The following is a 55,829-nucleotide window of genomic DNA, read 5'->3' as shown; positions in this document are numbered from 1 at the left end:
TGCATCATCAGCACTCATTTTATCGCCTCTTCCCATCCATTGAGCTGAGGCAATAGCTGCTGCTTCCGTAACTCTCACCAATTCAAGTGCTAATTCTCTATCCATATATTCTCCTCCGATTCATGTTAAAATTAGTATACACTAATAAAAAGTGGCGTAAGTAATATCGCCTTTTTTTAATTAAAACCATGCATTATGTTATCATATTTAAGAGATTTGTGTGAAAAAAGTTTTTTTGCGGAGGTATTAGGATGTATTTTGTTAATCGTGAAAAGATTGAAGAAATTTTAACGTATATGGAAAAAATCCTGGATGAATATTCAAAGTCTTCATATCATTCATTTTCAGAAAAGCTTGCAATGGAACGTCTTACTCATATTAGTATCGAAGCTATTATAGATGTAGGGAATATGATGATTGACGGCTTTATTATGCGAGATCCAGGGAGCTATGAGGATATCATTGATATTCTGACTGATGAACAAGTACTACCTGCAGAAGAACAGGAAGGCTATAAACAATTGATTGGTCTTAGAAAAATGATTGTCCAGCATTATACAGCCGTTGACCATCATACTATTAAGGACATTTGGAGCCATCAGTTTAATGAAATCCAAAGATTCCCAGATCGCATACGCTATTACTTAAATCATGAATTGGGTCCTGTATCAGCATTTTCTAATGACAATTAAATAGTTATTAAATCAATAATTATGATAAAATAGTCGCGTGTATTACGCGATTTTTTATTTGTAATTAGCCACGGTGCTAATGTGTGTGCTTTGTCAATGACGATAATGAGGCATAAGGTTCTTATTAAACTAAAGGGCCGGTTACTGTAAGACGCAGTTTCGAGATATATTTGGTCCGTTTCTAAGAAAGAGAGATGGAGGGCAACAACTCGCTTTCCTGCGTCGTGCAGGGCCGGAAAGCGAAATCGTCCTCCGCAGGACCTTCCGCTCAACAAATGTCTCGAAATCAAGTCTTCAACAAACGGGAGCTTTACTGCTAAAACAATTTAATAGCGCCTATGGTTTAGGCACCCTCAAATAACAACTCTATATGATTCTAATTTTACGGTAGAAGGTGATGTAATGAGCCACTATGAAGCTTACTTAATTGATCTGGATGGAACAATGTATCGAGGAGAACAGAGAGTAGAAGGGGCTTCGGAATTTGTCAAGTATCTGGAAACAAACCATCTTCCATTTATGTTTTTGACGAACAATTCTTCAAAAACCGCCCTTCAAGTTGCTGATAAATTAAATGAACTGGGAATTCCCGCACGGGATGACCAAATTATGACAAGCAGCATGGCTGCTGCAATTTATGTTAGCCGTCAGCAGGGGCCTTCCAAGGTTTACATTATTGGGGAACAAGGGCTCGTGGACGCCATGTTGCAGGAAGGACATGAGGTGGTTGATGATTATCCCGATTTTGTCATAATTGGAATCGATCACAATATTAATTACGAAAAGCTGACAAAAGCATGCCTACACGTAAGAAATGGTGCCTCTTTTATCAGTACAAATGGAGATCGGGCGATTCCTACAGAGCGTGGCATGGTACCTGGGAATGGAGCGTTAACCTCTGTTATCAGCGTAAGCACTGGAATTGAACCAGTATTTATTGGAAAGCCGGAATCTATTATCATGGAACAGGCCCTCGCTCGTTTAGGCTATAGCGAGAAGCAGGTTCTTATGATTGGTGACAATTACAATACTGATATTTCAGCTGGTATAAATGCAGGGATGGATACACTGATGGTGGAAACAGGAGTAAGTTCATTCCAGGAAATAGAGAATTATGAGAAGCAGCCAACCTATAAATATAAAAACTTAATAGATTGGATGAACGAAAAGAAGCAGAAGGAGTAGATTCCTTCTGCTTCTTTTATGCAACTTTCATAATAGGTAAGGTCCGAAGAACACAGTAATCAAGATTATGTGAATCCCTATAAAATAAGTCAAGCGAATAAAAACGGACCAGTCTCTCTCTTTAACTCCATAGGAGAGGAGTAAATACGTAAGTAAAGCAAAACCCAACAGGTAAATAATTGAACTTCCCTGAAAACTTAAATATTCTGGGGCTTTTGCCATCAACCGGCTCGTAAACATACTATCTTTAAAGAGTAGGGCTGCTGCTAAGTAAATCACCGTTCCTGTGTAAAATATCCAAGAGCGGTTATGATCCATGGCCCGGCTGTTTGAAAACGTTATGACCACAATAAAAAATAATGGCCAGATAAACCATAATCCAGCAATAACAATTGAGAACATCCCAGTAGAAAACATTCCGACGGTCTTTCCTAGGCTTTGGATAAATGCTTCCTTATTTATCCGGTCCGCTTTCTTGATGATCGATGGTTTATCTGAGGAAAGCATAAGTTTATTATTATTGTCACTGCCCTGATCAATCCAAATTGCCGACTGTGCTTCTTCAAACCAAACTGGTTCAGCTGAGGGACTAGGGGTATTACTTAATCGTTGGACCTCAGTGTTTCCCTGTAAGGATATGGTTGCCTTATATATATTAAATTCCGGGGAATTTGAATAAGTCGTTTTTGTAGCACCAAAACCTTTGAACAATAGAGTAACGGAATTCTCCTCCAAAGTCATTTCAAGATCAGAAATCTCTTTTAATTCCAAACGTGAATGAGGATCAGGAAAGTTAACTTTTTGAAGTTGTGGATCTTCGCCGAATGACGAATGGGAGAAGTAATAGAAGTTGGTAAGCTCTCCCCCTGCGCTTTGTTTTTGGAGTGTGCTGACTAATAGAGAATATGATTCCTCTTTTACTGAGAATTGAATGTCGCTAATTTCTTCAGTTCCACGAACACGAAGATCCGCTTTTCCTAATTCAATCACTTCTCTGCCGTTAAGTTCATAGAATCTTAAGTGATTTCCAGTCGTATCTACATCTTTAGTCATTATATAAGCAGTCTGCTTTGTTTCTGAAACTGTTATTTCAGTATTCTCACTGTCCAGCTCCATTATGGAAACTGGAGCTAAAGTATCGTTATCTAACATGAAAAGTTCCTGCTCTTTACTAAATAGCGTGTGAGCCTTTAAAGGGAAGAAACCGGAAATATTCGATAATTTTTCACCGCTTTGTGCTAGAAATATCGACTGATAATCCGAGTAAATAAGATTTTGACCAACCCAGGAGAATTCTGTGAATTTATCCACCGGAATAGATGTGCTTTCTTCTGAAACGAGTTCAAAGTCCTGGTTAAAGGTATCTTTTTTTACGCCTTTTTCAGTGAGATAAGAAACATCAAGCTGGCCATCTTTAGTAGATTTCAAATGAGGTGCTGTCACAGTAGGAGTCAGTCCAAGTTCTATTCCACGGCTCCATCCATCTGTAGGAGGTTCTGTAACATCTGAATAATTCTCTGCGAACAATAGGAGCAGGGCTGCTATAGAGATGATAACAGGCACAGCCCAAACTAAACTTTTTTTCAGCAATGTCATGCACAACCTTTCCAATTATGTAATAAATAGCTACTTATATGTATTACGTTGGTTATGAGATTATGGTTTCAGAAAATTAAAAATACCACGCCGAAGGCGTGGTATTTTTAAATAACGTATTAATCTTCTTCTGTGTCAGTGTCGCCAGCAATGCTGTGAGCTAAGCGGCTGGAGGCAGCTGCAGCTATAGCACCAACAATATCATCTAAAAATGTGTGGCACTTCCCGGATGATTTATCATTTAACTGCTTAAGTATTCCTGGCTTTTGTTTATCAATATATCCATAGTTCGTAAATCCAATGGAACCATAAACATTCACGATAGAGAATGCAATAATTTCGTCTATCCCATAAAGTCCTTCATCGATTTCTATAGTGGTCTGTAACGGTTCCTCAAGCATTTTCTTTTCAGCGAGGCGATCCATTTGAATTCCTGTTATGATCGCGTTCTGTACCTCGCGCTTCTTTAATACCCGATTCACATTAAACCGGCATTCTTCCATAGATAAATCATCATGATATTGTGATTGTAAATAATGAACAAGCTCAGCCATGTCATCTATGGTAACACCACGATCTGCGAGCCAGTCACGAGCTGTTGTTTCAAGTTCAGTTACTTTTTTATCTTTTGCCACTCTCTCACATCCTTTCTACGATTTCCCCCACTATAAATACCCGCGTGCCTTCTGAGACAAACGCATAGGGTTATAAGTTAATTATATCAGAACTTTCAGACAGCCGTCTTCAATTAAGTGAAGTTGGATTAGTATATGTTAAACTGGTCATGAAAATAAATTGAATGGAGGGAAAAGCTTGCAAAAACCATATATTTTTATAACGAGAGCCTTGCCAGAATCTGTGGTTAGGTTATACCGTGATCAATTAAATATTGAAATGTGGCCAGAAGAACAAGAGCCTGTGCCGCGCAAAGTTCTTTTAGAGAAAAGTGCTCAAGCTGATGGGTTATTAACGATGCTGACAGATTCTATCGATCAAGAGCTGTTGGAGCAGACTAATTCCCTGGGTATTGTATCCAACCTGGCTGTTGGTTATGACAACATTGATATTACTGTCGCAAAAGAAAAACAGATAGCAGTTACGAATACCCCGGATGTATTGACGGATACAACAGCCGATCTTACTTTTGGCTTATTAATGGCTGCAGCCAGAAGAATAGTAGAAGCCAGTGAGTTTGTTAAAAAAGGGGAGTGGGGACCTTGGTCGCCTCTACTTCTAGCTGGTTCAGACATTCATCACAAGACGATAGGCATTGTGGGGATGGGACGAATTGGTGAAGCAGTGGCTAAAAGAGCAATAGGATTTGATATGAACATTCTTTACCATAACCGGTCACGAAATAAAGAAACAGAAGAAAAATTGGAGGCTACCTTTACGGAGTTTCATGAACTGATTGAGCAATCGGATTTTATTGTTAGTATGGTCCCTCTAACATCTGAAACGCGTCATATGTTTGATCGGGCAACTTTCCAAAGAATGAAGGAGGGAGCCATTTTTATTAATGCTTCCAGAGGTGCGGTTGTGGATGAGCAGGCATTGTACGAAGCATTGGTGAATAAGGAAATAGCAGGAGCCGGGCTTGACGTATTTGAAAAAGAACCAATAGAAGCAGATCATCCACTACTTCAACTAAATCAAGTTGTATGTCTCCCCCATATAGGTTCAGCTACCAGAGAAACCCGGATTAAGATGATGGAATTATGCCTGGATAACTTATGCCGATTCTTTAGTGATGAAAAATTGTTGACGCCTGTTAAGTAAGCTTGGCTGCAAAGAGATACCGATTCAGATCATTATATAAGCTGGCATCAATTGCGGTTTTATCACTTTACAGAAAAGAAAGAAAATCTCCGATCTGGAAATTAAAAGGAATAAAAGGAAGCCGGCACCTATTTGAGGCGCCGGCTCTCTGGAATCATGTATTAAAATACTTGTTCGACTTCATATATGCCAGGTACTTCTTGAGCAAGGGCACGTTCAATGCCAGCTTTTAAAGTAATTGTAGAACTAGGGCAATTTCCGCAAGCCCCCATAAGACGCAGGCGCACGATGCCATCTTCCACATCTACGAGCTCCACATCTCCACCGTCACGGAGTAAAAATGGGCGAAGTTTATTCAGTACTTCTTGAACTTGTTCATTCATGTTCAATCTTCCCCTTTCTATAATTCCATTATAAAACGAAATCGGCAAAAAATCTATTGTAGTCTGATGGTTTTTGAATTGAGAACCATTTTCATTTTATCTTTTTTTCGCAGTTTTGTAAAATATAAATATATGATTTTGACGAAGGTGGAGAGAGTAATGAGTGAAAAGAAAATTAACCTGACCGTTTATGGAGCGGAAGTGAAGTGTGCGAGTTGTGTAAATGCACCAGGATCAAAAGAAACCTTTGAGTGGCTTCAAGCAGCCATAACACGAAAGTATGGAGAAAATAAGGTTTCTTACCATTATTATGATCTTCATACAGAAAATCAGTCAGGAGCGGATGAGCAGCTGATTGGCCGTCTACTTGAGGAGGAACTTTTTTACCCGCTTGTACTCGTAGAGGATGAGATTGTAGGAGAAGGTAATCCTAGGTTAAAATCCATTTATCAAGCTCTTGAATCAAGAGGACTTGAAGCTTAAGATATAACGAAAATGTCTGTTGTTTGTTTGATCCTTGTGTTAAAATATGGGCGGTATAGGGTTTCATCCGTATAAAAAAGAGGTGAACGTGGATGAATCCATTGATAGAATTTTGTATTAATAATTTGGCCAGCGGTGCACAGGAAGCTAGAGAAATTCTTGAAAAAGATCCCGATTTGGATGTAATAGAATATGGCTGTTTAAGTAATTGTGGACTTTGTTCTCAAAGTCTTTATGCAATAGTCGAAGGAGACAGGGTCATTGCAGATACACCGAAGGAACTTGTCGATAAAATATATGTACACTTGGAAGAGACCCTATAAAATTTGTTCGTAAAAGAAGGCATCGCTCAGATGCCTTCTTTTAGTTTCCCTACGTGAAGCTTATCATAGAAATCGTCAGTTACTTTAAGACTCAGTTTCGAGATGATTTGGGCCCGTTATTCTGTGGGGAAGAGGGATGGTGAGGAAATAATTCGTCTTTCGGGATGATTCCACATTTGAACACTTTCCTATGGCCCTACACGATTGTAGGGTCGTCCGAAGTTCCACAGGACGTGGCTACTGTATTCTCGTTTTTTCCTCACCAATTCAACTCTAATTTTGTGAATGGACCCTTCCAGAAGAGAGTTCTCCTCCTAATCTGTATGACAGGCTATTGGGGTTCATTGGAACCGGCTTGTAACTTTTACATCGTTTCCAAGCAAGGAAGCTGTGCCTCTGATCTTTTTATCTTCAGCCATTACGACAAATTCCCAATTACTCCCGAGAAGTCCGTGTGGTTTCACGTCTATCCACTCGATAGGCGCGGATTGAACCTGATTTCGTAAATAGCTTTGTAATTCTAATTTTCCATAAGCTTTTAAAGATAAGAAACTCAAGGCAACGAGCAATCCCGTGGTAAGAATCACTTTATTGCTTGTTTTTAATACGATAAGTAACACAGCAGTCAGGAGTAGTATTAGTAGTAGTTCGTGTTTAAGCAGTGTGAATGCATAATTCTTATTCAGAAGAGGAGAAAAAAGCCGGGAGCCATTTCCAATCCAATCAATGAGCAGCGCACCTGCCATAAAAGTAGTAAATGTTGCTAATAAACTATACCAGTACTTGGTCTTAGTCCATTTTTGAATAAGAAAAGCCAGTAATAAGGATAAAAAAGGCAGGCTGATCAGCGAGTGTAAAGCTGTAGTACCAAGAAACTTAGGTACATCCGGTATCAGAACGATAAATCCCAGACTCATAATGAGAGCACGCTGCTTCATTGTGTACTCTTTTTTACCAAAAAAAGCATACATAATAAAAGCACTTGCAAGCAGATGTAAAGTTGTAGATGGAACATGGGTAATTAAGGTGGAAACCATAGTCGTCCTACTTTCTAATTCATGATCTCTAGGGCTTATTCTCCGTGTAAACACTATTCAAACATTATTTAGAAAGAGAACGCCTGACATTTCATCCATTTGATAATTATGACAGTGGTTAGTATACTAGCATTAAGAAAGAAAGGAGTGGCTCAGGATGATTCTAAATATTACAGAAGCGGCAAGTCACCAGATAAAAGAAATGTTGAAAGAAGAAGATTCTAATGATGTACGTCTTCGCTTTGGTGTAAAAGGTGGAGGCTGCAGTGGCTTATCATATGCTATGGGCTTCGAAGATGAAATTAATGAAGAGCTGGATCTTACAGAAGAATCAAACGGTATCCCTGTTGTCATTAACCGTCAAGATGCTGCTATTATAGAAGGTACGACTATAGATTTTAAGCAAAACATGATGGGCGGAGGATTTACAATTGATAATCCGAATGCCATTGTATCCTGTGGGTGTGGGTCTTCCTTCAAGACAGCTACAAACGCAGGAAGTCCTGATCCTAACTGCTGATAAACAGAAATGAATACTTTCCTTTTAAGGAGTTCGCAGCTTGTAGAGAAACCGACTGGCTTTTCTACAAGCTATTTTTATGTCCTGAGGGGCAGTTTTTATTAAAGATACCCGGAGTTTTTATATATGTACATCATAAGTTTTTTTGAATCATAGCTGTAATAAGGCGGATTCTTTTATGTGATAATTTTTTTGTTCCTCGCTCCATATATATGAAAGTAAATCATCTATTTGGGAGAGGAGAGCACCAGAATGAAGCAGGCATTACGAGACTGTTTGTCGATGAATGAATACAGAATTAGTGCCATCATTATTGGTTTTTTTATAACGCTTGGCGTTACCATGCTTCAATATGTACGTCTTGGGACTATAGATATGAATGTTCAGAACTTAATTTTAACTTTTATTTATGTTATCGGAGGAATTCAAGTGTCTCAGCATGTTAAAGACATAGCAATCAGGAATCGCGTAGATACCCTGCCTAATGATGAACCATAAAAGAAGGAGACCCGAAGGGGTCTCCTTTTGTTGAGTCATGAAAACATGCTTGTAGAGTGTTTAGGCTGTACACGTGCTCCTGGATCTATATACGCTTTAGCATTATTGACAGCTGTAGGGCCTTCTCCAAAACCGGAGGCAATCAATTTCACTTTACCTGGATACGTACAAATGTCCCCTGCTGCATAAATTCCTTTTATATTGGTTTCCATCTTCGAATTCACAACAATACTATTTTTATCAATTTCAAGTTCCCAATTCTTAATGGGACCTAAGGAGGATATGAAACCGTAGTTAACGATGACATCATCTACATTAATCGTTTCAACACGATCTCCTTTGACTTCATGTAATTCAACTTGTTCTATTCGCTCTTCACCAATCATTTTTTCAGGCGCAAAAGGAGTCATTAACTTCACATTAGAGTTCTCCAATTGGGCTACACTATGTTCATGAGCTCTGAATTTATCCCTTCTGTGTACCAACGTCACCTGATTTGCAATAGGTTCGAGCATAAGTGCCCAGTCTACAGCGGAGTCGCCGCCGCCGCAAATCATGACATTCTTACCGGCAAATTTATTCATATCATTGACATGATAATGCAAATTGGTACCTTCATATTTATCAGTGCCTTCAATTTTAAGCTTGCGCGGTTGAAAGGCCCCATTTCCTGCTGTAACAATCAGGGTCTTTGTATAGTGTACTTCTTTGTTGGTAGTTAGTTTAAGAACATCATCTTCTACACGTTCGACAGATTCAACCGACTGTTCCAATGAAATCGTTGGGTCAAACGCCATTGCCTGCTCTTCAAGGTTATCCACCAGCTCCTGAGCACGGACTCTTGGAAAGCCCGCTACATCGAATATATATTTTTCAGGATATAATGCAGTGAGCTGGCCGCCAAGATGAGGAAGACTCTCGATGATTTTGACGCTGGCTTGTCGCATACCACCATAAAAAGCGGTGAATAAGCCGACAGGTCCAGCACCAATGACCGTTATATCATATATCTTATCACTCATAATTTACCTCCTGTTGAAAAATGTCACTAATGTACATTCTATCACAAAACATTTTTGAATGGGAAACAGCCACCCTTGAAACCCTTTACAAAAACGCGTAATAATTCCATTATTTTGATAAAGAGATTATGGGTTGAAAATGAAAATAAAAAAGTCTAATATGAGACTAGACACTAGTTAACGAATTTGTGACAAACATATTAGAATAACGACATTTTTTATAATATTATGTGTGAAAGTAGTCACAAAGCACACTCAGCGGATAAAATAAAAATTTTACGAGATGGAAGTGATTATTCATGAAAAATCCTAACATAGTCATCCTCGGTGCAGGATATGGAGGTATTATTACAGCGGTTAAACTTCAAAAAAGTTTAGGTGTAAATGAAGCAAACGTTACATTGGTAAACAAGCACAGCTACCATTACCAAACCACCTGGCTCCATGAGAATGCTGCGGGTACACTTCACCATGATCATACACGTATTCCTATTAAAGACGTTATCAACACAAGCAAAATTAACTTTGTACAGGATACGGTAACAGAAATTAAGCCGTCCGAAAAACGAGTTATGCTTGAAAACGGCGATTTAATGTATGATTATCTAGTCATTGGTTTAGGTTATGAAGCGGCTACATTTGGTATCCCGGGCTTAAAAGAGCATGCTTTTACGATTGGAAGCATTAACAGCGCCCGCCTGATTCGCCAACATATTGAATACAACTTTGCTAAATACAATAACGAAGCTGATAAAAAGCAAGAGCGTTTAAATCTTGTCGTAGGTGGAGCTGGCTTCACTGGGATTGAATTTGTAGGTGAACTTGCGAACCGCGTTCCTCAGCTATGCAGGGAATATGATATTCCTCGTGAAAAGGTACGTATCATTAATGTTGAAGCTGCTCCGTCGGCCTTGCCAGGTTTCGACCCTGAGTTAGTTGAATATGCTATGAATTCGCTTGAAGGTCGTGGAGTTGAATTCAAGATCGGTGCGATGATTAAAGAAGTTACTGAAAACAAACTGGTTTTTGAAAAAGATGAACAACGTGAAGAAATTCCTACGAACACAGTTGTCTGGGCCGCCGGCGTACGCGGTAACAGCCTGGTCGAACAAGCTGGATTTGAGTCGAACAGGGGACGTACTCCTGTAAGTGACGATTTGCGCCCTGCAGGACATGACGATGTATTTATCGTAGGGGACTGTGCTTTGCTTATTAACGAAGAAACAGAGCGTCCATATCCACCGACAGCTCAAATTGCTATTCAAATGGCTGAGCAGACAGCAGACAACCTTACCAAGCTTGTAAAAGGAGATAAGCATTTGGAGCCTTTCACTCCAGACCTTAAAGGTACTGTCGCTTCTCTAGGGCACAAAGATGCTATTGGTGTAGTGTTTAACGACAAGAAACTCTTCGGTTGGTCTGCATCTGCTATGAAGAAGGTAATTGATAATCGCTACCTTCTTAAACTTGGCGGACCTGGGCTTGTTCTGAAAAAAGGTAAGCTGAACTTTTTCCAATAATGTTTTGAATCAATTGTTCAAGAAGCAAAGGCAAATCGCTGCCTTTGCTTTTTTCTTAGCTTATATAGAGCGCTTGCGCTTTACTATTATCAGTTATAGAATGAGTTTTGGAGATAATTAGGCAAGTGTAAGTTTAGGGGGAACTTCATTGAACATCATACAGTTTTTTGTTTCTATTTTATTGTTTTTTGTATTGTTTTTTGGGATATCTTTCCTTTTGAACATGCTTTTACGGTCCTCATGGGTTATGTCATTTGTTTATCCAGTGATCGTTCTGTTTATCGTTGACGACTTTCCTTGGACCGAGTATTTTTCACAACCAACCACTTCTTTTCCGACTGTATTTGCAAAGATAGTGAATTTACAAGTAGTTGATATAATAATTTTGGCGAGCGGGTTAGCTGGTACTATTGTAGCTGGGCTTGTTATCCGCTGGTTAAGGAAAAATGGCTATCAAATGTTTTAAAAAAACAGCCTCTTCTGTGAGAAGAGGCTATTTTTTTAATGCGATTGACTGGGAGTCGCACCTCGGGAACTTTTCACTTCTCCAGAATAAAAAGAGTTGAATTTCTTTTATAGTTTATTGGTGATTTTTCGTAAGACTTATTATGCAATAGGGACGAATTGTGTAAGACTACGTTTCGAAATTTTTTATGAGAAGAAAGGTCCTGCGAGGGATAATTCGCTTTCCTGCGTCTTGTAAGACCGCTTGTAAGACTCCGGGAAAGCGAGTTATTACCCCCTCATCCCTTATCCATCTAACGATTTTCATATTTCAGTTGAATGCTTCTGAATAAATTATTCAAGCTTGGACATGATTACACCTAGAGGTGATTTTCATGAGCAAACGCCTGAAAAAAACGTTGTTATTTGTATTGTTTACCTTAGCTTTATACAACACAGTAGCCAATGTATCCAATCTATCAATGGGAGATTTCGATGAATGGGTCTCTGTTAAGTTTAGAAAGGACGCTCCTGAATATATAGATGCTTCCGCCACTCAACCTGGGCTTCTTTCTAGGGCGGCAGAAGAATCTGAACGAAAGCTAGTTGAAACGCTTAACCTCTCTCAATTTCAGTCGCATACTGTCACAGCTACCGGTTACACGGCAGGGCCGGAATCGACGGGTAAAACCCCGGAACACCCTGGTTATGGCATTACCTTTTCAGGAGTCAATGTAAAAAGAGATTTATATTCGACGATTGCAGCCGACCTCGATGTCTTTCCTATAGGAACGATACTTTTTATTCCCGATTATGGTTATGGGGTTGTCGCAGATAAAGGTGCTGCTATTCAAGGGAATGAGCTTGATTTATATTTTCCAACCGTAGAAGAGGTTTACAAACAATGGGGTAAAAAAACGTTAGATGTCTATATAATAGAAGAGGGTAACGGAACTCTTTCAGAAGAGCGATTAAATGTACTAAATGAAAACGAGTCCTTACAAGTTTTTCGATCTCAAATTTTAAAGCGTTAAAAAAGAAGGGTTTCTCATGGGAACCCTTCTTTTTTAATGTTATTTAATTTAGATATCAAGTTGCAGGTTAATAAATCCAGGCGTAGAGCAAAAAGGTTAATAAAATTCCTGTCAATCCTCCGAAAAAAACCTCAATTGGCTGATGCCCTAATAATTCTTTCAATTCTTCTTTCTTCTGGTACTGTTCTTTATTACCCCAATCTCTTGCTTCATTCACAAACCGGTTAAAATCATTTGTTAAAATGTTAAGCATAATGGCCTGTTCTCCAGTTTGCCTCCGGACTCCAGTTGAATCAAACATCACAATGATGGTAAACACACAAGCAACGGCAAAAATCGACGAATTGAATCCCTGCTGGATTCCTACGCCTGTAGCGAGCGCCGTTACGGCAGCCGAATGACTGCTGGGCATGCCTCCGGTGCTGAATGCCAGGCTGGGGTTAAAGTTTCTGGATGCAATAAATTGAATCGGAATTTTTACTATCTGAGCAAAAAAAATCGAAGCAATTGAAGCCCATAAAGGGAAATTATGCAGTAAGTCCAACAACATGTTGACATCCTTTCCACAAATTAAGAGATATATGTATATAAAATTGCAGTTTCTGACTTGTATTAAATCAGAACATGGTAATTATATCATAATTTTAGGTGGGACGTCTTAATAAAGGATGCAGGTTAAGGGGACCTTAATTGGTCATAAATTTCAACTGGATTAGGAATACTTGTAGAAAGAGCTTTAAACCTAAACGGTAGAAAGGGGGTAAAATTAGAAGGTTTTGGCCCAAACCTAACCACAGGAACTGTATAAGATAAAGAAAGCTGTGATGCAGGGGGTAATACTATGGCATTAAAATTACCTGATTCCACCCCTCGATCTATCCTGAAGTCTGATCGAGCAAAAAGCCTCTATAAAAACCAAGGTAAATGCGTAGTCGTTTATACGAGAGACCTAACCTTTCGCGGGATACTTGAACAAATACGTCCCGAATTTTTCCTAGTGATTGCAGGAGATACGATGTATGAATTGGAACTGAAAGATCTAATTGAAGTTAGACAAAATTAAAAACACCCTCTTTGAAGAGGGTGTCCTTGATTACTCTTGAATGGCAGCTTCCAACGCCACTTCAATCATTTCATTGAAGGTAGTTTGCCGCTCTTCGGAAGTTGTTTCTTCCCCTGTAAGAATATGATCGCTTACAGTTAATACAGAAAGAGCTTGACAACCATATTTGGCTGCTAATGTATAAAGAGCTGTGGTTTCCATTTCAACGGCTAATACATTATAGTCTGCGAGCTGTTTAAATAAATCCATCGCATTGTCGCGATAAAAACTGTCGCTCGTAAATACATTTCCAACTCGTAATTTTAAACCTTTTTCCGTACCAGCGTCATAAGCATTTTTTAATAAATTGAAATCTGCAGCAGGAGCGAAATCGATACCGCCAAAAACCATCCGGTTCATTTGTGAATCCGTTGTTGACGTAGAAGCAAGGATAACATCTCTGACTTTCACATCATTTTGTAAGGCTCCGCAAGATCCAACACGAATTAATTGCTTTACACCATAGCCTTCAATTAATTCATTTACGTATATTGAAATAGACGGAACACCCATACCTGTACCTTGTACAGATATTCGTTCACCTTTATAGGTCCCAGTATAACCGTACATTCCGCGGACCTCATTATAACAAACAGGATTCTCTAAGAAGTTTTCAGCTATATATTTAGCTCGTAAAGGATCTCCGGGAAGAAGGATCTTTTCTGCTATTTCTCCTTTTTCAGCCCCAATATGTGTTGTCATTATTTTAACCTCCTAAGGTATCGTTTTACCTATTTTAAATTACCACACACCATTTCAGATGACAAATTGGCGTGGGGCATAAAGAATATTAGATCGTTAAAAGAATTTATCATGACTCAAATGATAAAGAAATTCCTTTTCATATAGAATCAGCCCTATCAACAGGGAGCATTCTGTTATAATTAAATGGAAGAAGAAAGTAAGGAGTGCTGGTCAGATGAACATTTCAATATCCCAGCTGCCTGGGATTGGTCAAAAAATCTCTTTAAAAACAGGTGAAGACAGCATGCTTGTGTTAATTGTCCACCACACAGGCAAGAGAGAGCTTTATTTTTTTGAGGATGCAGATAGTGAAGAGGCTGATTTTGCAATGGATCTTACCTCTGATGAGACAAGAGAGCTTGGAGCACAATTATTAGGTGCTACTTATCAGCCAGTAGATGCTGATAAATTGAAAATCTTCAAGAATCAGATTGTTATTGACTGGGTTGAATTATCAAAGCGTTCAAGTATTGCTAATCAGACAATTGAAGAATCCGAAATAAGAAATAAGACTGGGGCCACCATTATTGGTATTGTCAAAGGGGATGAAACCATCGCCATTCCAGAGGCAAATACTACATTGGTACCTGGAGACGTTATCATGACAATTGGTAAACAGGATCAAATCGACACATTGTCAGATTTGTGTAAAGGAGAGGAATGATCATAGGTGCCTACTGATTTTCCGGCTTTACTGGGGGCTGGGCTGATTTTACTCTTCATCTTTTACTTAGGATTCTTAAGTTTGAAGATAAAAGTACCCAATGTCATTTTATACATTTTATTAGGGATAATATTGGCTGACTTCCTCCACAACAGCGAATTGCTGCATTTTGCCAGTGAAATCGGAATTGTATTGCTTTTTTTCATATTAGGACTCGAGTTTAATGTGAATCGTCTGGGAGGCATTGCGAAAAAAATATGGCCTTCGGGGCTTCTCGACGTATTCTTGAGTCTGGGGGTTACAACGGGGATTGCGCTTTTATTTAATTTAGATCTATTTTCAAGCTTCTTGATTGGCGGCATTACGTATGCGACCAGTTCTTCTATCACCGCCAAGCTGTTAGATGACCGTGGACGTATGGCTAATACGGAAACCGAATTTATGCTGGCTATCCTCATCTTTGAAGACCTGGTTGCGCCCATCGTTGTGGCTATCTTATTTGGCGTGAGTTCAGGGGAAAGCTTTACTTCTCTTACTTTTATTTTGTTAGTAGGTAAAATCTTAGGATTGGCCGCCTTAGCTATCATATTAAGTAAAACCCTTTTCAAACGTTTCGAGACGTTTCTAGATCGAATTGATGATGAAGATTTTAAGATAGCACTCCTGGTCGGAATTGCCCTTTCCTTTGGGGGGCTCGCCCTCTTACTTGGATTATCTGAAGTGCTAGGTGCATTCTTAGCCGGAATGATGCTAGCGGAGATTGGAAAAATTGAAAAAGTCGAGCAAACCGTATATCCCGTTAGAGATTTAATGCTTCCTACTTTTTTTATCTACTTTGGGACGACCATTGAGCTTGGAGATGGGGTGCCTATGGCAGGGCTTCTTGTATCCATTTTAGTATGGTCTGTATTATCTAAGATTTTATTAGGAGTACTTGGTGGTCCGTTGTATGGATTGTCCAAGCGTGTTTCTCTAAGAGCGGGGTTATCCATGTGTGCACGTGGAGAGTTTTCTGTAGTAATTGCAAGTACGGCTGCGGGGGTCTTAAAAGTTTTCAGTGGTTTATATATCGTCATTGCTGCTTTTATAGGAATGCTCTTATTTGAACAAGCTTCGTGGATTACGAATAAAGTGTATGGAAAGCCAGTTAAGAAAAAGAGGAATCTAAAAGTTCCCGGCGGTTAAAGAAGCAATAAGAGGGAGCCTATCCGGCACCCCCTCATCAGGGAGACAATTATGACTTGAAGTATTGGTTTTCTAAATCTTCAAGCTGCTGCTTGGCGTTTAGGTTGAACTCTGTTTCTCTTCTAGTCAGTTTTGTCTTTAATTTTTCTACAGCCTGTTTTAGTGACGCCTCATATTCTGGAACCGTCTCTTCTTCAAAGGGATGAACCGCTTCTTTTTGCACATTAGCTTTCTCGTTAAAGCTGAGTGCTTTGCGCTGATGGAAGAATACATCTTCTGTTTGACCTGGATTATGGAGATCACCTTGCATAGGGTGCTTATCTACAGCGAGTATTTTAACTAAATAGAAGCGGTTTCGGTCTTCTACGACCTCTCCCACATAGATACCTGTCTTATAGTGAGCTTTTACAAGAGCTCCTTTTTCAAATTCAGCCATCAAAACTCCTCCTTTTCTCATTCATTGTACCAAACATTTAAATTGTGAAGAAATGGTGAAGCTCGTGAAAAACGGGAGGATAATTTGATATAATGACAGGAGATATGGAAGGAAGTGATCGTCCTATGATGGAATTCTTATACTTTCCAGAAGATAAATCTGAGTACATTCCAGCAGTACTTATGCTTATTTTATTTATCATTGCTGCGGCTGTAACGATGATTTTTATTATTAAGGCCTCCCGTAAAGAACAAAAGAAAACCGAAGAAACGTTTTATCCTAAGGAGCACAAAGAGAACGAACACTGATATACAAATTATAACCACGCCAATCATAGGCGTGGTTTTGTTATATAATTTTAAATGATGGGGGACAATAATCATAACATTGAGGTCTATAAATGGAGGTACATTATGTACAAATGGTTATTGCCAGTTCTTGCTTTCTTAATTATGGTGGGTGGCTGTGCTTCTGGAGAAGAAAGATCACCGCTTGAAACATCAATTTATAATAGTGAAAACGATAAAATTGGAACCGCGACTTTTACGGAGCGTCCAGAAGGGGTGGAAGTCGCCCTTAAGGTTGAAGGAGTGGAGCCGGGCATTCATGCGGTTCATATTCATGAATTTCCTAAATGTGAGGCTCCAGATTTTAAAAGTGCGGGTAACCATTTTAATCCAATGGATAAAGAGCATGGATTGATGAATACGAAGGGTGCTCATGCTGGAGACATGGCAAATGTGGAAGCAGATGGAAGTGGAATGATTGATGTAAAGCTTGTTTTAAGTGAAGCTAAGCTTAAAGAAGCTCAGCAGTCACTGTTAAGGAAGGAAGGTACATCCATTGTTCTGAGCAGTGGTGTAGATGACGGAATGTCTCAGCCATCTGGAAATTCTGGCGAACGAATCGCCTGTGGAGAAATTACGTTAAAGGCAGATGAAGATGAAACTACGGACCCTACAGAGCCGGATAAAAAGCAAGAAGAGAGTTAAAAAGGTCTCCCTAAGAGGGAGACCTTTTTATTCTTTCTGTTGAACAGCATCTATAATCCGAGTCACTCCATCTTCAAGAATAGACATAGGAGCGGCAATGTTAATCCGCATAAAACCTTCTCCCTCTTCTCCAAAAGAAGCCCCATCGTTCAGGCCGACTTTAGCTTGCGTTTGCATAAAGGATTTAAGGTCTTTGTGTTCGAGGCCGAGAGAGCGGCAATCCAGCCAGAGAAGATAGGTTCCTTCTGCCGGAAGGACTCGAATAGATTGGGTTTCTTCTTGAAATCGTTTCATGACATAGTCACGATGGTACTCTAATGTTTGATTTAATTCTTCCAGCCATTCCTCGCCGTATTCATAGGCAGCTTCCATAGCTGTAATACCAAGTGTATTTAACATAACCATTCCCTGGTTCTTAAATTGCTGGTCGATTTGTTCTCTAAATTCTTTATTCGCTGTCACCAAATAGGAGGCTTGCAGCCCTGCTAGGTTAAATGTCTTGGTTGGAGACAAACACGTAATGGTACGCTGTTTGATTTCTTCATTTAAGGAAGCTATTGGAATATGAGTATGGCCACTGAAAATTAAATCGGCATGGATTTCATCTGCAATGATCATCACATCATGTTTCACGCAAATTTCACTCATTTTATTTAATTCGTCCTTTGTCCATACCCTTCCCACTGGATTGTGAGGATTGCACAAAATAAACATTTTGACCTTATGATCTTTTATTTTTTGCTCGAAATCTTCGAAATTAATCTCGTAACGATCTCCCGTAAACTCTAGAGGATTAGTTATTAACTCTCGTTCATGGTCTTTTACCACGCTGTAGAAAGGCGGATAAACAGGAGTTTGGATTAACACGGGATCCTTCTCCTGGGTTAACGCTTGAATAATCATATGCAAGGAAGGGATAACTCCAGGGCTATATGTAATCCAGTCAGCTTCCACTTCCCAATTGTGTCTCTTATCGAGCCAGTCAGTTATTTTATTTTTTATAAGGTTATCCGGCCAAGTGTAACCAAAGATGCCATGTTCAACTCTTTCTTGAAGAGCCTGTTTGACTGCCTCAGGGATCTGAAAATCCATGTCAGCTACCCACATGGGCAGTACTTCTTTATCCTGATACAAATCTTCAGCCATATCCCATTTAACCGATCTTGTCCCTTTTCTAGGTGTTACTGTGTTAAAACGACTCATAGTCAGCCCTCCGTCTCTTGTTTGTTTACTATTTATGATAACCTATGGATTCAGTTAAATGAAAATATATCGTTTCAAATGATTTAGATTCAAGTTAGTCATTCTCAAAAAAAATAAGCAAAGCGAGCGTACGCTTTGCTTACACAGGGGGAATACGAGAAAGTCTTACGTTATACATTATTACCACATTTGATAGATATTAAACCTATTTATTTATTTTTTTTGCTGATTTAAATCGTATAAGAGATTCATAGCCCGCAGAACATCCTGTTCAGAAAAATCACGAGCCTTTTTTAAGATTAGTTTTGAGCGTTTAACCCCAACTTCTTTAATAAGGGTTTGTAATTCATCGTCCATCAGCGTATCTTCTTCTTCTGTTTCCATTAACTCTGAAGCGGGAATATCAAGTACAGTAGAAATTTTCAAGATGGTATCGAGTTCGGGAACTCGTTCGTTATTTTCATAGCTTTCTAATGTGTGAACTCCCATTCTTGCTTTCATGGCTAATTCATCTTTAGTAACCTTTTTTAATTCTCTGTGTTTTCGAATATTATTCCCAATTGACATAACAATTCCTCCTCTGTGCTTTTCTCCATTATACCATGGAGGATAATAGAGAAGACCTGAATTCACAAAAGGGTCACTAAAGAAATTGTCAGAAATTGACGAACGTAATCTGTTGATTTTATTCTGGATAGAGTTTTGCTAAATGTGCCTAACTGTGGTAAAATCATTAATTGCGTGAAAAGAATCGAATAATATATATCAGGAGTTGTATAGCATGTCAGAGAAGTTTCAAGAAGGTCAAGTATTAGAAGGTAAAGTCACAGGAATTCAACCATATGGTGCATTCGTTGCACTTGATGATCAAGTTCAAGGTTTAGTTCATATTTCTGAAGTGACCCACGGTTTTGTGAAAGATATTAACGAGCATCTTTCTGAAGGAGATGAAGTGCAAGTTAAAATCTTGAATATCGATGAAAAGAGCAATAAATATTCTCTTTCCATTCGTGCCACACAAGAAGCTCCAAAGGCTGAACAACGTCGCCCGCGTAAACAAGCGGCACCTAAACAGCAGCAACAGGAAGATGCTTCTTCAGGATTTAACACTTTGAAGGACAAGCTTGAAGACTGGATCAAGCAGTCTGATGATCGTGAAAAGTATCGTAAATAATGATCCGTGATTAAAAATGGCTCAGGTTATCTAACCTGAGCCATTTTTTTATTCTGTTGATTCTACTGTAGAGTCACTATATTCAGCAGCAGGTGAGAAGTAAATGGAAATGGCGATAAGTCCACTAATGCCGACGAGAGTATAGATGACACGAGCAAAAGCTCCACTCTGCTCTCCACCGCCAAACAAACCAGCAACCAGGTCATATTGGAATAGCCCAATTAATCCCCAGTTGATAGCTCCGACAATAATTAGCAGTAAAGCTACACGTTGAATCCAACTCATGATAAAACCCTCCTGTTCAAGATTGAAATAGAATCATTTCTAGCTTGAGCCACCTTCCAAAAAATATACATATTGCATATCTTTTGAGCCTTAGACAAAAATGGGGGATAATATGATAAGTGAACATAGTTTAGAAAGGAGTTTCTATAGATGGATACTTTTACATTTTATAATCCAACGAAATTAATTTTTGGTAAAGACCAAGTAACCCAGCTGCCGTCTCAGTTACCTGAAGGTACTAAAAAAGTACTGCTGGTATATGGTGGCGGAAGTATTAAAAGAAATGGAATTTACGATCAGGTGGTTGAACAACTGAATCAAGCTTCCGTTGAAATTCTTGAGCTTTCTGGAGTTGACCCTAACCCTAAGCTGACAACCGTGAAAAAAGGTGTGGAGATATGTAAGCAAGAAGGAGTAGACTTCCTGTTAGCTGTTGGCGGTGGAAGTGTCATCGACTGTACCAAAACGATCGCTACAGGCGCAAAATATGAAGGAGACCCTTGGGACTTAGTAACAAGAAAAGAAAAACCTGAGGATGCTATTCCTTTTGGTACCGTATTAACGCTTGCCGCTACTGGTTCAGAAATGAATGCTGGTTCTGTAATTACCAATTGGGATACTAATGAAAAGTATGGCTGGGGAGCTCCGCCATATACCAATCCTTTATTTTCTATCTTAGATCCTCAGTATACTGTTTCTGTTCCCAAAGACCAGACTGTATATGGAATAGTGGATATGATGACTCATATGTTAGAGCAGTATTTCCATAATCCAACGCAATCCCCTGTTCAGGATGAGATGATTGAAGGTGTGTTAAGAACGGTGGTGAATACGGCACCTAAGCTTCTTGATAATCCGGAATCTTACGAGCATCGTGAAACGATTCTTTATTCAGGTACAATCGCTCTGAATGGTATGCTCCAAATGGGGTATCGAGGTGATTGGGCTAGTCATAATATTGAACATGCTGTTTCGGCCGTTTACGACATCCCTCATGCGGGAGGCCTCGCTATATTATTCCCAAATTGGATGAAACACAACTTAGATGTAAACCCAGATCGTTTCAAACAGCTGGCAGTGAAGGTGTTCGGAGTTAATCCTGAAGGAAAATCCAGCCGTGAGGTTGGCGAAGAGGGAATTCAGGCACTCCGTACATTTTGGAGTTCAATAGGAGCTCCAGAAACACTGGGCTACTATGATATCGACGATGAGAAATTTGATGTTATTACTGATCGGGCAATGAAAAGAGGACCTTTCGGGAACTTTAATCAATTAGAGTCCGAAGATGTCGTTCAAATTTTAGAAATGTCTAAATAGGCTGCTTAAGAGAGATCCATTACGTTTGGTTTTGGATCTCTTTTTTTAATGTATCCGTTTACAATTTCAAGTTTGCTTGATTATAGAAGTAGGTTCCTATAAAGTGAAAATTGGATTAGGTTATTATATGACCAAATGGAGGGAAAGATATGACACATGTACGATTTGACTATGAAAAGGCGTTGCCATTTTTCGGTAAACATGAATTGGATTATATGCAGGATGCCGTTACTCTAGCTCATGAAGCTTTACACGGAAAAAAAGGCCCAGGAAGTGATTTTCTAGGTTGGGTGGATCTGCCGGAAGATTATGATGAAGAAGAATTCGAACGTATCCATCAATCAGCTGAAAAAATTAAATCAGACTCTGATGTTCTCCTTGTAATAGGTATTGGCGGGTCTTATCTTGGGGCACGAGCAGCTCTTGAGATGCTGAATCACAGTTTCTACAATGAACTCGCCTCTGAGGATCGTAATACTCCGCAAGTGTTCTTCGTAGGCAATAGTATTAGTGCTCCTTATATGAATGAACTTTTTGATGTACTTAAAAATAAGGATGTTTCAATTAATGTAATTTCTAAAAGCGGAACAACAACAGAACCTGCCATTGCTTTTCGCCTTTTCCGCAAGTTTCTGGAAGATAAGTACGGAGTAGAGGAAGCACGTAAACGTATTTACGCTACCACGGATAAGAAAAAAGGTGCTTTAAAGACGTTGGCTTCAGAGCAAGGATATGAAACCTTCGTCGTTCCCGATGACGTGGGCGGACGCTATTCCGTTTTGACCGCTGTAGGACTGCTTCCGATTGCGGCAAGCGGAATTAATATTAATGAAATGATGAAAGGCGCTCAGGCTGCACGACAGGAGTTAAGCTCAAGTAAACTTACAGAAAATCCTGCTTACCAATATGCAGCTGTTCGCAATGTACTTTATAACAAAGGAAAAACCATTGAAATGTTAGTGAACTATGAGCCATCTCTGCAGTATTTTGGTGAGTGGTGGAAGCAGCTGTTTGGGGAAAGTGAAGGAAAAGATCAAAAAGGTATCTTCCCTGCTTCAGCAAATTTCTCCACAGACTTGCACTCGCTTGGTCAGTATGTTCAGGATGGGCGAAAAGACTTGTTTGAAACTGTGCTCCATGTTGAGCAGCCTGCTTCTGATATTACGATTGAAGAAGATGAACAGAATTTAGACGGCTTGAACTATTTAGCAGGTAAAACCGTTGATCAGGTAAATGAAAAAGCGTATCAAGGCACTATGCTCGCTCATACTGACGGACAAGTTCCAAACCTTATTCTTCATCTTCCTGAAAGAAATGCTTATACGTTTGGTTATCTTGTGTATTTCTTCGAGAAGGCTTGTGCGATCAGCGGATACTTACTTGGCGTCAACCCGTTTGATCAGCCTGGAGTGGAAGCATACAAGAGAAATATGTTTGCCCTTTTAGGGAAACCAGGGTTTGAAAAAGAGAAAGAACAGCTTGAAAAACGCCTGTAAGTTACGTTTTATTATGTGTAGAGGATAGGAAATAATTAACACCTCAGGTCATCCATATTTTGGATGACCTGAGGTGTTTTTAATTGGGCAAGCTAGTCCTTAAAAGGAGTGAATAGAATGATACCATTATCTTCATCGCTTACAGGAAAAGTATATCGATTTACGGATGCAGAACTTGCCCTAAAACCAATTGGTTTTAAGCTTTCGGACAACTGGGATTACGAACATGGATACTTCGATTATAAAATCGATGATCATGTAGGCTATCAGTTTATACGACTGCCGTTTACAATGGAGTCTGGATCTATGGATGCTCCTACTGACTATGCAACTATACGCATGGAAGAACCTTTCCTACTCTCTCATAAATACAATCCAGGTCTTGATGATAACGTTAAGGAAGGTAATTTCCGGGCAATTTTTGATCAATTCTCAGAGCCAGTAGATAAAGACGCTTCATTTCCAGAGGAGCACATAAGTACAGGGCAGGAAGTGCTGGCAGAAGCCGAGCAAGCTTTATTGACGAAGCGGGGAGAAGACGATTAAATAATCTCCTTTTTCCAATTTCATTTCTCCATCGAGATCAAAAGAGACTTCTTTCCCCTTTTTAATACCGATAATTTGGCAGCTTTTCTTCAAGAAGTATTCAAGAGCTTGAATGATAGGCTGCCCTTCCAAATTTTCAGGTACTTTTTCTTCATGAAATTGTCTGGTCGTCAATAAATCCAGTAACAACTCAAAAGGCTGAACTGGATCATTACGATAAAGTTCGTGGAAGAATAGACTGCTCATAAAATCATTTGATCGAATTACTGTGTTTGCTCCTGCTCTTTCCGCATTAATTCTCTGTCTGTCAGTCAATACCTCGGCAATTATAAATAATTCCGGGTGATGGCCTTTTAGCGCTACCGTCTGGTGAATAACGGATTGGTCTGATTGTTCTTCCCGTTTAGAAGGGTCTGCGGTAATAACCGCCATTCTCGCCTCGCAAAGATTCGCTTTTAAGAGAATGTCTTCGTCAGTAGCATCTCCCTTGATAAAATGTACATAGGACAAATTACGGTAAAATTCGTGCATCGTACGATCAATGAGAACAATTCTCTCCTGTATTCCCTGAAATCCCATCATATCTATGAGCTGCCTTGTTCTTTCGTTCCAACCGATGATCACCAGATGATTGGACCCACGGAAGTCCACCTCCCCCCGAACTAAAGCTTCTTCATGTTTCACTGTAGAGGCTGACAAAGTTGCCATGTAGAAGGTTACCAGTCCGCCTCCAGTTAAGATAAGTAGAATAGCCGTAATCTTTCCCAGGGCACTCAATGGGACATAGTCTCCATAACCTACTGTTGCCCCGGTAACAAACGCCCACCATACCCCGTCAAATAAAGTAGGGAAGCTCCGCGGCTCAATCCAATGGATAATCATACCGAAAAAAGTCATCATCACGATGACTGTCCCTAAAAGTCTTAAGAATAAAGGTATTTGAAAATATAGACGAACGAAGGATTGCATCATGAATGCCCCTTTTTTAGTTCATTATAACTAATAAAAAGATGATTCAAACATAAAAAAACTTGCCCTAATCGCTTAGGGGCAAGTTAACTTTAAACTTATGCTAATGTTCTTATCATATCCTTATAAACATAATGCCAGAAATTCTGATGATCGCGATAAGCTTTTGTGATAAAAGTAAGCATCTGTTTCTGCTTTTCCTGATAATCTTTTGTTTCTTTCTCAGGGAGGCTTCCAATGGAATCATCCAAAAACGTTTGCAGCTCTGGTGCTCTTGGCCCCCATGAACAAATCTCTTCCCCATCTCTATCTATGAAGATGATAATCGGTATTGAACGGGATTTCCCGTTGGTAAGATACCGGTCCATTAATTCAAGGTTATCATCACGTCTTAGAAAATGTGTTTCAATATGACCAGCTTCCGCTAATCGAAGAAAAATAGGGACATTTAACATCGCATCTCCGCACCAGTCTTCCGTAAGAACCACGGCACGTATATCTTTTTTCTGAAGTTTTTCAAAAAAAGGATAGTCCTCAGTAGAGATATTAAAGTGCTCATATATATATATAAGATCTTTTTGGAACTTGTCCATTGAATCCACGTATTCTTGCGCAGTCATTCCTTTTTGAAACCAGTCTTCCAAATTCATCGAAACCCCTCCTTCTAATTATTACATCTCAATACTTTCCCTAAAGAATGATGGTTTAAGCATGATTTAGAAAACTTAGTGACTTTTTTGATATGATGATGAGAGACAAAGGAGGAATAATAAATGAATGAAAACCGATTGGATTTTTTACTTGAATTGCTACAGACTCCCTCTCCTTCAAGTATGGAGATGGAGATTCAAAAACGCTGGATTAAAGAAGTGAAACCATTTGCTCATGAAGTGAGAACGGATCATGCCGGAAATGCTATTGCGATTTTGAATCCGGAAGCGGATTTCAAAGTGCTGCTGGCCGGCCACTGTGATGAAATCGCATTGGTGATTAATCGAATTGATGACCAGGGATACCTTCATTTTGATAAAATGGGAGGAATTAACCCGAAAGCTGCTGTTGGCATGAAAGTCACGATATTAGGTTATGAGAGAACGTTGACAGGGGTAATAGGCGTTAATGCTCAACACCATGGAGGATTAAAAGGAGACTTCGGGGTTGATGATTTATTCATTGATTGTGGTGCAAAATCTAAAGAAGAGATAGAAAAACTAGTGCAAATTGGTGATTTAGCAGTTTATAAACGTAGCCCAGAAGTTATGATGGACCGCTACATAGCTGGACGAGGATTGGATAATCGTACCGGTCAATTCATTGTAGGAGAAGTACTCAGACGCTTATCTGAAAAACAAGTTAAAGTGGGGGTGTATGCGGCAAGTACGGTTAATGAAGAAACCAATATGGGAGGTGCGTTCTTTGCTGCTGCAGGTATTGAACCCACGATGGCTATTGCCTGTGATGTTACTTTCGCTACAGATTATCCAGGAGTGAACAAAAATAAATACGGGGATATTCAGTTAGATGAAGGTCCTGTGCTAGCAAAAGGTGCGCCAATCAATCGTAAAATCAACCAATTGCTGGAGAAAACGGCTAAAAAGCTGGATATGAAAGTACAGTACGAACTCACTCCTAGAATGACAGGTACAGATGCAGATAAAATGCGTCTTACTGGAAAGGGTGTTCCAGTAAGCCTTGTATCTCTACCTCTTCGGTACATGCACTCTCCGGTAGAAACCGTAAGCATTAAGGATATCGACGAAGAAATTGACTTGTTAGTAGAAATGATTGCCAGTATGACAGGCGAAGAAAATTTAAATCCATTAGAAGATTAATAAAAGTACGATGAGCCCCGTTTCAAGTTATGTTCTTAGTTAATTCACTCCTGGTTTGGAATAATTCTTGATTCTTTGGATATACTATCCATTAATGTATAAAGTTTATTTCCTTAACGAAGGAGAGAGCGGAATGGATCGGGAATTACTTCATCAACGTATTATGTCTCTAAAGGGAAGAATAAGTACGGGAGAGTTAACGTTTAATGGATGCGAAGAATATGTATTTCATCAGCTGGATAAAGTAAAAGAGTTAGAAGATGGTTTAGTAGATATTAATACTGTATCGTCTTCTTTGAGATTGTTGCTTAACGCGGCAGAAACCCATAAAAGAGAAGGCATGATGAGTGGATAAAGACATAACGGAAGTTCCCCCTTATTGTACATGAGGGGGGCTTATTTATTTCCAGAGATACAGATTATAGCATCACCAACGTTCTATACGGCAAAAATAGTAGAATTTCGACAAAAACTTCGGAGTCTTTCCAAGAAAATTAGACTTATATAGACACGTGGTTAAGGTAGAATGATTATTGAAGATGGTTACTGAACAAGGATACTGAGTTGTTCAGCAGTTATGTCGATAAGGAGTAGTCCATCTCTCCACAATAGACAATAAATAGGAGTGTACCTGATGATATCTGGAGATTTTCTATCTGCCGGCACCTTAATGGAAAAAAGTTATTTTGACGTGGAACCTGTAAGCCGAAGGGTTAAGGTGTATGATCTGCCTGATGATGTAAGTGGGTTTCTAAAGGAGCTTACGCATGCAGCCTATAAAAATGACTGTGATAAGCTTATTTTTTATGTGAAAACTGGAAGTAAAGAAGAGGGAGATTTACAAGCACATTCCTGTAAATTTGAAGGAGAAATTAAAGGTTTTTTCCGTGGAGATGATACAAGAGTTTATGCTAAATATTTAAACCCTGCGAGAGAAAAGAAAAAAGAGGGAAACGTTATTGATTATGTTAAACAATTGAATCATTCTTCCACCTCCAGAGCTAAAAAGCTAATCGATGGTTATACCATGAAGTGGGGTAGAGAAGAGAATGCTGAAGAAATGGCTGAACTCTATCAAACTGCTTTTGCTAAGTATCCTACTCCTATCCATAATCCAGAGTATATTGTTGACATGATGAACGATCATGTTCATTTTGCGCTCATTTTTAAAGGTGATAAGTTAGTTAGTGCCTGTTCTGCTGATGTATTTCCTGAATATAAAGCAGCAGAATTTACAGACTGTGCAACCTTACCTGAACATAGAGGGAAAGGTCTTTTATCTCATCAGTATCCTTTTCTTGAAGAAAAAGCGAAAGAATTAGGAATTCATACAATGTTTTCCTATACAAGGGCAACTTCAATGGGAATGAATATTGTGGCTGCTCAGCAAGGATTTACTTATGGAGGGTGCATGATTCAGAATAGCTGGATCGGGACGGGACTGGAAGATATGAATATCTGGTATAAAATTCTTTGAAACGGAACAGGACAGCTCCTAGCTGTCCTGTTTTTTTATACATAAAATATTTTTAAAATTAACTTAAAAATTCACTTGTATTTAGGATAAACAGGTCTTTCGTGGAGATTCTAACAAAATGTTGCTTAATTATTTCAAGGATAGGTGAAAATCATATGCCAAGGCTTAATCAAGAAACAAATTCATTTAAATTTACCAATCAAAATGATCGCAAGCGGTTGAACGGAAGGCAGATGGGACCGCTTAGAATTAATCATGAACGACCAGAGCGCGGCAGTAAAGTAGCGTTAATTGGGTGGAGTGTGCCGTCCATTGAAGCTATGCAGCACATGAATAAACCATATATAGTGGTCAGCCATGAAGATTTTAAACCATATGCTGAGCAGCATAACATTCCTTTTTTTGCATGGGATTTTGGAAAACCAAGCCATTACCAGGAGGTTTATGAACGATCAGGGGATCTTTACGCACAGTTAGTAGAATTGGATGTTGGTCATGCGATTCCTATTTTCGAGGAAACAGTAGAGTGGTCTGGCGCATTGAATGCCCGGCTGCGTAATGACCCAAATGTATTCGAACACTCTATTCTCTTTAGAGATAAAGCGATGATGAAGCGCAGGGCTCATATAGGTGGGTTAAAAGTAGGCGTATTTGAAGAGGTAGAAAATAAGGAAGAGGTAAAACGTTTTTTCAGAAGGGTTAACCAATCCCTGTTGAAAAACCATAGTCAGGATCCTGATCCCATCCATTTCAAAGCATTAAATAAGGCAGGAGCCGCAGGTCATCGCATGATATTTTCAGAAGAAGATATCGAAAGCAAGTTAACGGATGAAAGCTTTCCCGGCCTTGTAGAGAGTCATCTGCATGGGATGGAAATTTCATGTGAGGTTTTCATTCATAGGGGTGAAATCAAGTTTCTGAATATCACAGAATATGTCCTTCTTGGATACTCCAGTATGGTTCCGCCATCAGCTGCTTTAGAACACTATCGCCCTTTGATAGTAGAAGAAGTGGAGAAACTTATCCAGGCGTTTGATATTCAATACGGCATGATTCATCCAGAATTCTTTATTACGGATCAGGAAGAGGTTTACTTTGGAGAGGTCGCCTACCGGATTCCGGGCGGTCATATATTTGAACTGATTCAAAAAGTTTACAAGTTCAATCCATTTGGTGCTCATCTTCTTTGTTGCGATCCTCATACAACTCAGGAAGAGTTGGAAAAATACGTACCTAAAGAAGTAGAAGCCGACGGACATGCGGGAAGTTTCTTAGTCTATCCCCGCAAGAAAACTGTAAGTCGAGTGCAAATTCCGCCTGAGATGGAAAGTCATCCGAGTTTTGATAAACATACGTTGTATAAGCCCACGATTACAAAGTTTCAGGATACAAATGAAGGTTATGGAAATCACTGGGGAACGGTATTTTTGCACGGGAATGACAGCGAAGAGATTTCACAGTTATTAACCGATTATGTAGACTATGATTTTTATATTTAGGAGGAAGCACATGCGATGGCAGTAGAAATGGATACATCTAAAATTGAGGCTTTTAAACAAGAACTGGAGACTATGGAGTCTACTTATTCATTTGCAAAGTCCATGTATCAAAGTAATGTATTACAGGCAGCGGCTAAGCTGATGGATGATGAGGAAGGTTTATCAGCGCTATACCAACTTGCGGAACGCTATGAACAAGCTGGCATTTTCCAGGACAGTCCCTGGGAAGACCCGTCTAAACTGCAGCCTTATCTTGTTAAAGGATCTCTGCAGGCAGGTGGTTTAACAACCATTTCAGAAATGCTAAGTGAATTAAGAATGGTGGCAATAGCCAAAGGGGTGTACAAGCGGGAAGGGGTTTCAGAAGGTCAGGCTCAGTCTTTTCTGCACGAAGTTATGGCTTTAAACATAGACATTCTATTTCCAGAAGAAACAGAAGCGGCGCGAATTGAAGGAGAAGGAAAAGAAAAAGACCGGATGGAGCGCTTATTTCAATTCTTAGAAGAAAAGTTATCATTAGCTTCTATTTCAGGCGAACTTGTGAAAGAAATCAGTGGTCTTATTGCACAGCGTCCCATCATGGTAAATAGGATAGTTAAAATGGTAAATCATGCCGAAAAGTTATTGGAAAAAGATATTGCGGAGTCAGATAGAAAATCCATCCAAACCTACGTAGACGCTATTAAAGGCAGAACGAAAAAAAGCAAAAACTGTGACACCAAAAAATACAGAAATAAAATTAAGAACTTAAAAGAGGATGCCCTTAAGGCTGAAGCCCATTCTTTTGCTAAAACGATGCGTGAAACGGGGCTTGTCGCATCTAATCATGTGGTACTGGTCCGTTACATTAATAAACAGCATCCTCAGTTACTGGCTGAGGCGCTGGATTTAACGAATAAGGGAAAAGCAAATTTAGAAGAACACCTTTCGTTTGTGCAGCAATTAATTAAGGCGGGAATTCATATTCCATTAAGACAGTCGCTATATGGTCTGGCAAAGATGCTGGATCGAGGTGTTCTATCTTCATCGCCGGTTATTCCAGGGATGCGCAGAATTTTTGAATTGGATCTTCATTCAGAAACCAGAAAAGTGCTGTTAAACTCCATTAATGGAAATGAAGGGATTACGGCGAACAGTATACTGATCGCTGGAGTAATCAGCGTACTTGGGCAGCCGCTTGGTATAGGGCAGGGAATGAACCCTACTTGTCAAACAGCGAGAGGAATAAGTCTATGGTCCCTTCATGCTCCCGGGCATTTACTTGACTTAATTGCAAGAGCGGCTAGGGACGGGGATGTGGATCTTACCTTTGAAGGACAAACGATTCACTCCAAAGATTTAAGGGAAGGTTTAGTTGATGATCTACACGATGAATTAGACCCTGTTTCACTAATTCTTGTCCCTCATTTAGATCGGATTTATTCAGAACTGGTGCGTCGTTCTAAATTCCGTGGTGATGATGTTCATAAGTGGGTTAATCCAGCATTTTATGGTAACTGGGTACAAAAAGGTTTTTGCGGTGTGATTGACCCTATGACAGGATCCGTAGCTGATTACCCAGGATTTGTCCGCTTATTTTATGGCACCCATCATCCAGATTATAATGAAGGTTATGAACTGATCTATCCGAACCCTGTTGGAATATTTATTACCAATGCATTTGGGAAATTATTAGGGCTCCACGCCGTTTCTATTCAAAGAATTGCTAAAGACCCGAGTGGAGAAATCCGGATATATTTCTATAACCCAAACAACGATAGCTCTCAGGACTGGGGGCAGGGTATAGAGCCCAGTGTAGAAGGTTGTAATGAGATTCCGGGAGAGTCCTCACTTCCATTCCATCAATTTGTCTCCCGGCTATATGCATTCCATTATAACCAATATGAACAGGGAGACGCTTATGCTGTGGAAGATGAAATTGTCCAACAGGTAGAGAAGTTAGCAAAAGAGAGCTGGGGCGAACAGCATACGTGGGTACAATTATAGAAAAGTGAAAAGATCCCGGTTTGTGAGAAACCGGGATCTTTTTATGGAGATCGCAGAAGGTAAATGAAAGTTGGACCGCCTAAATTAAAGTGCAATTCTTATACTTTTTTTATTACGAATAGTTCCGAAACTCAATTGAAAGTTCTCATTTACCCTTACTAAGGTAAAAATGGTTTATAACTTTAGAGTTGCCATTTTTACACTCTTTGTTTAAAATAAAAGTACAATTACATATCGATTCCATCTTCGGGGCAGGGTGCAATTCCCGACCGACGGTGATGAGCGTATTTGCGCTCTTAGTCCGTGACCCGTTTGGCTTCGTGCTAAACGGTGGACCTGGTGAAAATCCGGGACCGACAGTTACAGTCTGGATGGGAGAAGATGGCGAACGGAACAGGTAGAAGTGTATATATTTCTACCCAGTGTTTCCTATGGACAATTACTCCACCCTAAAGCCCCTTTATGTATGCTTTAGGGTTTTTATTATGGAAATAGGAATGCGTTCACCTTCATCTGGGATGTGAATCGATGAAAAAGATGAAGGAGGAGATCGATGATGAACCCTTATACAGGTCAATCGTCAAATTTGCTTAAATTAATTATATTAGCTCTAATGGGAAGTATTTCTATGGTTTTAATGCTGCTTAATTTTCCTCTCCCTATACTTCCTCAATATTTAAAAGTTGACTTCAGTGAGATACCTGCACTGATTGCGGCTATTCTTTTTACTCCATTAGCGGGAGTCATCGTAGAAGGATTAAAGAATACACTTTATCTCATCTACACAGGGGCTGCTGATCCAGTAGGAGTAGTAGCAAATTTTGCAGCAGGTGTCCTGTTTGTGGTCCCGGCAGCCATGATCTATCATAAGTTCAAATCTACAAAATCATTAGTATCTGGCATAATAGCCAGTTCTATTATTATGGCGGCGGGAATGAGTGTCCTTAACTACTTTCTCATCCTACCGGCATACAGCTGGTTTATGGGGTGGGAAACTATGAGTGCTAATGTTAAATGGATTACCATTTTAGCTGGAATTCTTCCATTTAATGCACTAAAAGGAATCATTATTGGAGCACTATTTGTTCCATTATTTATTAAGCTAAAGCCTTGGATTGAGCAGAAGAGTGTTAGATCTTCCAAAGCTGCCTGAATAATAAAAAGCTGTCCAATTAGTTGGACAGCTTTTTATTATTTAATATTATTCATCTTCTATTTCATCCACTCGATACCGGGCTGTCGGCATAGCTTCTAAACGTTCTACAGGGATAGGTTCACCTGATTTCTCACTCAATCCATAACGGTCTTCTTCCATTCGCTGTAAAGCATCATTGACTTCCATTAATTTCTCACGTGATTTTTCATAAAAAGTCTGCTCTTTTTCCCGTTCGAACTGATCAGTTCCTAAGTTTCCCGGGTGATCGGCTACGCTTGAAATCTCTCCCGTGTCATCATTTTCATAGTCGTTTTTCAATCGATCATCTTTGTATTCCTCGAGCTCTTCTTCTGCTTCTTTTTTCATTTCTAAAAGCTGTTTTTTAAAGGATTCTTTTTGTTTCTCTGTTAACATGTGAAATCGGCCCCTTTTCAATTATTTTTTACAGGTACTACCCCTATGGTACACCTGGATATTGAAATCGTTTCTTGTTCTTCATTCAGGATTTTGACTTCCCAGACCATGGTATTGCGCCCGATATGAATGGGCGTTGCTTTACCGGTGACGTGCCCCTTGCGAATACTCTTAATGTGATTGGCATTAATTTCGATACCAAATATCTGCTGCTTCTCTTCATCCACATTTAAGTATGCGCCTATACTGGCAGCACTTTCAGCTAAGGCTACGCTTGCACCACCGTGTAGGAAGCCCATAGGCTGATGAGTACGATGATCCACAGGCATGCGGATCTGAACATAATGAGCTTGCGCATTTTCAATTTCCATACCTAAGGTTTCCATTAGAGTATTTTTTATTAATTTTTCCATTAGATATCCATCCTTTACCTCATATTTCCCTTTGCATCAGGAGTCAAACCTATAGAAAAAGGATGGCTTGAAGCCATCCTTTTAGTTATCCCAGAGGGATCGAAATCTGCAATAGCATAGAAATGCCCAATAGGACTCCATACCTCGTGTTGGTTTTGGCAGTGGCTACCATTGCCGGCATCATCTCAAGAGGTTGAGATTTTCCTTTAAACCCTTGAATAGCCTGGTAACCTTTCCCTACACTGAATAGGGTAATAAATGACCAATAGGGCAAAATGCTAAAGATAATTAATGCGATCGTCAGTCCGTAGGCAATTAGAAAAAGGACAGTTAAAAAGCGAATTGATCCTTTATGACCAAATAGTATAGCTAATGTTCTTCTGCCGTTTTCGGCATCGCCCACTCTGTCTCGAATATTGTTAGCAAGCAGAATGGTTCCAACAAATATAGCGACGGGAATGGAAACAAGAACAACCTCCCATGAAATCGTCAATCGCTGGATATAATAACTAATCCCTACAATAATCGTTCCCATAAAAAAACCTGCTGTCAATTCTCCGAATGGTGTATAGGCAATTGGGTAAGGCCCGCCTGTATACAGGTATCCAAATAGCATGGAAACAAGACCGATAACAGCGATCCACCAGCTTGATGCGATACAAATATATATCCCTAACAATCCAGCCATAACAAAAAAGCCAATAGCAAGGGAACGTACCACACTCGGGCTGATGCCGTCTCTTACAATTGTCCCGCCAATACCAACGGAATTCTCATTGTCCAGTCCTCTTACATAGTCGTAATATTCATTAAACATGTTTGTTGCAGCTTGAATGAGGATAGAAGCTAATAACATTGCGGCAAATAACCCCAAATTGATCGGCTGTTCCATTGCAGCAAGCATTGTTCCTACAAATACAGGAACAAAGGCAGCCGTCAGAGTATGAGGTCTTAGCAGCCTCCACCATACCTGGAAACCTTCACGTTCATTCAAGGAAGCTTTCATGTTTTGATTTGGAACAGAGCTCATAGATGTCCTCTCCCTTGTACTTTAACTACTCATATGATAACAAATTAAGTTTAGAGAAACACTTCTTGAGTGTCAATACATGTATTAAACTGTAAGATTGGGTGGACAATTCTTGAGTCAAGGGAAAAAAGAGAATAAAATAGATGTAGATGAAACTTTACTGAATCTAAATAAACGGTTTTTGAATTGTTATAAATGTATAACGATGTCCCCTGAGGAATGGGAGGAATTTTGATGCTTCATACACAAGCACCTCAAATAGATGAAATAATTGAAAATGCCATAAATCAGGCGCAAGAAAGAAATGAACCACAATTGATTAGTGTGGTGGATCAAATAGAACCATCCGATCCATTTCAATTTCTGGATGCTGGAACTTCCATAAACAATCATTGCTTGTTTTGGCGAAGCGCTGAGGAAGATTTTACAATGGTGGCTGTCGGATCAGCCTATAAAATGTATGCGGAAAACGAAAATCGCTTTAAAGAAATACAGGTCATGTGGGACAACATCCATCAAAGTGCATCGACATATGATGAATTCAATGAAAAGGGGACAGGGATCGTTGCGCTTGGAGGATTTAGTTTTGATTCCAATCAAAATGAACAAGTTCCATGGGAAGCTTTCCCTGATAGCCAGATGACCATACCGGCTTTTCTATTGACCAATAAGGGTTCTGAATCTTATTTGACAACAAATGTTCTGATATTTCCAGAAGACCACAAGCAGCAGATAATCACGCAATTATCTACACATCGTGAAACTTTACTGAAAGCTGGGCATCAGACGTTTGAGTTGCCGGTAAGAACAGACTCAGAAGAAATTGATCCATCCGGTTGGAAGAAATCGATTGAACAGGCAACAGAAGATATCAAAAAAGGCTTATTAGATAAAGTGGTTCTTGCCAGAGAATTACGTATTACGTTTGATGACCCTGTGCAGCTTGCAGCTGTTATTAAAGCGTTGGCGGAAACACAGCCTAATAGTTATATTTTTGCTTTTGAAAGCGAAGGAGAATACTTTGTAGGAGCTACACCAGAACGCCTTGCAAAACTTGATAAGCAGCAGCTTGTTTCTACTTGTTTAGCAGGAACCATCCGCCGTGGAAAAACGAAAGAAGAAGATGTACAGCTGGGTGAGGATTTGTTATATGACCCGAAAAACCGGCAGGAGCATCAATTTGTTGTAGAAATGATCCGTCAGGCAGTGGAAGCATGCTGTTATAATGTTCAAATTCCGGAAGCTCCTGTACTATATCCTTTAAAAAATCTTCAGCATCTTTATACTCCGGTAACGGCAGTATTGGAGAAGGGATACACGCTGCTTGATGTTATTGAAAAGCTTCATCCAACACCGGCTCTTGGAGGCATGCCACAGAAAAAATCGGTTGACTATATAAGGACCAATGAAAAGTTAAACAGAGGGTGGTATGCAGGACCTATCGGGTGGTTTGATATGCATAATAATGGGGAATTTGCTGTAGCTATCCGTTCTGCATTGATAAAATCCGATAAAGCCTCCCTATTCGCAGGGTGCGGTGTTGTAGAGGACTCAGACCCGGATGCTGAGTATGAAGAAACACACGTTAAATTAAAACCGATGCTCTCAGTTTTAGGAGGATGTTAATGGAACACGTTGAATCCTTAACCAGATATGTAACACACTTTGTTGACCAGCTCGTCTTTTCGGGGGTAGAGCATGTGGTTATTTCGCCAGGATCAAGGTCAACACCTTTAGCAATGACCTTTGCAGAGCATTCCGAGATGAACCATTGGGTTCATCTTGATGAACGCTCTGCGGCTTTTTTTGCGTTAGGAATTGCTAAAGAACAACATAAACCAGTAGCTCTTGTATGTACATCAGGCACCGCAGCGGCAAATTACTACCCTGCTATTGTAGAAGCTCATTACAGCCGTGTTCCTTTGCTGGTGCTTACAGCGGATCGTCCACATGAACTCAGGGATACAGGTGCCCCTCAGGCTATTGATCAAACAGATTTGTTTGGAGACTATGTCAGGTGGTATCATGACCTTGCCGTTCCCGAAGAAGGACTTCATATGTACGGCAGGCGTCAGGCTGCAAGAGCAGTAGAAGAAGCTGTAGGGAATCATCCTGGACCTGTTCATTTGAACCTTCCATTCCGTGAGCCACTGATACCTGATTTTAATTTGCAAGGGCTTTGGAGAGAGGGAGTCAAGCCTATTCCTCGTGCTTTATCTGGAAACCCCTCCCTTCAGGAAGAAGTGCTTGAGGAATTGTTTCAAAGGTTGAAGGGTTATGAGCGGGGAGTGATCGTGGTAGGTCCGCAGACAGAAGAAAAACTTGCTCCCTTTGTAACAACGCTCGCTGCCAGACTTGGTGTTCCTATACTGGCAGACCCGCTATCTCAATTAAGAGCGGGGGCCCATGATAAGAGAAACATCATAGAGAATTATGATGCTCTATTAAAGTCTGAACACATTCAAGAATTAATTGAACCAGATTATATTCTTCGCTTTGGTGCAATGCCTGTGTCGAAAGCTTATTTAAAATGGGTAAAAAAAATTGAACGGCAAGTGGATCATTTTATAGTGGATGCGTACAAAAGTTACCGCGAGCCTGCGGGGATCAGTGCCCAATTTATATGGAGCGACCCTGCATTCTTTTGCAGTAGATTGTCCGGCTACTTTCTAGAAGGAAGTTATGAAACAGATTGGCTGGAACTATGGCATAAGTTAAACAGCACCGCTAAGAATCAAATGTTGAGTGAGCCTGAAGACCAAATGAATGAAGGTCATGCTGTTGTATATTTGTCAGAATTTCTTCCTGATCATTCTAATTTATTCGTTGGAAACAGCATGCCGATAAGGGATGTGGACAGTTTCTTTATGTCTACTCCTAAATCCGTTAAGGTACTCGCGAACCGAGGTGCTAATGGGATTGATGGAGTTCTTTCTGCTGCCCTGGGCTCCTCTATTTCAGGGCGCAGGACGACTTTGTTACTTGGTGATTTGTCTTTTTATCATGATTTTAATGGTATGTTAATTGCCAAGCAAAAGAGGCTTCCGCTTACTATTGTAGTGATTAACAATAATGGGGGAGGCATTTTCTCTTATCTCCCACAAGTGAAGCATCCTGACCACTTTGAAGAGTTGTTCGGTACACCGCTGGATTTGGATTTTTCAAAAATAGTGGAAATGTACGGGGGCATTCACAGAAGGGCAGAGAGTTGGGAGGATTATAAGAAAGCATTAGCGGAAAGCTATGGTTACGATGGTCTTTTCGTGGTTGAAGTCATTACGAATCGTGAAGATCACGTTACCTTTCATAAAGCTAAGTGGCAGAGCATTGAGGAATCTATTACTACTTGGAGCGGAGATGAATGCTGATAACGGCTGAAGAACGCAGTTACTGGGTAGAGGATACTGGGAGCGGGCCTGTCTGGTTGTTGCTGCACGGTTTTACAGGAAGTACACATACTTTTGACGAGTGTTTAAATTATATGAATAAAGAGTGCCGCTTTATAAAGATAGACCTGCCCGGCCATGCAAGAACAGGTCCGGTCGGAAGCTTATCCATGGAGAAGTTCTGTTTAGATTTATCCTTAATTTTAGATAAACTTGGCGTTGAAGAAATAAATATCATGGGTTATTCGCTTGGAGGAAGAACGGCATTGTCATTTGCTTTAATTTATCCTAGAAGAGTCAGTCGTTTGATTCTGGAAAGTGCTTCTCCCGGGCTGCCTTCAGAATTAGAAAGAATAGAACGACGGGCAAAGGATCAGCGATTAGCCGATTTATTACATCGTAAAGGTATAAGAAGTTTCGTTAAATATTGGGAATCTCTTCCGCTATTTGAAACTCTTAACAAGCTTCCCGAACAACGCAGAAAGACCCTGAGAGAAGAACGCACCAGTCACTCCGCTGAAGGGTTGGCAGACTCCCTGGAAGGAATGGGTACAGGCTCTCAGCCTTCCTGGTGGAACCAACTTAAGGAGGTAAAGGCAGAGGTGCTGCTTGTCACAGGGAAAGAAGATGTAAAATTTCGCTCAATTAATCAGCACATGGAGCAGAGGTTATTAAGCGCTAATTGGGTAGAGGTGGCAGAGGCCGGTCACACGGTTCATCTCGAAAAACCACGAGTTTTTGCTAAAATTGTTGAGAATTTCATGATATAATTAACAATGTATGTAAGCGTTTTGTGCTTTTCAGGTTCATATTAAATGTAGAAGGAGGAAGTCAATATGGCTTTTGATTGGGTTCGCGAACGCGAATACGAAGATATTCTGTACGATACATTTGAAGGGATTGCCAAAATAACGATTAATCGTCCAGAGGTTAGGAATGCCTTCCGACCACAGACGGTACATGAACTAATCGATGCTTTTGCTTATGCTCGCGATGACTCTAAAATTGGTGTAATTGTCCTGGCTGGAGCTGGCGATGAGGCTTTTTGCGCCGGAGGCGATCAGAAAGTAAGGGGTCACGGCGGTTACATTGGTGATGACCATATTCCGCGCTTAAACGTACTGGACTTGCAGCGTTTAATCCGCGTTATTCCAAAACCTGTAGTGGCTATGGTATCTGGATATGCAATTGGCGGCGGGCACGTATTACATATTGTATGTGACTTAACCATTGCTGCTGAGAATGCTGTATTTGGTCAGACAGGTCCTAAAGTAGGGAGCTTTGATGCTGGGTACGGTGCAGGTCTGCTGGCTCGTATTGTCGGTCATAAGAAAGCTCGTGAAATATGGTATCTGTGCCGCCAATACAGTGCAAAAGAAGCGGAAGATATGGGACTCGTTAATACAGTAGTACCTGTAGAAGATCTAGAAGCGGAAACAGTCCAATGGGGTAAAGAGATGCTCGAAAAATCTCCAACTGCTCTTCGTTTCCTGAAAGCTTCTTTCAACGCAGATACAGATGGATTAGCTGGGTTGCAGCAAATGGGCGGAGACGCTACGTTGTTGTACTATCAGACGGAAGAAGCAAAAGAGGGCCGGGATGCCTTCAAGGAGAAAAGGAAACCCGAATTCGATAAGTTCCCTCGTTTTCCTTGATCGTATATGTATTTGAATAAGCTTTAGTCGTAAGGGGCATCCCATTCAAAAAGGGAGTGCCCCTTTTTGAATTCGTGGCAAAGGAGAGAGGATCATGGGAGAAAAAATACCGCACTGGTTAGATAAACAAAATGAGTTAAATCCAGATCATATAGCGCTTGAAACTCCTGATGGAACGGTTATGAATTTTAATGAGTTACGGAGAGAAAGCTTGGAAATGGCAGCATCTCTACTGGAAAAAGGCATTAAACCAGGAGACCACGTTGCAATTTTAGCGGAGAATAGCAGCGATTTCCCTGTTTGCATTCATGCATTAAGTTATGTGGGAGCTACCATTGTATTATTAAATATACGGCTTACTCCGAATGAACTTGTTTACCAAGTAAATGATGCTCAAGTTCATTATTTGATAACCGGGGAACAGACCGAAGTAAAAGCGCTTGAAGTACTGGATGAAGCGGAGGCACCTGTGATTCCTGTGTTTAGAATGGATAGAGTGGGCAGGAAGACTGTAACGGATATGTCTTATTTCAGGGAAGAAATTGACTTAGACCAAGTTTTCACAATGATGTACACCTCTGGAACTACTGGGCGTCCTAAAGCTGTTATGCATACCTATGGAAACCATTGGTACAGCGCCATTGCCTCTGCGTTAAACCTGGGTACTGGCGACAAAGATAAGTGGCTCTTATGTTTGCCAATGTTTCATGTTAGTGGATTCTCTATCATGATGAAAAGTGTAATCTATGGCATGACGGTTTACTTAGTGAACAACTTTGACGAAAGTATAATAAATAAAGCCATTATGGAACATGGCGTGACTCATATTTCAGTAGTAACGGTTATGATGCAGCGGTTGATGAACAACTTACAAGAAGGATTTTACCCAGAGCATTTTCGGTGCATGCTGCTAGGTGGAGGTCCTGTTCCAGAGCCGCTTCTTCAGGAATCGGCAGCAAAAGGTATTCCAGTATTTCAAACCTATGGTATGACGGAAACCTCTTCTCAAGTAGCGACCCTTTCGCCTGAAACAGCCAATCAGAAAATAGGTTCAGCGGGAAAGCCATTATCTCTGGCACAACTGTGGATTGATAATAATGACGCCGGTGAAGTTGGTGAGATTATTGTCCAAGGTCCCATGGTTTCTTCGGGTTATTATAACCACCCTTCAAGAGAAGAAACTTTTTTCCGAACTGGAGATCTTGGTTATAAAGACAGTGAAGGGTTTTTGTACGTGGTTGATCGAGTGAAAGATATGATTATTTCAGGAGGAGAAAATGTGTATCCTGCTGAAATTGAAAGTGTGCTGACAGGCTATCCTGGAGTCATTGAAGCTGGAGTAACCGGGATGAAAGATGATAAGTGGGGAGAAGTGCCGGTCGCTTTTCTCGTAGTAGATAATGGAAAAATTAATAAAGAAAACCTAATCCAGTTTTGTAATAAAAGCTTAGCAAAATTTAAAGTGCCTAAGGAATTTTATCAGATAGAACAGCTACCTAGGAATGCTTCTAATAAACTGATGCGCCGCCAACTGTTTTCTGCATTGGAGAAGGAGAGAAATCATGAACATTGACTATTTAAGTCTCCGTTTGGTCGAGTTACCATTACGTTCGCCTTTTCGCACTCACCAGGGTGTTATCAAGAAAAGAATGTTAATCATTGTGGAGATCACGGATCAAGAGGGACGAAAGGGTTACGGAGAAGTAACGGCATTTGCTGAGCCCTTCTATACTTCAGAAACGGTTCAGACCGCTTGGCACATTATTTCCGATTGTATTATCCCAACTATTGATTTTCAGAAGATTATACACCCGTTTGATTTTCCTAATCTGGTAACTGGCATACAGGGGCATCCAATGGCTAAAGCTGGAGTCGAAGGTGCGCTTTGGGATCTTTATGGGAAACAAAACGGTCAAAGTCTGAGCCAAATGATAGGTGGAACTAGAAAACGTGTAAAAGCGGGAGCTGTCATTAGTCTGAGTGACGTTACAGTAGAAGGTATAAAATCGTTAGAAGAGAAAGGGTATGAGCGGTACAAAGTAAAGGTTAATAAAGGCAGGGAGGGGGAAGATATTGAACAAGTTAAGCGGATCTCACCTGATCTGCCTTTGATGATCGATGCGAATGGTGCCTATACGGAGGAAGATATGGATCACATTCAGACTCTTGATGAATATGGGTTAACCATGATTGAACAGCCCTTTAAGGCAGGGGATTTCTACTTACACCAGCAATTACAACAACGCTTAAAAACGCCTCTCTGCCTTGATGAGTCAGTCATGAATTTTCACGATGCTAAGCAGGCAATTCAGCTAGGGAGCTGTCAAGTGATCAACATAAAGATCAGCCGGGTGGGAGGTCTGAGTGCAGCCATTCAAATCCATGACTATTGTGCTCAGGAAAATATCCCTGTCTGGTGCGGAGGGATGGTTGAATCTGGCATTTCGAAAGCCCATAATTTAGCGTTAGCGTCTCTTCCAAACTTCAGCATTCCAGGGGATCTATCCGGATCTGATCGATATTTTGATAAAGATCTCGTTACGCCAGGTATTCAAATGGAAAATGGCGAGATAGAAGTTCCATCGCATCATGGAATCGGCGTAGAGGTTGATGAATCATACTTAGAGAGAGTAACTAAGAAGTCCAAAAGATTCGATTTATAATGAAAACCTTCTCCTGAAATAATTCATAAGAATCAATCAGTGGTTCAAACTAAAAGGGAGGAGGGCGGATAATGAATAAAAATAAGTATTACATTAATGTGGGTACTCAGGAAATTTCCCTAAATCATGATGCCAATAATGACGATTTTGTTGTATATGCTACAGAAGAAGAAATCATTAAACTCAGAGAAATTTTTGATGAAGTATATAACTCTGATATGCGTTCTTTTTTTCGGGCGCACATTCCTGCCATGCCTTACCACCAAGATCAGGACAATGATGATTACGACGTAGGAATGAAATCTGCTTTTCGAATGATTCATGATCTTGGAGATGAGATGACTCGAGAACATATTGAACAAATGAAAATTTTAGAAGATTAAAGAAACCGCTCCTGTTACGGGAGCGGTTCATTGAGCGCCTAGGACTGAAATAAACTTTCCATTCCTTCAATCTTCTTAGCGTTTGATTTAACTTCTTCAGGAACAGAAATGTTACCAACTTCATTGAAATCACTATATTTCCCACTGAAAGTCTGTACCATATGGGTGCTCTCTCCATTTTGATTGACTGTAAAATCCATTTCCATGTCAACAGACGATGGATAATATGTGTCTTTATTCACTACAAACGTGTACTCTACTTTATTCACAGTCATCTGTTTTATTAAATCATCTGGCACTTGTTCTTTGGGCAGCATCTGATTCAACGAATCATTTATAAGGTTCTTAACACTCTCACCTTCCGAATGAAAAGATAGCGTGTAGGTGGATTCCTCTTCTTCCAGTTTAAACTCGTCAGCATAGTCCTTCAAGTTCTCTAATTGGGAAGCCGGATTCTGCTGCTGTGCAGCCATAGCGTTCAGCTGTTTTACTACTTGCTTTGGTGCTTTAAACCATCCCTCTTTTGTAGGCATGGTCATATATAGACCATCTTCTGTGTAGTACTGTTCAATAGTTTGTCCCATCATTTCCACAGATTGATGGAAAGCTATAGGATCCGTCTGCATTTTAGAATCTATGGTAGTAACAATAGGTATACTGCCAGGGACGAGGGAATCTTCACTTCCGTTTTCGTTACCTGTTTCCATGCCAGTATCAATAATTTGTTTGGATTTCACCTTCATAGCAAAGTTCTCAAGATTCTTACTAGCTTCAGCTGCTTTAGAATAAATGTCCTCCACCTTTTCTCCTTCTGAACTCGCACAGCCGCTAATTAAAATAAAAGCCGTCAGGGTACTTATAAGGATAAATAGTTTCGATTTCAAGAAAGATCCTCCCTTTCTGAAAAGTATTTATATTTTATACGTAATAAGGTCTACATGGTTTCAAAATATCCAAAAAAATCCTTTTGTGTTTATTGATTCGTCATAAAAGGAAGAAATAAAAAAAGAACCTAACGTTTTGGTTCTGAGTAGTTTGTATTTATAAATCCTTATGGTACGATTTAGAAAGGTGAAGGATTGTTCGAATAAAGAAAGTACCCACATCAAGTATTAAAGGCAGTTGATCTAGCATGAAAACATTTAACGACTTTTATCAAAACCCAGTTCGATTATCCTTTGAGGATCATCCTTTCTCTAAATCTCCGAAACATGTATGGGTCATATGCCGGTACAATAACCAATGGTTACTTACCCAGCACAAGGACAGAGGGTTTGAGTTTCCTGGCGGAAAGGTTGAGGAAGGGGAAACAGCAGAAGAAGCGGCTGTTCGTGAGGTGATGGAAGAAACAGGAGGTTGCGTCGAAGATTTACAATATGTAGGTCAGTATCATGTAGAGGGAAAAGGCGGCACAGTGATTAAGAATGTGTACGTTGCTGTGATAGGCGACTTAAGTAAGCAGGAGCATTACTTTGAAACACATGGTCCTGTTATTTTTCAACATCTTCCTAAGAATTTGAAAACAAACGAACGCTTTAGTTTCATGATGAAAGATGAGGTTCTTCCTTTATGCTTACATAGAATTAAAGATCATCATGAAAAAAATTAAAAAAGACGTCCGGTATTAACCCCGGACGTCTTTTTTACTATTTTCTGTGATAAGAAGGGCCTGCCTGCTTAATCTCTTCCGTAGCATAGGAAAATTTCTTGAAATTTTCATGGAATTTATCTGCAAGATCTTGTGCATTCCGATCATATTCTTCAGGGTTATCCCATGTTTTTCGAGGAATCAATACTTCGTCGGGAACGCCAGGGCAATGCATAGGAATGTTGAGTCCAAAGAATGGATCAGTATATGTCTCTACAGAATTTAACTCTCCTTCTAGTGCTGCATGAATCATAGCACGCGTATAAGATAATTTCATTCGGGAGCCTTTTCCGTACCGTCCACCTGTCCATCCAGTGTTAACTAAATAAACATCAGCATTAAACTGTTCAATCTTTTCTCCAAGCATTTCAGCATAGGTAGAAGGCGGCAAAGGTAGAAAAGGTGATCCGAAACAGGCTGAGAAGGTAGCTTGAGGTTCGGTGATTCCGCGCTCGGTACCTGCAAGCTTACTCGTGTAACCACTCAAGAAATGATACATCGCCTGCTCTCTGGTTAATTTACTGATGGGAGGCAGTACACCTGTAGCATCCGCAGTAAGAAAGATGATAGCATGTGGATGCCCCGCAATGCTAGGCTCTACGATGTTATCTATATGGTGAATCGGGTAAGCTGCTCTTGTATTTTCTGTCAGGCTTACGTCATCGTAGTCTGGGGTATGTGATTCACTGTCGAGAGCTACGTTTTCAAGAACCGAACCGAAGTGGATCGCATTGAATATCTGGGGCTCTTTATCTTGAGATAAGTTAATACATTTTGCATAACAACCGCCCTCTATATTAAAGATTCCATAATTAGACCATGCGTGTTCATCGTCCCCGATTAATTTTCGATGAGGATCAGCGGACAGTGTGGTCTTGCCTGTGCCGGATAAACCAAAAAACAGAGCTACATCTCCCTCTTTTCCGATGTTTGCAGAACAATGCATAGGAAGCACGTCTTTTTGAGGCAATAAGTAGTTCATGACTGAAAAAATTGATTTTTTAATTTCGCCTGCATACTCCGTTCCGCCAATGAGTACTACACGGTGCTTAAAAGAAATCATAATAAAGGCTTCTGAGTTGGTTCCATCCACTTCGGGGTCCGCCTTAAAAGTTGGTGCAGAAATAACCGTGAATTCTGCCTCATGGTTTTTCTCTTCTTCTTCGTCTGGTCTAATAAACATTTGGTGGGCGAATAAGTTATGCCATGCAAACTCGTTAATAACTTGAATCGGAAGGCGGAACTTTTCATCTGCCCCTGCGTATCCTTTAAAAACAAATAAATCATTGCGATGTTTCAAGTAATCCAGTACTTTATGATAAAGGTTCACAAAAACTTTGTCTTCAATAGGTTGATTTACTTTGCCCCAGTCCACCAATTGGTTAGACTGGTCATCCTTGACAATAAATTTGTCGTTGGGAGACCTTCCCGTATAAGCACCAGTTGTTGCCTGGATGGCACCTTTATTTGTCAATGTTCCTTCGTTGCGATCCAGAACCCTTTCCACTAGCTGAGGGACCGATAATTGATGGTGGACATGGTCTTGGGCTAATAAAAGATTCAATTCTGACATTTGATTAATGGCACTCATATGTGTCTACCCGCCTTTATAAGAGAATTTTAATCCAAGCTATGTGTTAATCTGAACATTAGTATAACACAATCGTTTTATTATTCCATACTAATAATGAAAATGCTTTCAAGAATTTTTTATGATTGTCAGGTTAAATCTTAAAGTTAATTTTTGCAAGCTGGATGACTTAAAGAAAGCACGATATTTATTAGAGATTCAGCAATGCTGAGGCCATGGAAAGTATTCGTTTTTTGTATCCGAATCCAATCATTACAAAACGGAAATAGGTGAATATCGGAAACCGTTTAGGATAGAAGTTCACTCGTATTCAAGTCCGTTTATTTCTAATGAGTGAAGAGTGGTGAATAATTTCTTCCTTTAGTATGGAGGAAAGTAAGAAATGAGAACTTGAAAAGTCATATGAATTATACTATGTAGGAATAGGCAGAAGGTTTATTATTCTCACCAAAAAATCCTCGAGACCATTACAATGGGAGATCAGATATGGAAACGAGGGGGATAAATCATTGAAATCGCCATTCCTCACGGCATTAGTGCATTAATTGACATTAAAGAACGTTTTCGATACGATATCTTAGAACGGAAACTCTCTTATCCAGAGTAGGTGGAGGGACAGGCCCTTTGAAGCCCAGCAACCGTCATGTAAAATATGACATGGTGCTAACCTGAAGCAAGGACGAATACTCCTTGGACGATAAGAGCGAAAGGAAGCAGCCCCCTTTCCTCGAGTCAGGAAGGGTTTTTTCTATTTTTAGGCAATATCTATACCAACTGATATGCCGATTGCTATTCCAAATTGCTTGCACCTTAGGTTGTGACATCCATAAGAAAAGAACATAGATTAAGACTATGAGAAAGTTTCTACACATACTGGTAAAGAGTTCCGTCTAATACTTTGTACTTACAGAAGGAGGAGTTTTTCAGAATGCCAGCCAATCGCCGGTTATTCACATCAGAATCTGTTACAGAAGGTCACCCGGACAAGATTTGTGACCAGATTTCTGATGCTATATTAGATGAAATTTTAAAAAATGATCCAAATGCACGAGTTGCATGTGAGACAACGGTAACAACGGGACTAGTACTTGTTTCAGGAGAAATCAGTACCAATACGTATGTTGATATTCCAGCCATTGTTCGAAAAACTATTAAGGAAATTGGATATACAAGAGCCAAATTTGGATTTGACGCTGATACATGTGCTGTATTAACAGCCATTGATGAGCAATCACCTGACATTGCCGGTGGCGTAGATGTTGCCTATGAATCCAGAGAAGGGCAAATGAGTGATGATGAAATAGAAGCTATAGGAGCCGGGGACCAGGGCCTCATGTTTGGATTTGCTAATAATGAAACCAAAGAACTGATGCCGTTACCGATTTCGTTAGCTCATAAACTTTCCAAAAGGTTATCAGATGTACGTAATGACGGAACGTTGGAATATCTTCGACCAGATGGAAAAACGCAAGTAACGATTGAATACGACGTTAATGATCAACCTGTTCGTGTGGATACAATCGTTATATCAACCCAGCATGCAGAAGAGATTACACTTGAACAAATAAAAAAAGACTTAAAAGAACAAGTTATAGATCCGGTCGTCCCTTCTCATCTAATTGATGACAGTACCAAATACTTCATTAACCCTACAGGCCGCTTCGTTATTGGAGGTCCTCAAGGTGATGCCGGATTAACTGGAAGAAAGATCATTGTAGATACTTATGGAGGCTATGCGCGTCATGGGGGCGGGGCGTTCAGTGGCAAAGATGCCACTAAGGTGGACCGTTCTGCGGCTTATGCGGCCAGATATGTAGCCAAAAATATTGTAGCCGCTGGTCTTGCTGATACTGTTGAAGTGCAATTAGCTTATGCTATCGGAGTAGCCCAGCCAGTATCCATTTCTATAAATACGTTTGATACAGGTAAAATTGCTGAAGAAGACCTCGTGGCAGCTGTAAGAGAATTGTTTGATCTCCGCCCCGCAGGCATTATTAAAATGCTCGATTTACGCAGACCCATTTACAGGCAAACAGCTGCCTATGGTCACTTTGGCCGTACAGATGTAGAATTCCCTTGGGAGAGAACAGATAAGGCAGAGGAGTTAAAACAGCGTTTCAGTTAACAAACTTCTCATATATTAAAAAGGGAACTTCCTCAAAGAGGAAGTTCCCTTTTCTATAGGAATATAGATACGATGTACGTTAGGTTAATTAGCCTTGTAACCCTTTGTAATATTGCCCTTTCTCTACATAACTGGTTCGGATTCGATTCATTTCTTTCAGGTCCTCTTCGGTCAGTTCACGTACGACTTTAGCTGGCCGGCCGAAAGCAAGGGTGTTCGGAGGGATCACTTTACCTGGTGGGACAAGACTGCCGGCGCCAATAAAAGCCTGTTCTCCTATTTCAGCTCCGTCAAGGATTAAGGACCCCATACCTATTAAAGCATTTTTCTTAATGTGCGGAGAGTGAAGGGTAACCTGGTGCCCAACCGTAACGCCGTCCTCAATCACTAAAGGAAGACCTGGACTTTGATGAAGTAGACTAAGATCCTGAATGTTCACATTGCTGCCAATATGTACAGATGATACATCTCCACGAATGACTGTTTTAAACCAAATACTTGAGTAAGCACCAATTGTTACATCCCCAGTAATGACAGTATCTTCAGCAATATAAGCCGTATCAGCAATCCTGGGTTCTTTTCCTTTATATTCGCAAATCATACTAAACCCCCTTATAATATGGTTATATTAAGTATAGCAAAGTGATAGGAGCCGTGTAGAAGTGAAACGATTAAACTCCAATCAAAATTTAGCAACCATTATTATTGTGCATGGAGCTTTTGAACACGCCGGACGTTATCGTTCATTGGCTGAAAGCTTTCAGAAAGCTGGATATAATGTTATTTATGGTGATCTGCCAGGCCAGGGTCTGGCAGAAGGAAAGAAAGGTCATATAAAGAAATTCGAAACCTACATAGATACAGTTCGTCAATGGCTGCAACAAGCAGATTCTTCTCGTCCTGTATTTTTATTGGGACATAGTATGGGAGGAACGGTTGTAATGCGGGTTATGCAGGAATTAAAACCGTCAGTAAATGGAGTGATTCTCTCGTCGCCTGCTGCAGGTATACTGAACGGAGCCAGCAAGTCTCTCGAAGCGGTCACTTACGTACTAAATAAGGTTTGGCCGTCCGTACTCGTAAAAGCTCCTTTTAAACCGGAGTATGTAACCCGCAATCCAGAGATTATTGCCAAAGATAAACAGGATTCTCTTATTATAGAGAAGGTCTCTATTCGATGGTATAAGGAATTTCGAAAAGCGATTAAGAAGTCATTTTCAGAAGTTGAAGAGTTTCCGGATGTGCCTTTGTTAGTTATGCAGGCAGGTGAGGATTATATGGTAGATCCTGAGAAAACTAAAGAGTGGTTTCATAAAGTCGGATGTAAGGAGAAAACCTATAAAGAATGGCCGGGTTTCTATCATGAAATATTTAATGAACCTGAGCAGGAGTACGTCTACAATTTTGCTTTGAATTTTATCCATTTTCAAGTAAAGCAAGCAGGTAAGGAGGAGTCGTTGTGACAGCCCAAGTACCACAAAATGCTGTTCATTTAATGTTTCGTGTTTATAAGGAGGTTTTTCCTGAAGTCCATAAGGAATTAAATTATTGGACCGAACGGGCTAAGAAAATTCCTAATAAAGAGTTAAGAACCCAGGCGATATCTAGTATCGAAGATAAGACCTTCCATTGTGAAGGAGGTTCTATTTACTCCATGCTTGCTGGGCCACAGTGGAAAGAGTCCATTCGCTTTATAGTTGCTTACCAGACCATTAGTGACTATCTAGATAATTTGTGTGATCGCAGTACCTCTATGGATCCAGTTGATTTTCGCATGCTTCATCAATCGATGGCAGATGCTTTGTCTCCGGAAAATGAAGTCAAGGATTATTATCACTATCGTGATGATAAAGATGATGGAAATTATTTAAGGGATCTTGTACATACCTGCCAGAATGTACTCAAGGCCTCTTCGGATTATCCCCTTGTGCAGAAACATACGTTAAAACTAGGGTCATTATATACTGATCTGCAAGTACATAAACACGTGATTGAAGAGGAAAGAATACCACGTCTTAAAAGTTGGTTTAAGGACCATCAATCTGAGTGGCCTCATTTAGAGTGGTATGAGTTTTCAGCTTGCACAGGCTCTACTTTAGGAATCTTCTGCCTGGTGTCTTATATGCTTAACGGTCGTATGGATGAATCGCTGGCAGCACAAGTGGAGAGAAGTTACTTCCCGTTTATGCAGGGGCTTCATATACTGCTGGATTACTACATTGATCAGAGAGAAGACGAAGAAGAAGGAGATTTAAATTTCTGCTCTTATTATGCACATGAAGAACAGATGAAGCATCGGTTTGAGTATTTTGTCCGGCAAACTCATGAAGAAGTACAAGAACTTCCTGACACAGCGTTTCATCAAATGATTCATGAAGGGCTGGTAGGCATGTACCTGGCTGACCGTAAAGTCGGAAAGCTTGATAATGCAAAAAGCTTTGTTAAAGATCTGCTAAAAGTAAGTGGCCGTAAAGCAAAATTCTTTTACTATAATACAAAAATGTACCATAAATTAAAGCCTGGTCGTCCATTGTAGGACCCAGGCTAAGTTTTTTCTATTGCTATAATAAAGGGCGGCGTATTTCTCTGATTGATGAAACCGTATTGCAGCACCCTGAATGATTTTTGATCTAAAGATGATACATACTCTGTTAAAGCATCTTTTTCTTCTTTTCCTCCTGCATGTCCATAATAAATGACTAGAACAATCATTCCTCCCTGTGGTAAGAAGGAAAGGAGCTGTTCTATGGAGGATATTGTCTCTGCAGGTTTAGTTACAATAGTTTTATCACTTCCTGGCAAATAGCCTAAGTTAAAAATGGCTCCTTTAATTTGTGATTGATGGACCGGAGAAATATACTTAGTTAATTGTGAGTGAGAGTCCTGAACGAGAGTGACCCGCTCCTCTACTAGATGTTTTTTTAACCGTTCCTCGGTTTTAGTGATCGCTTGTTCTTGGACGTCGAATCCGTATACATGTCCTTTTTCCCCTACTAGACCGGTGAGAAATAACGTGTCGTGACCATTACCACATGTAGCATCAACGGCAATGTCACCGTCTGTAATAACATTTTCCATTAAAGAGTGGGCATAGTGCAGAATTGGCTGCAAAGTCATTGGTTTTAATAACTCCTTTTATTTTGGTTAAGGCAAAGATTATTGTAGCATGGGTGGCGTTTAAATTATAATTCCTAATCATCTCATCATTAAATTGGCTGTTTTGGGAAGAAAAATCCGTACATGTGAATTATATGATAAGTTTTTTGCAAAATTATTATCATGTAATGTATGCAAAGTTTCATTTACACCATTAGGTGGTATCTGCCTGGCTATTATGGCAGAGCAGTAAGTTTAGGAGAGGTATAAAAAAAACTGCATCAATGAAGATGCAGTTTAAAAGAGAACACGATTACTTAACTTTTGATTTACTGCTGCGATTTTGAAGCTTATTTACAGCTTTACGTGCATAACTCTTGGTTTTTTGTGGATTTCGCTTGGCATAATTCGCAGCTTTACGGACTAAATTCTTCATGGATACGACCTCCTTATAGGATTCCTTATTGCTTTGTTTACCTTATATCATCTAACTATAAACATAGGCTTGATAAACTTGACAAAGAGTTTTGGTTTCATTAAGATACGATTATATACTTAATGACGTAGAAGAGGAGTAGTAGTGAAAAATCAAGCTTATAGAGAGGCAGTGGCTGGTGAAAGCTGTCCTTGATTATTACGAACTCGCCTCGGATGTCGCAGAAGTGAACATTAATGGTAGCTTTTTGCCGGTGAATCGCCGTTATCGATACACGAGTGAACGTTTAAATAACGTTAATTTGGGTGGTACCGCGGGAATCAAGCCTCTCGTCCCATATAGGGATGAGGGGCTTTTTGTATTTTGATAGGAACATGAGGAGGAAAAGAAATGGCTTTTGATCATAAGAAAATAGAAAAGAAGTGGCAGAAATACTGGCTTGATCAAAAAACGTTTAAGACGGACAGCGAGTCAGATAAGAAGAAATTTTATGCATTGGATATGTTCCCGTACCCTTCTGGAGCAGGCTTGCATGTAGGACATCCAGAAGGATATACGGCGACAGATATCCTTTCAAGAATGAAGCGGATGCAGGGGTATGAAGTTTTGCATCCAATCGGTTGGGATGCCTTTGGACTGCCAGCAGAACAGTATGCGCTCGATACAGGGAACGATCCAGAGGAATTCACCGCTCAAAATATTCAGACTTTCCGCCGTCAAATTCAGGAGCTTGGTTTCTCCTATGACTGGGATCGGGAAGTAAACACGACTGATCCTGATTATTACAAGTGGACGCAATGGATCTTTCTAAAATTATATGAAAAAGGGTTAGCTTATATAGATGAAGTTGCTGTGAACTGGTGCCCTGCACTAGGAACGGTACTCGCTAACGAAGAAGTTATTGACGGTAAGAGTGAGCGAGGGGATCATCCCGTTGAACGCAGACCTATGAAACAGTGGATGTTGAAGATCACGGCATATGCTGACCGTCTGCTTGATGATCTGGAAGATTTAGATTGGCCTGAAAGTATTAAGGATATGCAGCGCAATTGGATAGGAAAATCAGAAGGCGCCGAAGTAACCTTCCAAATCGAAGAAGATAAAGGGACATTTGATGTATTTACGACTCGTCCAGATACCTTATTCGGTGCTACTTATGCTGTGCTTGCTCCCGAGCACCCGCTCGTGGAACAAATCGTTTCACATGACCAACAGGAAGCAGTTCAAACATATGTAGAAAGAGCTATGAATAAAAGTGATCTGGAACGCACGGATTTAGCTAAAGACAAGTCCGGAGTATTCACTGGTTCCTATGCAATTAATCCTATTAATGGAGAGAAACTTCCAATCTGGGTAGCTGATTATGTTTTAATGAGCTATGGAAGCGGAGCGATAATGGCAGTTCCTGCCCACGATGAACGGGACTATGAGTTCGCTCAGAAATTTGATCTGCCTATTGTGCCAGTTGTGGACGGCGGTAATGTGAAAGAAGAAGCATATACTGGTGATGGTAAACACATCAATTCAGATTTTCTAAATGGTCTGGATAAGGAAGAAGCAATAGATAAATCGATTCAATGGTTGGAAAATAAGGGTCACGGTAAAAAACAGACCACCTATCGATTGCGTGACTGGCTGTTCAGCAGGCAGCGTTACTGGGGAGAACCTATACCAATTATCCATTGGGAAGATGGTTCCGTTACTCCGGTTCCTGAGACGGAATTACCAGTAGAGCTTCCAAAAACGACCGAAATTAAGCCGTCTGGTACCGGCGAGTCTCCGCTTGCCAATATCGCGGAATGGGTAAATGTGGTTGATCCGGAGACAGGAATGAAGGGACGGCGTGAAACAAATACCATGCCGCAATGGGCCGGCAGTTGCTGGTATTACCTTAGATATATTGATGCGCACAATGAACAGGAGCTCGGGGATTATGAAAAACTTAAAAAATGGCTCCCTGTCGATGTATATATTGGCGGCGCGGAACATGCTGTGCTTCATTTATTATACGCTCGTTTCTGGCATAAAGTTCTCTACGATGCAGGGGTAGTACCAACGAAAGAACCTTTCCAAAAACTTTTCAATCAGGGAATGATCCTTGGTGAAAACAATGAAAAAATGAGCAAATCTAAAGGCAACGTAGTGAATCCGGATGATATTGTTCATACTCATGGAGCGGACACCTTAAGACTTTATGAAATGTTTATGGGACCATTAGACGCATCTGTAGCCTGGTCTACGAACGGTCTTGACGGTGCACGTCGTTTTCTTGATCGTGTATTCAGATTATTCGTCGTGGACGGTGAACTCTCAGATTCAATTAAGCAGGACGTTACGGAAGATAAGCTTGAGAAGGTGTATCACGAAACGGTTAAAAAAGTTACCGAAAACTTTGAAGCGCTTCGTTTCAATACGGGGATCTCTCAAATGATGGTATTTATCAATGAAGGTTATAAAGTAGAAGAACTTCCAAAATCTTATGTAGAAGGATTCGTTAAGCTTCTTTCTCCGGTAGCTCCTCATTTGACAGAGGAGTTATGGGAAAAGCTTGGACATCCAGAAACGATTACGTATCAGCAATGGCCATCTTTCGATGAAGAAAAGCTCGTAGAAGATGAAGTGGAAATTGTTGTACAAGTAATGGGTAAAGTAAGGGCTAAAATGATGGTTAATCAAGAGGCTTCTGCAGAAGATTTAGAAAAACAGGCGTTAGAAAATGAAAATGTCCAACAGTGGCTTGAAGGAAAGACCGTAAGAAAAGTAATAGCCGTACCAGGTAAACTTGTAAATATCGTAGCGAATTAATGAATATAAAAGCCGCCTTCAAATTGTCTGGAGGCGGCTTTTATATGTCTTGACTGGGGTCAATTCAATCTCTTGACTTTGAAGGTTTTTTTAATAGAATGAATCTTGTAAGAAGATTTGAAGGAGGAGAAGTTATGAGCCAAATTGATGAAGTTACACCTCAAGAAGTAGATACGATGATATCACAGGATAAACTGCTGACAATAATAGATGTAAGAGAAAATGAGGAAGTAGCTCAGGGTATGGTTCCGACAGCAAAGCATATTCCTCTGGGGAGCATTCCTTATGAAATTGATCAATACCCTAAAGATAAAGAGTATATTCTTGTTTGCAGGTCGGGGAGTCGAAGCATGAACGCGGCCGAATTCATGAAAGAAAAAGGGTTTCCTAATGTGAAAAACATGCAAGGCGGCATGCTGAAGTGGACGGGTGAACTAGTTTTTTAATTAGAAAGGGTTAGAATTATGACTTTATTCTATATGACCATATTAATTATAGCAGGCTTATTCCTGTACAATGCTTACCAAAAAACAGCTTTAAAACCGTATAATCAATCCAATCTCTCGGGCGCTGATCTTTGTGTAATTGATATACGGGATTATATTTCAGCTTACCGGTCCCCTTACCCTGGGGCAGAAAATATCCCTTTGAGTTATTTATCCCGGACTATAAAAGAGAGATTCGACTGCCCTGAGGAAATTTTAGTAGTATCAGATGATAAACGAGGTGCTAAACTAGCAGCGAAGATTATCCGGAAAAAGAGACAGCAATCCATTTATTATATAAAATCTTAAAAAAGCGCTCCTGCTGCATGGAATATTCTGTGGAGGAGTGCTTTTTAACATCTGCGTTTAGGGGTTTTAACTTTAAACCTAAGCATTTCGATTAAAGAACTATAAAAAAAGAAGACAAACTGTTGACTTTTATTTGTCAGCAATGTATAGTAGTTAACGTTGCTTATTTGAGAGCAACTTTGCAAAAGCAAAACGAAAACTTTATTCAACAAATTCTATTAAATGTATTGACAGTTTCTAACACATTATGCTAGAATTTGATTACTGTCGGTGAGGCAGTATTTGATCTTTGAAAACTGAACGAACCAACCAGTACGTCAAGATATTCTTTCAATATAGAAGGAATTCAAACAAGCACATTCGGTGTGCAAAGAGCTAATCAATCTCAACTTTTATGGAGAGTTTGATCCTGGCTCAGGACGAACGCTGGCGGCGTGCCTAATACATGCAAGTCGAGCGCGGGAAGCAAGCGGATCCCCTTCGGGGGTGAAGCTTGTGGAACGAGCGGCGGACGGGTGAGTAACACGTGGGCAACCTGCCTGTAAGACCGGAATAACCCCGGGAAACCGGGGCTAATGCCGGGTAACACCTACCTTCGCATGAAGGAAGGTTAAAAGATGGCTTCTCGCTATCACTTACAGATGGGCCCGCGGCGCATTAGCTAGTTGGTGAGGTAACAGCTCACCAAGGCAACGATGCGTAGCCGACCTGAGAGGGTGATCGGCCACACTGGGACTGAGACACGGCCCAGACTCCTACGGGAGGCAGCAGTAGGGAATCTTCCGCAATGGACGAAAGTCTGACGGAGCAA

61 protein-coding genes, 1 rRNA gene, 2 riboswitches and 1 other annotated feature (1 of these 65 running past the window's edge) are annotated in these 55,829 nt (G+C 40.2%); of the genes, 40 read left to right on the top strand and 22 right to left on the bottom strand.

Annotated elements, in window-relative coordinates:
• Positions 1-105, bottom strand: the start of a protein-coding gene (gene glpX / locus LCM11_RS10150) for a class II fructose-bisphosphatase (RefSeq protein ID WP_224894132.1). 870 nt of this gene lie to the left of the window's left edge; only the first 105 of its 975 coding nucleotides appear in the window; it begins with the start codon at positions 103-105; its stop codon lies beyond the left edge, outside the window.
• Positions 106-251: 146 nt separating this feature from the next.
• Here glpX and hepT point away from each other — a divergent pair, with 146 nt between their 5' ends.
• Both hepT and LCM11_RS10140 read left to right on the top strand, forming a co-directional pair.
• Positions 252-692: a type VII toxin-antitoxin system HepT family RNase toxin gene (gene hepT, locus LCM11_RS10145; protein ID WP_224894131.1), complete on the top strand. Its 441-nt coding sequence runs from the start codon at positions 252-254 to the stop codon at positions 690-692.
• Between the two features lie 402 nt (positions 693-1,094).
• Positions 1,095-1,877: a TIGR01457 family HAD-type hydrolase gene (locus LCM11_RS10140; RefSeq protein ID WP_224894130.1), complete on the top strand. Its 783-nt coding sequence runs from the start codon at positions 1,095-1,097 to the stop codon at positions 1,875-1,877.
• A 27-nt stretch (positions 1,878-1,904) separates the two neighbouring features.
• On the opposite strand, the gene LCM11_RS10135 is transcribed toward LCM11_RS10140, so the two are convergent.
• Both LCM11_RS10135 and LCM11_RS10130 read right to left on the bottom strand, forming a co-directional pair.
• Positions 1,905-3,473, bottom strand: coding sequence for a hypothetical protein (locus LCM11_RS10135; RefSeq protein WP_224894129.1), 1,569 nt, complete (start codon positions 3,471-3,473; stop codon positions 1,905-1,907).
• Between the two features lie 119 nt (positions 3,474-3,592).
• On the bottom strand, positions 3,593-4,108 hold the full coding sequence (locus LCM11_RS10130; RefSeq protein WP_224894128.1) for a phosphatidylglycerophosphatase A: 516 nt from the start codon (positions 4,106-4,108) through the stop codon (positions 3,593-3,595).
• Between the two features lie 178 nt (positions 4,109-4,286).
• Between LCM11_RS10130 and LCM11_RS10125 the strand changes: the two genes are divergently transcribed.
• Positions 4,287-5,252, top strand: coding sequence for a 2-hydroxyacid dehydrogenase (locus LCM11_RS10125; RefSeq protein WP_224894127.1), 966 nt, complete (start codon positions 4,287-4,289; stop codon positions 5,250-5,252).
• 161 nt (positions 5,253-5,413) lie between these two features.
• Here LCM11_RS10125 and LCM11_RS10120 read toward each other — a convergent pair whose 3' ends face one another.
• On the bottom strand, positions 5,414-5,635 hold the full coding sequence (locus LCM11_RS10120) for a NifU family protein (protein ID WP_014644140.1): 222 nt from the start codon (positions 5,633-5,635) through the stop codon (positions 5,414-5,416).
• A 159-nt stretch (positions 5,636-5,794) separates the two neighbouring features.
• Between LCM11_RS10120 and LCM11_RS10115 the strand changes: the two genes are divergently transcribed.
• The gene (locus LCM11_RS10115) at positions 5,795-6,118 is read left to right on the top strand and encodes a YuzD family protein (RefSeq protein ID WP_224894126.1); all 324 of its coding nucleotides are present in this window, start codon (positions 5,795-5,797) and stop codon (positions 6,116-6,118) included.
• A 92-nt stretch (positions 6,119-6,210) separates the two neighbouring features.
• Positions 6,211-6,441: a YuzB family protein gene (locus tag LCM11_RS10110; RefSeq protein ID WP_224894125.1), complete on the top strand. Its 231-nt coding sequence runs from the start codon at positions 6,211-6,213 to the stop codon at positions 6,439-6,441.
• A gap of 341 nt (positions 6,442-6,782) precedes the next feature.
• Here the strand turns inward: LCM11_RS10110 and LCM11_RS10105 are convergent, their stop codons facing one another.
• Entirely contained in the window at positions 6,783-7,478 is a 696-nt protein-coding gene (locus tag LCM11_RS10105; protein ID WP_224894124.1) for a hypothetical protein, read from the bottom strand.
• 157 nt (positions 7,479-7,635) lie between these two features.
• On the opposite strand from LCM11_RS10105, the gene LCM11_RS10100 reads away from it, so the two are divergent.
• A complete protein-coding gene (locus tag LCM11_RS10100) occupies positions 7,636-7,998 on the top strand; it encodes a HesB/IscA family protein (RefSeq protein WP_224894123.1) in 363 nt (120 codons plus the stop codon).
• 252 nt (positions 7,999-8,250) lie between these two features.
• Positions 8,251-8,496, top strand: coding sequence for a hypothetical protein (locus LCM11_RS10095; protein ID WP_224894122.1), 246 nt, complete (start codon positions 8,251-8,253; stop codon positions 8,494-8,496).
• A gap of 35 nt (positions 8,497-8,531) precedes the next feature.
• On the opposite strand, the gene LCM11_RS10090 is transcribed toward LCM11_RS10095, so the two are convergent.
• The gene (locus LCM11_RS10090; RefSeq protein WP_224894121.1) at positions 8,532-9,518 is read right to left on the bottom strand and encodes an NAD(P)/FAD-dependent oxidoreductase; all 987 of its coding nucleotides are present in this window, start codon (positions 9,516-9,518) and stop codon (positions 8,532-8,534) included.
• A gap of 299 nt (positions 9,519-9,817) precedes the next feature.
• On the opposite strand from LCM11_RS10090, the gene LCM11_RS10085 reads away from it, so the two are divergent.
• From LCM11_RS10085 to LCM11_RS10075, 3 genes are all read left to right on the top strand, one after another.
• On the top strand, positions 9,818-11,038 hold the full coding sequence (locus LCM11_RS10085; protein ID WP_224894120.1) for an NAD(P)/FAD-dependent oxidoreductase: 1,221 nt from the start codon (positions 9,818-9,820) through the stop codon (positions 11,036-11,038).
• 148 nt (positions 11,039-11,186) lie between these two features.
• Positions 11,187-11,504 carry a YuiB family protein gene (locus tag LCM11_RS10080; protein WP_224894119.1) on the top strand — a complete coding sequence of 106 codons (318 nt, stop codon included), beginning with the start codon at positions 11,187-11,189 and terminating at the stop codon, positions 11,502-11,504.
• Between the two features lie 373 nt (positions 11,505-11,877).
• Positions 11,878-12,516, top strand: coding sequence for a 3D domain-containing protein (locus LCM11_RS10075; RefSeq protein ID WP_224894118.1), 639 nt, complete (start codon positions 11,878-11,880; stop codon positions 12,514-12,516).
• A 67-nt stretch (positions 12,517-12,583) separates the two neighbouring features.
• On the opposite strand, the gene LCM11_RS10070 is transcribed toward LCM11_RS10075, so the two are convergent.
• Complete coding sequence (locus LCM11_RS10070; protein WP_014644128.1) at positions 12,584-13,066, bottom strand: divergent PAP2 family protein; 483 nt, start codon at positions 13,064-13,066, stop codon at positions 12,584-12,586.
• Positions 13,067-13,357: 291 nt separating this feature from the next.
• Here LCM11_RS10070 and LCM11_RS10065 point away from each other — a divergent pair, with 291 nt between their 5' ends.
• Positions 13,358-13,579 (top strand): hypothetical protein, encoded by a 222-nt coding sequence (locus LCM11_RS10065; protein WP_224894117.1) that lies wholly within the window; start codon positions 13,358-13,360, stop codon positions 13,577-13,579.
• A gap of 30 nt (positions 13,580-13,609) precedes the next feature.
• Here the strand turns inward: LCM11_RS10065 and deoD are convergent, their stop codons facing one another.
• Complete coding sequence (deoD, locus tag LCM11_RS10060; protein ID WP_224894116.1) at positions 13,610-14,320, bottom strand: purine-nucleoside phosphorylase; 711 nt, start codon at positions 14,318-14,320, stop codon at positions 13,610-13,612.
• 217 nt (positions 14,321-14,537) lie between these two features.
• Between deoD and LCM11_RS10055 the strand changes: the two genes are divergently transcribed.
• Both LCM11_RS10055 and LCM11_RS10050 read left to right on the top strand, forming a co-directional pair.
• Entirely contained in the window at positions 14,538-15,026 is a 489-nt protein-coding gene (locus LCM11_RS10055; protein WP_224894115.1) for a cation:proton antiporter regulatory subunit, read from the top strand.
• 6 nt (positions 15,027-15,032) lie between these two features.
• Positions 15,033-16,211, top strand: coding sequence for a cation:proton antiporter (locus tag LCM11_RS10050; RefSeq protein WP_224894114.1), 1,179 nt, complete (start codon positions 15,033-15,035; stop codon positions 16,209-16,211).
• Between the two features lie 49 nt (positions 16,212-16,260).
• Here the strand turns inward: LCM11_RS10050 and LCM11_RS10045 are convergent, their stop codons facing one another.
• On the bottom strand, positions 16,261-16,647 hold the full coding sequence (locus LCM11_RS10045) for a kinase-associated lipoprotein B (protein WP_224894113.1): 387 nt from the start codon (positions 16,645-16,647) through the stop codon (positions 16,261-16,263).
• 92 nt (positions 16,648-16,739) lie between these two features.
• Here LCM11_RS10045 and LCM11_RS10040 point away from each other — a divergent pair, with 92 nt between their 5' ends.
• A complete protein-coding gene (locus tag LCM11_RS10040; protein WP_224894112.1) occupies positions 16,740-16,955 on the top strand; it encodes a hypothetical protein in 216 nt (71 codons plus the stop codon).
• 105 nt (positions 16,956-17,060) lie between these two features.
• Positions 17,061-17,639 (top strand): superoxide dismutase family protein, encoded by a 579-nt coding sequence (locus tag LCM11_RS10035; RefSeq protein ID WP_224894111.1) that lies wholly within the window; start codon positions 17,061-17,063, stop codon positions 17,637-17,639.
• Between the two features lie 27 nt (positions 17,640-17,666).
• On the opposite strand, the gene LCM11_RS10030 is transcribed toward LCM11_RS10035, so the two are convergent.
• Positions 17,667-18,842: a MalY/PatB family protein gene (locus LCM11_RS10030; RefSeq protein ID WP_224894110.1), complete on the bottom strand. Its 1,176-nt coding sequence runs from the start codon at positions 18,840-18,842 to the stop codon at positions 17,667-17,669.
• Between the two features lie 213 nt (positions 18,843-19,055).
• On the bottom strand, positions 19,056-19,409 hold the full coding sequence (locus LCM11_RS10025) for a helix-turn-helix domain-containing protein (RefSeq protein WP_224894109.1): 354 nt from the start codon (positions 19,407-19,409) through the stop codon (positions 19,056-19,058).
• A gap of 214 nt (positions 19,410-19,623) precedes the next feature.
• Here LCM11_RS10025 and yugI point away from each other — a divergent pair, with 214 nt between their 5' ends.
• A complete protein-coding gene (gene yugI, locus LCM11_RS10020) occupies positions 19,624-20,016 on the top strand; it encodes a S1 domain-containing post-transcriptional regulator GSP13 (protein ID WP_089752180.1) in 393 nt (130 codons plus the stop codon).
• A gap of 48 nt (positions 20,017-20,064) precedes the next feature.
• Here yugI and LCM11_RS10015 read toward each other — a convergent pair whose 3' ends face one another.
• Positions 20,065-20,301 carry a DUF378 domain-containing protein gene (locus LCM11_RS10015; protein ID WP_014644117.1) on the bottom strand — a complete coding sequence of 79 codons (237 nt, stop codon included), beginning with the start codon at positions 20,299-20,301 and terminating at the stop codon, positions 20,065-20,067.
• A 150-nt stretch (positions 20,302-20,451) separates the two neighbouring features.
• Here LCM11_RS10015 and LCM11_RS10010 point away from each other — a divergent pair, with 150 nt between their 5' ends.
• The 3 genes from LCM11_RS10010 (at position 20,452) to LCM11_RS10000 (ending at position 23,660) form a co-directional block, all read left to right on the top strand.
• A complete protein-coding gene (locus LCM11_RS10010; RefSeq protein ID WP_224894108.1) occupies positions 20,452-21,618 on the top strand; it encodes an iron-containing alcohol dehydrogenase in 1,167 nt (388 codons plus the stop codon).
• 149 nt (positions 21,619-21,767) lie between these two features.
• A complete protein-coding gene (locus tag LCM11_RS10005) occupies positions 21,768-23,114 on the top strand; it encodes a glucose-6-phosphate isomerase (RefSeq protein WP_224894107.1) in 1,347 nt (448 codons plus the stop codon).
• Between the two features lie 117 nt (positions 23,115-23,231).
• Positions 23,232-23,660 carry a YugN-like family protein gene (locus LCM11_RS10000; protein WP_224894106.1) on the top strand — a complete coding sequence of 143 codons (429 nt, stop codon included), beginning with the start codon at positions 23,232-23,234 and terminating at the stop codon, positions 23,658-23,660.
• Here LCM11_RS10000 and LCM11_RS09995 read toward each other — a convergent pair.
• A complete protein-coding gene (locus tag LCM11_RS09995; protein WP_224894105.1) occupies positions 23,631-24,629 on the bottom strand; it encodes a potassium channel family protein in 999 nt (332 codons plus the stop codon). The two genes, LCM11_RS10000 and LCM11_RS09995, sit on opposite strands and share 30 nt — an antisense overlap.
• 98 nt (positions 24,630-24,727) lie before the next feature.
• The gene (locus tag LCM11_RS09990; protein WP_224894104.1) at positions 24,728-25,279 is read right to left on the bottom strand and encodes a thioredoxin family protein; all 552 of its coding nucleotides are present in this window, start codon (positions 25,277-25,279) and stop codon (positions 24,728-24,730) included.
• A 123-nt stretch (positions 25,280-25,402) separates the two neighbouring features.
• Here LCM11_RS09990 and LCM11_RS09985 point away from each other — a divergent pair, with 123 nt between their 5' ends.
• The 6 genes from LCM11_RS09985 to LCM11_RS09960 all read left to right on the top strand — a co-directional run bounded on the left by LCM11_RS09985 (position 25,403) and on the right by LCM11_RS09960 (position 32,576).
• Complete coding sequence (locus LCM11_RS09985) at positions 25,403-26,461, top strand: M20/M25/M40 family metallo-hydrolase (protein ID WP_224894103.1); 1,059 nt, start codon at positions 25,403-25,405, stop codon at positions 26,459-26,461.
• A 133-nt stretch (positions 26,462-26,594) separates the two neighbouring features.
• Positions 26,595-26,816 (top strand): hypothetical protein, encoded by a 222-nt coding sequence (locus LCM11_RS09980; RefSeq protein ID WP_224894102.1) that lies wholly within the window; start codon positions 26,595-26,597, stop codon positions 26,814-26,816.
• A gap of 279 nt (positions 26,817-27,095) precedes the next feature.
• Complete coding sequence (gene ablB, locus LCM11_RS09975) at positions 27,096-27,938, top strand: putative beta-lysine N-acetyltransferase (protein WP_224894101.1); 843 nt, start codon at positions 27,096-27,098, stop codon at positions 27,936-27,938.
• A gap of 155 nt (positions 27,939-28,093) precedes the next feature.
• Positions 28,094-29,437 (top strand): ATP-grasp domain-containing protein, encoded by a 1,344-nt coding sequence (locus LCM11_RS09970; RefSeq protein WP_224894100.1) that lies wholly within the window; start codon positions 28,094-28,096, stop codon positions 29,435-29,437.
• 15 nt (positions 29,438-29,452) lie between these two features.
• Complete coding sequence (locus tag LCM11_RS09965; protein ID WP_224894099.1) at positions 29,453-31,423, top strand: hypothetical protein; 1,971 nt, start codon at positions 29,453-29,455, stop codon at positions 31,421-31,423.
• Positions 31,424-31,661: 238 nt separating this feature from the next.
• Positions 31,662-31,810, top strand: a riboswitch (FMN riboswitch).
• 166 nt (positions 31,811-31,976) lie between these two features.
• A complete protein-coding gene (locus LCM11_RS09960; protein WP_224894098.1) occupies positions 31,977-32,576 on the top strand; it encodes an ECF transporter S component in 600 nt (199 codons plus the stop codon).
• 48 nt (positions 32,577-32,624) lie between these two features.
• On the opposite strand, the gene LCM11_RS09955 is transcribed toward LCM11_RS09960, so the two are convergent.
• The 3 genes from LCM11_RS09955 to LCM11_RS09945 all read right to left on the bottom strand — a co-directional run bounded on the left by LCM11_RS09955 (position 32,625) and on the right by LCM11_RS09945 (position 34,436).
• On the bottom strand, positions 32,625-32,993 hold the full coding sequence (locus tag LCM11_RS09955) for a hypothetical protein (protein ID WP_224894097.1): 369 nt from the start codon (positions 32,991-32,993) through the stop codon (positions 32,625-32,627).
• Positions 32,994-33,010: 17 nt separating this feature from the next.
• Entirely contained in the window at positions 33,011-33,406 is a 396-nt protein-coding gene (locus tag LCM11_RS09950) for a hotdog fold thioesterase (RefSeq protein WP_224894096.1), read from the bottom strand.
• 85 nt (positions 33,407-33,491) lie between these two features.
• Positions 33,492-34,436, bottom strand: coding sequence for a 1,4-dihydroxy-2-naphthoate polyprenyltransferase (locus LCM11_RS09945; protein ID WP_224894095.1), 945 nt, complete (start codon positions 34,434-34,436; stop codon positions 33,492-33,494).
• A gap of 234 nt (positions 34,437-34,670) precedes the next feature.
• Between LCM11_RS09945 and LCM11_RS09940 the strand changes: the two genes are divergently transcribed.
• From LCM11_RS09940 to LCM11_RS09910, 7 genes are all read left to right on the top strand, one after another.
• Positions 34,671-36,062 (top strand): isochorismate synthase MenF, encoded by a 1,392-nt coding sequence (locus LCM11_RS09940; RefSeq protein WP_224894094.1) that lies wholly within the window; start codon positions 34,671-34,673, stop codon positions 36,060-36,062.
• Positions 36,062-37,804 carry a 2-succinyl-5-enolpyruvyl-6-hydroxy-3-cyclohexene-1-carboxylic-acid synthase gene (menD, locus tag LCM11_RS09935; RefSeq protein WP_224894093.1) on the top strand — a complete coding sequence of 581 codons (1,743 nt, stop codon included), beginning with the start codon at positions 36,062-36,064 and terminating at the stop codon, positions 37,802-37,804. The genes LCM11_RS09940 and menD overlap by 1 nt, the downstream gene beginning before the upstream one ends.
• Complete coding sequence (menH, locus tag LCM11_RS09930) at positions 37,798-38,592, top strand: 2-succinyl-6-hydroxy-2,4-cyclohexadiene-1-carboxylate synthase (RefSeq protein WP_224894092.1); 795 nt, start codon at positions 37,798-37,800, stop codon at positions 38,590-38,592. The genes menD and menH overlap by 7 nt, the downstream gene beginning before the upstream one ends.
• Positions 38,593-38,658: 66 nt before the next feature.
• Positions 38,659-39,477 carry a 1,4-dihydroxy-2-naphthoyl-CoA synthase gene (menB, locus tag LCM11_RS09925; RefSeq protein ID WP_014644093.1) on the top strand — a complete coding sequence of 273 codons (819 nt, stop codon included), beginning with the start codon at positions 38,659-38,661 and terminating at the stop codon, positions 39,475-39,477.
• Between the two features lie 94 nt (positions 39,478-39,571).
• Positions 39,572-41,050 carry an o-succinylbenzoate--CoA ligase gene (locus tag LCM11_RS09920; protein WP_224894091.1) on the top strand — a complete coding sequence of 493 codons (1,479 nt, stop codon included), beginning with the start codon at positions 39,572-39,574 and terminating at the stop codon, positions 41,048-41,050.
• Positions 41,040-42,140, top strand: a complete 1,101-nt coding sequence (menC, locus tag LCM11_RS09915; RefSeq protein ID WP_224894090.1) for an o-succinylbenzoate synthase — start codon at positions 41,040-41,042, stop codon at positions 42,138-42,140. The genes LCM11_RS09920 and menC overlap by 11 nt, the downstream gene beginning before the upstream one ends.
• A 71-nt stretch (positions 42,141-42,211) precedes the next feature.
• Complete coding sequence (locus LCM11_RS09910) at positions 42,212-42,523, top strand: hydrolase (protein WP_224894089.1); 312 nt, start codon at positions 42,212-42,214, stop codon at positions 42,521-42,523.
• A gap of 38 nt (positions 42,524-42,561) precedes the next feature.
• Here the strand turns inward: LCM11_RS09910 and LCM11_RS09905 are convergent, their stop codons facing one another.
• Positions 42,562-43,407 (bottom strand): DUF6612 family protein, encoded by an 846-nt coding sequence (locus tag LCM11_RS09905; RefSeq protein ID WP_224894088.1) that lies wholly within the window; start codon positions 43,405-43,407, stop codon positions 42,562-42,564.
• 248 nt (positions 43,408-43,655) lie between these two features.
• Between LCM11_RS09905 and ytkD the strand changes: the two genes are divergently transcribed.
• The gene (gene ytkD, locus LCM11_RS09900; protein WP_224894087.1) at positions 43,656-44,132 is read left to right on the top strand and encodes an RNA deprotection pyrophosphohydrolase; all 477 of its coding nucleotides are present in this window, start codon (positions 43,656-43,658) and stop codon (positions 44,130-44,132) included.
• Between the two features lie 37 nt (positions 44,133-44,169).
• Here the strand turns inward: ytkD and pckA are convergent, their stop codons facing one another.
• The gene (gene pckA / locus LCM11_RS09895) at positions 44,170-45,762 is read right to left on the bottom strand and encodes a phosphoenolpyruvate carboxykinase (ATP) (RefSeq protein ID WP_224894086.1); all 1,593 of its coding nucleotides are present in this window, start codon (positions 45,760-45,762) and stop codon (positions 44,170-44,172) included.
• Positions 45,763-46,353: 591 nt separating this feature from the next.
• Positions 46,354-46,466: riboswitch (SAM riboswitch) on the top strand.
• Between the two features lie 224 nt (positions 46,467-46,690).
• Between pckA and metK the strand changes: the two genes are divergently transcribed.
• Positions 46,691-47,887, top strand: a complete 1,197-nt coding sequence (metK, locus tag LCM11_RS09890) for a methionine adenosyltransferase (RefSeq protein ID WP_224894085.1) — start codon at positions 46,691-46,693, stop codon at positions 47,885-47,887.
• A gap of 88 nt (positions 47,888-47,975) precedes the next feature.
• Here the strand turns inward: metK and LCM11_RS09885 are convergent, their stop codons facing one another.
• Entirely contained in the window at positions 47,976-48,488 is a 513-nt protein-coding gene (locus tag LCM11_RS09885) for a gamma carbonic anhydrase family protein (RefSeq protein ID WP_224894084.1), read from the bottom strand.
• Between the two features lie 61 nt (positions 48,489-48,549).
• Between LCM11_RS09885 and LCM11_RS09880 the strand changes: the two genes are divergently transcribed.
• Together LCM11_RS09880 and LCM11_RS09875 are read left to right on the top strand one after the other, a co-directional pair.
• The gene (locus LCM11_RS09880) at positions 48,550-49,350 is read left to right on the top strand and encodes an alpha/beta hydrolase (protein ID WP_224894083.1); all 801 of its coding nucleotides are present in this window, start codon (positions 48,550-48,552) and stop codon (positions 49,348-49,350) included.
• Positions 49,347-50,423: a tetraprenyl-beta-curcumene synthase family protein gene (locus LCM11_RS09875; protein WP_318246148.1), complete on the top strand. Its 1,077-nt coding sequence runs from the start codon at positions 49,347-49,349 to the stop codon at positions 50,421-50,423. The genes LCM11_RS09880 and LCM11_RS09875 overlap by 4 nt, the downstream gene beginning before the upstream one ends.
• Before the next feature lie 8 nt (positions 50,424-50,431).
• On the opposite strand, the gene LCM11_RS09870 is transcribed toward LCM11_RS09875, so the two are convergent.
• Positions 50,432-51,004 (bottom strand): tRNA (mnm(5)s(2)U34)-methyltransferase, encoded by a 573-nt coding sequence (locus tag LCM11_RS09870; RefSeq protein ID WP_224894082.1) that lies wholly within the window; start codon positions 51,002-51,004, stop codon positions 50,432-50,434.
• 292 nt (positions 51,005-51,296) lie between these two features.
• Positions 51,297-51,419, bottom strand: a complete 123-nt coding sequence (locus LCM11_RS20390; RefSeq protein ID WP_014644080.1) for a hypothetical protein — start codon at positions 51,417-51,419, stop codon at positions 51,297-51,299.
• Between the two features lie 119 nt (positions 51,420-51,538).
• Positions 51,539-51,759 (top strand) — a binding site (T-box leader).
• A gap of 50 nt (positions 51,760-51,809) precedes the next feature.
• Between LCM11_RS20390 and leuS the strand changes: the two genes are divergently transcribed.
• The 4 genes from leuS to LCM11_RS09850 form a co-directional block, all read left to right on the top strand.
• A complete protein-coding gene (gene leuS / locus LCM11_RS09865; protein ID WP_224894081.1) occupies positions 51,810-54,224 on the top strand; it encodes a leucine--tRNA ligase in 2,415 nt (804 codons plus the stop codon).
• A 134-nt stretch (positions 54,225-54,358) separates the two neighbouring features.
• Positions 54,359-54,670, top strand: a complete 312-nt coding sequence (locus LCM11_RS09860) for a rhodanese-like domain-containing protein (protein ID WP_224894080.1) — start codon at positions 54,359-54,361, stop codon at positions 54,668-54,670.
• Between the two features lie 18 nt (positions 54,671-54,688).
• Complete coding sequence (locus LCM11_RS09855) at positions 54,689-55,018, top strand: rhodanese-like domain-containing protein (RefSeq protein WP_224894079.1); 330 nt, start codon at positions 54,689-54,691, stop codon at positions 55,016-55,018.
• 391 nt (positions 55,019-55,409) lie between these two features.
• Positions 55,410-55,829, top strand: a 16S ribosomal RNA gene (locus LCM11_RS09850); the annotation flags it as partial.

Origin of the sequence: Halobacillus halophilus (genome assembly GCF_020171985.1) — a bacterium.
Lineage (GTDB): Bacteria > Bacillota > Bacilli > Bacillales > Halobacillaceae > Halobacillus > Halobacillus halophilus_A.
Note: the sequence above shows the minus strand (reverse complement) of the source record. Positions and strands in the feature narration are given on the sequence as shown.

Bases quoted from the DNA above. Each gene is read 5' to 3' on its own strand.
- LCM11_RS10135 (WP_224894129.1), bottom strand. From the start codon at position 3,473: ATGACATTGCTGAAAAAAAGTTTAGTTTGGGCTGTGCCTGTTATCATC.
- LCM11_RS09985 (WP_224894103.1), top strand. From the start codon at position 25,403: ATGAATGAAAACCGATTGGATTTTTTACTTGAATTGCTACAGACTCCC.
- LCM11_RS10070 (WP_014644128.1), bottom strand. From the start codon at position 13,066: ATGTTGTTGGACTTACTGCATAATTTCCCTTTATGGGCTTCAATTGCT.
- ytkD (WP_224894087.1), top strand. From the start codon at position 43,656: ATGAAAACATTTAACGACTTTTATCAAAACCCAGTTCGATTATCCTTT.
- LCM11_RS09885 (WP_224894084.1), bottom strand. From the start codon at position 48,488: ATGATTTGCGAATATAAAGGAAAAGAACCCAGGATTGCTGATACGGCT.
- LCM11_RS09980 (WP_224894102.1), top strand. From the start codon at position 26,595: ATGGATCGGGAATTACTTCATCAACGTATTATGTCTCTAAAGGGAAGA.
- menH (WP_224894092.1), top strand. From the start codon at position 37,798: ATGCTGATAACGGCTGAAGAACGCAGTTACTGGGTAGAGGATACTGGG.
- LCM11_RS10115 (WP_224894126.1), top strand. From the start codon at position 5,795: ATGAGTGAAAAGAAAATTAACCTGACCGTTTATGGAGCGGAAGTGAAG.
- deoD (WP_224894116.1), bottom strand. From the start codon at position 14,320: ATGACAACACATATTGGGGCTGAAAAAGGAGAAATAGCAGAAAAGATC.
- LCM11_RS09945 (WP_224894095.1), bottom strand. From the start codon at position 34,436: ATGAGCTCTGTTCCAAATCAAAACATGAAAGCTTCCTTGAATGAACGT.
- LCM11_RS09965 (WP_224894099.1), top strand. From the start codon at position 29,453: ATGGCAGTAGAAATGGATACATCTAAAATTGAGGCTTTTAAACAAGAA.
- LCM11_RS10075 (WP_224894118.1), top strand. From the start codon at position 11,878: ATGAGCAAACGCCTGAAAAAAACGTTGTTATTTGTATTGTTTACCTTA.
- pckA (WP_224894086.1), bottom strand. From the start codon at position 45,762: ATGAGTGCCATTAATCAAATGTCAGAATTGAATCTTTTATTAGCCCAA.
- metK (WP_224894085.1), top strand. From the start codon at position 46,691: ATGCCAGCCAATCGCCGGTTATTCACATCAGAATCTGTTACAGAAGGT.
- LCM11_RS10055 (WP_224894115.1), top strand. From the start codon at position 14,538: ATGAACATTTCAATATCCCAGCTGCCTGGGATTGGTCAAAAAATCTCT.
- LCM11_RS09860 (WP_224894080.1), top strand. From the start codon at position 54,359: ATGAGCCAAATTGATGAAGTTACACCTCAAGAAGTAGATACGATGATA.
- LCM11_RS09870 (WP_224894082.1), bottom strand. From the start codon at position 51,004: ATGACTTTGCAGCCAATTCTGCACTATGCCCACTCTTTAATGGAAAAT.
- LCM11_RS10110 (WP_224894125.1), top strand. From the start codon at position 6,211: ATGAATCCATTGATAGAATTTTGTATTAATAATTTGGCCAGCGGTGCA.
- LCM11_RS09920 (WP_224894091.1), top strand. From the start codon at position 39,572: ATGGGAGAAAAAATACCGCACTGGTTAGATAAACAAAATGAGTTAAAT.
- menB (WP_014644093.1), top strand. From the start codon at position 38,659: ATGGCTTTTGATTGGGTTCGCGAACGCGAATACGAAGATATTCTGTAC.
- LCM11_RS09995 (WP_224894105.1), bottom strand. From the start codon at position 24,629: ATGCAATCCTTCGTTCGTCTATATTTTCAAATACCTTTATTCTTAAGA.
- LCM11_RS10120 (WP_014644140.1), bottom strand. From the start codon at position 5,635: ATGAATGAACAAGTTCAAGAAGTACTGAATAAACTTCGCCCATTTTTA.
- LCM11_RS10010 (WP_224894108.1), top strand. From the start codon at position 20,452: ATGGATACTTTTACATTTTATAATCCAACGAAATTAATTTTTGGTAAA.
- ablB (WP_224894101.1), top strand. From the start codon at position 27,096: ATGATATCTGGAGATTTTCTATCTGCCGGCACCTTAATGGAAAAAAGT.
- LCM11_RS09855 (WP_224894079.1), top strand. From the start codon at position 54,689: ATGACTTTATTCTATATGACCATATTAATTATAGCAGGCTTATTCCTG.
- LCM11_RS09950 (WP_224894096.1), bottom strand. From the start codon at position 33,406: ATGGAAAAATTAATAAAAAATACTCTAATGGAAACCTTAGGTATGGAA.
- hepT (WP_224894131.1), top strand. From the start codon at position 252: ATGTATTTTGTTAATCGTGAAAAGATTGAAGAAATTTTAACGTATATG.
- LCM11_RS10090 (WP_224894121.1), bottom strand. From the start codon at position 9,518: ATGAGTGATAAGATATATGATATAACGGTCATTGGTGCTGGACCTGTC.
- yugI (WP_089752180.1), top strand. From the start codon at position 19,624: ATGTCAGAGAAGTTTCAAGAAGGTCAAGTATTAGAAGGTAAAGTCACA.
- LCM11_RS09955 (WP_224894097.1), bottom strand. From the start codon at position 32,993: ATGTTAACAGAGAAACAAAAAGAATCCTTTAAAAAACAGCTTTTAGAA.
- LCM11_RS09940 (WP_224894094.1), top strand. From the start codon at position 34,671: ATGCTTCATACACAAGCACCTCAAATAGATGAAATAATTGAAAATGCC.
- LCM11_RS09990 (WP_224894104.1), bottom strand. From the start codon at position 25,279: ATGAATTTGGAAGACTGGTTTCAAAAAGGAATGACTGCGCAAGAATAC.
- LCM11_RS20390 (WP_014644080.1), bottom strand. From the start codon at position 51,419: ATGAAGAATTTAGTCCGTAAAGCTGCGAATTATGCCAAGCGAAATCCA.
- LCM11_RS10140 (WP_224894130.1), top strand. From the start codon at position 1,095: ATGAGCCACTATGAAGCTTACTTAATTGATCTGGATGGAACAATGTAT.
- LCM11_RS10085 (WP_224894120.1), top strand. From the start codon at position 9,818: ATGAAAAATCCTAACATAGTCATCCTCGGTGCAGGATATGGAGGTATT.
- LCM11_RS10045 (WP_224894113.1), bottom strand. From the start codon at position 16,647: ATGGCTGAATTTGAAAAAGGAGCTCTTGTAAAAGCTCACTATAAGACA.
- LCM11_RS10000 (WP_224894106.1), top strand. From the start codon at position 23,232: ATGATACCATTATCTTCATCGCTTACAGGAAAAGTATATCGATTTACG.
- LCM11_RS09970 (WP_224894100.1), top strand. From the start codon at position 28,094: ATGCCAAGGCTTAATCAAGAAACAAATTCATTTAAATTTACCAATCAA.
- LCM11_RS10035 (WP_224894111.1), top strand. From the start codon at position 17,061: ATGTACAAATGGTTATTGCCAGTTCTTGCTTTCTTAATTATGGTGGGT.
- LCM11_RS10005 (WP_224894107.1), top strand. From the start codon at position 21,768: ATGACACATGTACGATTTGACTATGAAAAGGCGTTGCCATTTTTCGGT.
- LCM11_RS10040 (WP_224894112.1), top strand. From the start codon at position 16,740: ATGACAGGAGATATGGAAGGAAGTGATCGTCCTATGATGGAATTCTTA.
- LCM11_RS10065 (WP_224894117.1), top strand. From the start codon at position 13,358: ATGGCATTAAAATTACCTGATTCCACCCCTCGATCTATCCTGAAGTCT.
- LCM11_RS09960 (WP_224894098.1), top strand. From the start codon at position 31,977: ATGATGAACCCTTATACAGGTCAATCGTCAAATTTGCTTAAATTAATT.
- LCM11_RS10100 (WP_224894123.1), top strand. From the start codon at position 7,636: ATGATTCTAAATATTACAGAAGCGGCAAGTCACCAGATAAAAGAAATG.
- leuS (WP_224894081.1), top strand. From the start codon at position 51,810: ATGGCTTTTGATCATAAGAAAATAGAAAAGAAGTGGCAGAAATACTGG.
- LCM11_RS09910 (WP_224894089.1), top strand. From the start codon at position 42,212: ATGAATAAAAATAAGTATTACATTAATGTGGGTACTCAGGAAATTTCC.
- LCM11_RS10105 (WP_224894124.1), bottom strand. From the start codon at position 7,478: ATGGTTTCCACCTTAATTACCCATGTTCCATCTACAACTTTACATCTG.
- LCM11_RS10030 (WP_224894110.1), bottom strand. From the start codon at position 18,842: ATGAGTCGTTTTAACACAGTAACACCTAGAAAAGGGACAAGATCGGTT.
- LCM11_RS10095 (WP_224894122.1), top strand. From the start codon at position 8,251: ATGAAGCAGGCATTACGAGACTGTTTGTCGATGAATGAATACAGAATT.
- LCM11_RS10025 (WP_224894109.1), bottom strand. From the start codon at position 19,409: ATGTCAATTGGGAATAATATTCGAAAACACAGAGAATTAAAAAAGGTT.
- LCM11_RS10015 (WP_014644117.1), bottom strand. From the start codon at position 20,301: ATGAGTTGGATTCAACGTGTAGCTTTACTGCTAATTATTGTCGGAGCT.
- menD (WP_224894093.1), top strand. From the start codon at position 36,062: ATGGAACACGTTGAATCCTTAACCAGATATGTAACACACTTTGTTGAC.
- menC (WP_224894090.1), top strand. From the start codon at position 41,040: ATGAACATTGACTATTTAAGTCTCCGTTTGGTCGAGTTACCATTACGT.